The organism is Desulfovibrio sp. MES5 (assembly GCF_002237645.1).
Taxonomy (GTDB): domain Bacteria; phylum Desulfobacterota; class Desulfovibrionia; order Desulfovibrionales; family Desulfovibrionaceae; genus Desulfovibrio.
In genome coordinates, this window is sequence record NZ_MJUZ01000010.1 from 1 (window position 1) to 57,671 (window position 57,671).

46 protein-coding genes are annotated in these 57,671 nt (G+C 59.7%); 14 read left to right on the forward strand and 32 right to left on the reverse strand.

All coding sequences use genetic code 11. The features are described 5' to 3' along the window. Window positions 1-483: 483 nt before the first annotated feature. From BCS36_RS03130 to BCS36_RS03180, 11 genes are all read right to left on the reverse strand, one after another. Window positions 484-1,629 (reverse strand): 4Fe-4S dicluster domain-containing protein, encoded by a 1,146-nt coding sequence (locus BCS36_RS03130; protein ID WP_291301469.1) that lies wholly within the window; start codon window positions 1,627-1,629, stop codon window positions 484-486. Continuing rightward, window positions 1,622-2,005 carry a hydrogenase maturation nickel metallochaperone HypA gene (locus BCS36_RS03135; RefSeq protein WP_291301470.1) on the reverse strand — a complete coding sequence of 128 codons (384 nt, stop codon included), beginning with the start codon at window positions 2,003-2,005 and terminating at the stop codon, window positions 1,622-1,624. The genes BCS36_RS03130 and BCS36_RS03135 overlap by 8 nt, the downstream gene beginning before the upstream one ends. A gap of 71 nt (window positions 2,006-2,076) precedes the next feature. Continuing rightward, a complete protein-coding gene (locus BCS36_RS03140; RefSeq protein ID WP_291301471.1) occupies window positions 2,077-3,159 on the reverse strand; it encodes a nickel-dependent hydrogenase large subunit in 1,083 nt (360 codons plus the stop codon). Further along, window positions 3,156-3,695 (reverse strand): NADH-quinone oxidoreductase subunit C, encoded by a 540-nt coding sequence (locus BCS36_RS03145; protein WP_291301472.1) that lies wholly within the window; start codon window positions 3,693-3,695, stop codon window positions 3,156-3,158. The genes BCS36_RS03140 and BCS36_RS03145 overlap by 4 nt, the downstream gene beginning before the upstream one ends. Before the next feature lie 21 nt (window positions 3,696-3,716). Next, window positions 3,717-4,295, reverse strand: a complete 579-nt coding sequence (locus tag BCS36_RS03150) for a hydrogenase (protein ID WP_291301473.1) — start codon at window positions 4,293-4,295, stop codon at window positions 3,717-3,719. Between the two features lies 1 nt (window position 4,296). Then, entirely contained in the window at window positions 4,297-4,746 is a 450-nt protein-coding gene (locus BCS36_RS03155; RefSeq protein ID WP_291301474.1) for an NADH-quinone oxidoreductase subunit B family protein, read from the reverse strand. 10 nt (window positions 4,747-4,756) lie between these two features. After that, entirely contained in the window at window positions 4,757-5,728 is a 972-nt protein-coding gene (locus tag BCS36_RS03160) for a respiratory chain complex I subunit 1 family protein (RefSeq protein ID WP_291301475.1), read from the reverse strand. Continuing rightward, window positions 5,725-9,462: a proton-conducting transporter membrane subunit gene (locus BCS36_RS03165; protein ID WP_291301476.1), complete on the reverse strand. Its 3,738-nt coding sequence runs from the start codon at window positions 9,460-9,462 to the stop codon at window positions 5,725-5,727. Before BCS36_RS03165 ends, BCS36_RS03160 begins: the two co-directional genes overlap by 4 nt. Window positions 9,463-10,842: 1,380 nt before the next feature. Beyond that, the gene (locus BCS36_RS03170) at window positions 10,843-11,841 is read right to left on the reverse strand and encodes an NAD(P)H-dependent glycerol-3-phosphate dehydrogenase (protein WP_291301477.1); all 999 of its coding nucleotides are present in this window, start codon (window positions 11,839-11,841) and stop codon (window positions 10,843-10,845) included. Window positions 11,842-11,849: 8 nt separating this feature from the next. After that, complete coding sequence (locus tag BCS36_RS03175) at window positions 11,850-13,322, reverse strand: M14 family metallopeptidase (protein WP_291301478.1); 1,473 nt, start codon at window positions 13,320-13,322, stop codon at window positions 11,850-11,852. A 187-nt stretch (window positions 13,323-13,509) separates the two neighbouring features. Further along, window positions 13,510-13,707 (reverse strand): heavy-metal-associated domain-containing protein, encoded by a 198-nt coding sequence (locus BCS36_RS03180; RefSeq protein WP_291301479.1) that lies wholly within the window; start codon window positions 13,705-13,707, stop codon window positions 13,510-13,512. An 85-nt stretch (window positions 13,708-13,792) separates the two neighbouring features. Here BCS36_RS03180 and BCS36_RS03185 point away from each other — a divergent pair, with 85 nt between their 5' ends. Next, window positions 13,793-16,144, forward strand: a complete 2,352-nt coding sequence (locus BCS36_RS03185) for a heavy metal translocating P-type ATPase (RefSeq protein ID WP_291301480.1) — start codon at window positions 13,793-13,795, stop codon at window positions 16,142-16,144. 282 nt (window positions 16,145-16,426) lie between these two features. On the opposite strand, the gene BCS36_RS03190 is transcribed toward BCS36_RS03185, so the two are convergent. From BCS36_RS03190 to BCS36_RS03205, 4 genes are all read right to left on the reverse strand, one after another. Further along, window positions 16,427-16,765 carry an Hpt domain-containing protein gene (locus BCS36_RS03190; protein WP_291301481.1) on the reverse strand — a complete coding sequence of 113 codons (339 nt, stop codon included), beginning with the start codon at window positions 16,763-16,765 and terminating at the stop codon, window positions 16,427-16,429. Window positions 16,766-17,300: 535 nt separating this feature from the next. Continuing rightward, the gene (locus BCS36_RS03195) at window positions 17,301-18,548 is read right to left on the reverse strand and encodes an amidohydrolase family protein (protein ID WP_291301482.1); all 1,248 of its coding nucleotides are present in this window, start codon (window positions 18,546-18,548) and stop codon (window positions 17,301-17,303) included. 9 nt (window positions 18,549-18,557) lie between these two features. Further along, entirely contained in the window at window positions 18,558-19,424 is an 867-nt protein-coding gene (locus tag BCS36_RS03200; protein WP_291301483.1) for a YitT family protein, read from the reverse strand. A gap of 26 nt (window positions 19,425-19,450) precedes the next feature. After that, a complete protein-coding gene (locus BCS36_RS03205; RefSeq protein ID WP_291301484.1) occupies window positions 19,451-20,248 on the reverse strand; it encodes a sulfite exporter TauE/SafE family protein in 798 nt (265 codons plus the stop codon). 398 nt (window positions 20,249-20,646) lie between these two features. Between BCS36_RS03205 and BCS36_RS03210 the strand changes: the two genes are divergently transcribed. From BCS36_RS03210 to BCS36_RS03260, 11 genes are all read left to right on the forward strand, one after another. Continuing rightward, window positions 20,647-21,603: an aspartate carbamoyltransferase catalytic subunit gene (locus BCS36_RS03210; protein ID WP_291301485.1), complete on the forward strand. Its 957-nt coding sequence runs from the start codon at window positions 20,647-20,649 to the stop codon at window positions 21,601-21,603. Beyond that, window positions 21,600-22,862 carry a dihydroorotase gene (locus tag BCS36_RS03215; RefSeq protein ID WP_291301486.1) on the forward strand — a complete coding sequence of 421 codons (1,263 nt, stop codon included), beginning with the start codon at window positions 21,600-21,602 and terminating at the stop codon, window positions 22,860-22,862. Before BCS36_RS03210 ends, BCS36_RS03215 begins: the two co-directional genes overlap by 4 nt. 30 nt (window positions 22,863-22,892) lie before the next feature. Further along, window positions 22,893-24,353, forward strand: coding sequence for an NAD-dependent succinate-semialdehyde dehydrogenase (locus tag BCS36_RS03220; protein WP_291301487.1), 1,461 nt, complete (start codon window positions 22,893-22,895; stop codon window positions 24,351-24,353). A 232-nt stretch (window positions 24,354-24,585) separates the two neighbouring features. Beyond that, the gene (gene amrB / locus BCS36_RS03225) at window positions 24,586-25,500 is read left to right on the forward strand and encodes an AmmeMemoRadiSam system protein B (protein ID WP_291301488.1); all 915 of its coding nucleotides are present in this window, start codon (window positions 24,586-24,588) and stop codon (window positions 25,498-25,500) included. 975 nt (window positions 25,501-26,475) lie between these two features. Then, a complete protein-coding gene (locus BCS36_RS03230) occupies window positions 26,476-26,826 on the forward strand; it encodes a NifB/NifX family molybdenum-iron cluster-binding protein (protein WP_291301489.1) in 351 nt (116 codons plus the stop codon). A gap of 6 nt (window positions 26,827-26,832) precedes the next feature. Next, window positions 26,833-27,837, forward strand: coding sequence for an ATP-binding protein (locus BCS36_RS03235; protein ID WP_291301490.1), 1,005 nt, complete (start codon window positions 26,833-26,835; stop codon window positions 27,835-27,837). Continuing rightward, the gene (locus BCS36_RS03240; protein WP_291301491.1) at window positions 27,830-28,741 is read left to right on the forward strand and encodes an ATP-binding protein; all 912 of its coding nucleotides are present in this window, start codon (window positions 27,830-27,832) and stop codon (window positions 28,739-28,741) included. The genes BCS36_RS03235 and BCS36_RS03240 overlap by 8 nt, the downstream gene beginning before the upstream one ends. An 11-nt stretch (window positions 28,742-28,752) precedes the next feature. Next, the gene (locus BCS36_RS03245) at window positions 28,753-29,133 is read left to right on the forward strand and encodes a NifB/NifX family molybdenum-iron cluster-binding protein (protein ID WP_291301492.1); all 381 of its coding nucleotides are present in this window, start codon (window positions 28,753-28,755) and stop codon (window positions 29,131-29,133) included. 8 nt (window positions 29,134-29,141) lie between these two features. Next, window positions 29,142-29,519, forward strand: coding sequence for a response regulator receiver protein (locus tag BCS36_RS03250; RefSeq protein WP_291301493.1), 378 nt, complete (start codon window positions 29,142-29,144; stop codon window positions 29,517-29,519). Window positions 29,520-29,758: 239 nt separating this feature from the next. After that, window positions 29,759-30,469: a DUF134 domain-containing protein gene (locus BCS36_RS03255; RefSeq protein WP_291301494.1), complete on the forward strand. Its 711-nt coding sequence runs from the start codon at window positions 29,759-29,761 to the stop codon at window positions 30,467-30,469. 143 nt (window positions 30,470-30,612) lie between these two features. Further along, on the forward strand, window positions 30,613-31,272 hold the full coding sequence (locus tag BCS36_RS03260; protein WP_291301495.1) for a TetR/AcrR family transcriptional regulator: 660 nt from the start codon (window positions 30,613-30,615) through the stop codon (window positions 31,270-31,272). Window positions 31,273-31,601: 329 nt separating this feature from the next. Here the strand turns inward: BCS36_RS03260 and BCS36_RS03265 are convergent, their stop codons facing one another. Then, complete coding sequence (locus BCS36_RS03265) at window positions 31,602-34,346, reverse strand: cation-transporting P-type ATPase (RefSeq protein ID WP_291301496.1); 2,745 nt, start codon at window positions 34,344-34,346, stop codon at window positions 31,602-31,604. 1,138 nt (window positions 34,347-35,484) lie between these two features. On the opposite strand from BCS36_RS03265, the gene BCS36_RS03270 reads away from it, so the two are divergent. Both BCS36_RS03270 and BCS36_RS03275 read left to right on the forward strand, forming a co-directional pair. Then, the gene (locus BCS36_RS03270) at window positions 35,485-36,837 is read left to right on the forward strand and encodes an MATE family efflux transporter (RefSeq protein WP_291301497.1); all 1,353 of its coding nucleotides are present in this window, start codon (window positions 35,485-35,487) and stop codon (window positions 36,835-36,837) included. Between the two features lie 42 nt (window positions 36,838-36,879). Next, window positions 36,880-37,425: a metal-dependent transcriptional regulator gene (locus BCS36_RS03275; RefSeq protein ID WP_291301498.1), complete on the forward strand. Its 546-nt coding sequence runs from the start codon at window positions 36,880-36,882 to the stop codon at window positions 37,423-37,425. Window positions 37,426-37,952: 527 nt separating this feature from the next. Here BCS36_RS03275 and BCS36_RS03280 read toward each other — a convergent pair. From BCS36_RS03280 to BCS36_RS03355, 16 genes are all read right to left on the reverse strand, one after another. After that, window positions 37,953-38,813, reverse strand: coding sequence for a TonB family protein (locus tag BCS36_RS03280; RefSeq protein WP_291301499.1), 861 nt, complete (start codon window positions 38,811-38,813; stop codon window positions 37,953-37,955). Beyond that, window positions 38,770-39,168, reverse strand: coding sequence for a biopolymer transporter ExbD (locus BCS36_RS03285; RefSeq protein ID WP_291301500.1), 399 nt, complete (start codon window positions 39,166-39,168; stop codon window positions 38,770-38,772). Before BCS36_RS03285 ends, BCS36_RS03280 begins: the two co-directional genes overlap by 44 nt. Before the next feature lie 9 nt (window positions 39,169-39,177). Then, window positions 39,178-39,891: a MotA/TolQ/ExbB proton channel family protein gene (locus tag BCS36_RS03290; RefSeq protein ID WP_291301501.1), complete on the reverse strand. Its 714-nt coding sequence runs from the start codon at window positions 39,889-39,891 to the stop codon at window positions 39,178-39,180. Between the two features lie 11 nt (window positions 39,892-39,902). After that, on the reverse strand, window positions 39,903-40,451 hold the full coding sequence (locus BCS36_RS03295) for a flavodoxin family protein (protein ID WP_291301502.1): 549 nt from the start codon (window positions 40,449-40,451) through the stop codon (window positions 39,903-39,905). Continuing rightward, entirely contained in the window at window positions 40,451-40,987 is a 537-nt protein-coding gene (hutX, locus tag BCS36_RS03300) for a heme utilization cystosolic carrier protein HutX (RefSeq protein WP_291301503.1), read from the reverse strand. The genes BCS36_RS03295 and hutX overlap by 1 nt, the downstream gene beginning before the upstream one ends. A gap of 14 nt (window positions 40,988-41,001) precedes the next feature. Beyond that, window positions 41,002-42,465, reverse strand: coding sequence for an ABC transporter ATP-binding protein (locus tag BCS36_RS03305; protein ID WP_291301504.1), 1,464 nt, complete (start codon window positions 42,463-42,465; stop codon window positions 41,002-41,004). Beyond that, on the reverse strand, window positions 42,465-43,247 hold the full coding sequence (locus tag BCS36_RS03310) for an energy-coupling factor transporter transmembrane component T (protein WP_291301505.1): 783 nt from the start codon (window positions 43,245-43,247) through the stop codon (window positions 42,465-42,467). The genes BCS36_RS03305 and BCS36_RS03310 overlap by 1 nt, the downstream gene beginning before the upstream one ends. Next, a complete protein-coding gene (locus BCS36_RS03315; RefSeq protein WP_291301506.1) occupies window positions 43,225-43,770 on the reverse strand; it encodes an MptD family putative ECF transporter S component in 546 nt (181 codons plus the stop codon). The genes BCS36_RS03310 and BCS36_RS03315 overlap by 23 nt, the downstream gene beginning before the upstream one ends. A 72-nt stretch (window positions 43,771-43,842) precedes the next feature. Next, window positions 43,843-45,936, reverse strand: a complete 2,094-nt coding sequence (locus BCS36_RS03320) for a TonB-dependent receptor (protein WP_291301507.1) — start codon at window positions 45,934-45,936, stop codon at window positions 43,843-43,845. Continuing rightward, window positions 45,920-47,341, reverse strand: a complete 1,422-nt coding sequence (gene hutW / locus BCS36_RS03325) for a heme anaerobic degradation radical SAM methyltransferase ChuW/HutW (protein ID WP_291301508.1) — start codon at window positions 47,339-47,341, stop codon at window positions 45,920-45,922. Before hutW ends, BCS36_RS03320 begins: the two co-directional genes overlap by 17 nt. 590 nt (window positions 47,342-47,931) lie before the next feature. Continuing rightward, entirely contained in the window at window positions 47,932-49,761 is a 1,830-nt protein-coding gene (locus BCS36_RS03330; RefSeq protein WP_291301509.1) for an SLC13 family permease, read from the reverse strand. Between the two features lie 548 nt (window positions 49,762-50,309). Continuing rightward, window positions 50,310-51,239, reverse strand: a complete 930-nt coding sequence (locus BCS36_RS03335) for a bifunctional enoyl-CoA hydratase/phosphate acetyltransferase (protein ID WP_291301510.1) — start codon at window positions 51,237-51,239, stop codon at window positions 50,310-50,312. A gap of 83 nt (window positions 51,240-51,322) precedes the next feature. Beyond that, window positions 51,323-52,405 (reverse strand): butyrate kinase, encoded by a 1,083-nt coding sequence (gene buk / locus BCS36_RS03340; RefSeq protein ID WP_291301511.1) that lies wholly within the window; start codon window positions 52,403-52,405, stop codon window positions 51,323-51,325. A gap of 960 nt (window positions 52,406-53,365) precedes the next feature. Beyond that, on the reverse strand, window positions 53,366-54,034 hold the full coding sequence (locus tag BCS36_RS03345) for a DUF1641 domain-containing protein (RefSeq protein ID WP_291301512.1): 669 nt from the start codon (window positions 54,032-54,034) through the stop codon (window positions 53,366-53,368). Window positions 54,035-54,046: 12 nt separating this feature from the next. After that, on the reverse strand, window positions 54,047-55,288 hold the full coding sequence (locus BCS36_RS03350; protein WP_291301513.1) for an FAD/NAD(P)-binding oxidoreductase: 1,242 nt from the start codon (window positions 55,286-55,288) through the stop codon (window positions 54,047-54,049). Between the two features lie 537 nt (window positions 55,289-55,825). Further along, window positions 55,826-57,517 carry a sensor domain-containing diguanylate cyclase gene (locus tag BCS36_RS03355; protein ID WP_291301514.1) on the reverse strand — a complete coding sequence of 564 codons (1,692 nt, stop codon included), beginning with the start codon at window positions 57,515-57,517 and terminating at the stop codon, window positions 55,826-55,828. Window positions 57,518-57,671: the final 154 nt, after the last annotated feature.

Genomic DNA, 57,671 nt, shown 5'->3' on the forward strand with positions numbered 1-57,671 from the left:
AGGTTCGTGCATAGCCGCCCCCGAAAGAAGGGAGTTGTTGGTCAGGGTAGAACAGGGGGGTGCTTCGGGGGGGATGCAAGGGGGCCGAGAAGGGGGCGCAGCCCCATAACCGGCCCCGCCTTGCCGCGCGCCGCGCAGGCGGCCCAAGCAACAGAAAAAGAAAAGCCCCGTGCCCGCAGGGCACAGAAACCGCCCTTCAGAGGACAGGCCCTGCTTAACTTTCCCTGAAATATCAAGTGAGGACGCCCCGCCGCGCGCCGCGCAGGCGACCAAAACCCAAATAAAAGAAAAACCGCCGTGCCCGCAGGGCACAGAAACTACTTTTCAAAGGACAATCCCCGGTTTTATTCTCCTCGGCGTCCCTGCCGCACAGCTCCACTCACAGAGCACTTCACCGGGCCATCAGGCGTGAGGATTATATAAAAAAAGTCCCGCCCATACGTTTGTATGAGCGGGACTGATCAATAATTATGCAACGGCGACTTATTTTTTGCCGCCCTTTTTGCTGGCTTTTTTGCCAGACTTGGGAGCGGATTTTTTGGGCGCAGGAGCCGCAGGCTTTTTGTCGGTGGAAACCGCAGGCTTTTTGTCAGCAGGGGCTTCGACCTTGGATGCGCTCTCGGCAGGGGTTGATTCCTGGGTTTCACCCTTTGAAGCTTCTTTGGCTTCGGCCTTGGCTTCAGAAGCAACAGGCTGTGCGGCCTGGGTATCAGAAGCGGCTTTTGCAACGGGTTCCACAGCTTCGGCTACAACGTCAGCCTTGGGCGCTTCAACCGCAGCCGTTTCAACCACTGGGGCCGCTTCCGCCAACGCAGCGTCAGCCTTGAGCGTTTCAGGGGCAACCGCAGGAGCGGCGTCAGCCTCGGGCGCTTCAGGAGCACTTACAGCCGTGGCAGCTTCGGCTACAACGTCAGCCTTGGGCGCTTCAGCCGCAGCCGTTTCAACCACAGGTGCAGCATCAGCCTTGGGTGTTTCAGCTGCTGCCGTTTCGATCTTGGACGCTACCGAAGCAGCGTCAGCCTTGGGCGCTTCGGGTGCAACCGCAGGAGCAGCATCAGCCTTGGGCGCATCAGCCGCAGGCTCCACAGCCTTCTTTTCCGGCTTGGGCATTTCCACTACAGTGCCGTCGGCCAGCACCAGCGAAAGGGCGTGAGCAGGGCAGGCTTCCATACAGGCGGTAATGCGTTTGCCGTTTTCCATACGCCAGGCGCGGCACATATCACAACGCACGGCCACTTCACGACGGGCCCGCTGGGCCAAGGTTTCGCCGTCCTCGCCGTCCACCGACGGCATGCCGATGGTTTCCATTGTGATGGTGCCGTAGGGGCAGGCGGCAATGCACATTTTGCAGGCCACGCAATACTGAACGCGCATGATAATGCGCCCCTTTTCGTCCTGCTGGAGCGCCCCTGTGGGGCAAACGTTCACGCAGGGCGCGTGGGGGCACTGGTGGCAGCGCACCGTTGTCTTGAAGCCGTCCGCCTTTACCACCTGCACGCGCGACACCAGTTCGTCGCGGTGCTTCATGGCTTCCTTGAAGCTCATGCCGTGGTGTGCGGCGATACATGCCACTTCACAGCGGCGACAGGCGCGGCATTTGTCGGGTACGACCTGGATATGTTCAGTCATGGTCCGTTTCCTCGGATGCAACGTGCAGGGCCATCAGGGTAAGTCCGTGGCCCCCGTTGAAGTGGATGTTTTCACCGCCGCAACTGGGGCAGACGAAATGCCGTTGCGTCAGGCTGAATTCGTGGTTGCACTCGGTACAGCGACATGGCAGGGGCGCTGTCTGCAACAGCAGTTGCGCTCCCTCGGCCGGGGTGCCTTCCGCAAAGAGTTCAAAGCAGGCCGCAAGGGTTTGCGCCTCAACACAGGCGATGAGCCCAAGCTGGCATTCTACCTTGCTTATGCGCTCCACCCGGTTTTCCGGGTTCGCCGCATTATGCTCGTCCAGAGCTTTCAGACAGATGTCCAGCAGCCCCTGAACCAGACTCGCTTCATGCATGCGCTACACCCTTTGCCGCTTCAGCCCTGACGCGCGACAACCGCCCAGAGCAACTTTACTTTGACGTTACTCTAACGTTCCGTGCAGGATACGCAGGGGTCAATGCTGTTGGTGATCAGGGCGACGTCGGACACGTTGCAGTCACGCATCATCACGCCCAGGGCCTCCCAGTTCATGTAGGAAGGCACGCGCCACTTGAGCCGTGCGGGCATATCCGTTCCGTTGGTGCGGATGTAGTAGAACACCTCGCCGCGCGGCGCTTCGGAGCGGGCGCAGGCCTCGGCCGTGCGGATCTGCCGCATGGGGGCCGTCACTTCGCCGTCGGGCACGCGCGCGATGCACTGACGGATAATGCCGAAGGATTCGAATATCTCGTGCAGGCGCACCATGGTACGAGCGTGGATGCAGCACCCCTGTTCCACAATGGTTTTGAAGTCCACATCAGGATAGGCCGCATAGGGCGAATCCTTGCGCACATCAAGATGCAGACCCGAACCGCGCGCCACCGGGCCAACCACGCCGAGGCGGATGGCGTCTTCCTTGGGCAGCAGGCCAAGGCCACGGGTACGGGCCAGAACCATGCTGTTGGAGTCGTAAATCTCGCGGATTTCGTCCACCTGGGGTTCGACCTTGTCCAGCATCTTGCGCATGTAGTCCAAGAGTTCGGCGTTCACATTGTACTTGACGCCACCGATGCAGTTGGCGGCCAGGTTCATGCGGTTGCCATAGACCGTTTCCTTCAGGTCCTGCATCATTTCGCGCACTTCCATGACGTGCATGAACAGCGACTTGAAGCCGATGATGTGGGCCTGAATGGCGGTGTTGAACAGATGCGAGGCAATGCGCTTGATTTCTTCCGCCAGCACTCGCAGATAGCGCGCGCGGTCAGGAATGGTAATGCCCAGCACGTTTTCAACGGCCATACTGTAGGTGAAGGAATGGCTGTTGGAGCACAGGGAACACACGCGTTCTGTGAGCGTGACGTTCTTGATCAGATTGCGCTGGGTGGCCATGGCCTCCATGCCACGGTGCACATGGCCCGAGGTCAGCTCCACATGGCGCACTATTTCGCCGTCCACAGTCAGATTGAAGTATACCGGCTCTTCAAGGGCCACATGCACGGGGCCGAGGGGCATGGTAAAGGTTTTGGTCATGACCGCTTCTCCTTGTCCTGGAGGATGCGTTCCCACAGGTCGGTGGTGCAGGCCCCGTTCATCATGATGGAAAGAGGCACGGCTTCGTTGAGAATGCCAGCGTCCAGCTCCTCGTCGAGGAAGAGGCGGCGCGGGTTGGGATGCCCCATGACCTGGATGCCGTAAAGCTCCATCATTTCCCTTTCATGCCAGTCCGCGTTGGCGAACAGCGGCGTGATGGAGGGCACTGTGGGCCATTCTCCATTGAGGGTGACAGTCATGTTGTAAATAACACCCTGAATTTCAAAGTGATAACAGACTTCCTGCATGGGTTCGCTGAGCTGGCGACGGTTATAGGCCGTGACCATGGCCAGACGGGCGTCCGCCTGGCGGAGTATCTCCGCGCCCTGGGTGAGCATGCGCGGGGTGCCCAGGCGAAACCAGTGATAGGCGTTGCCGAAGCTGTCGGTGCTGTGATGTATGGCATCGTCCTCAGCGGCACAAAGAGCGGTAAGGCCCTCAATGACTGCGGCGTTGCCGTGAATGGTCTCTTGCATATGTTCTCCGCGGCCTGGCCGCTAGTCTTTGGTGGGCACTGCCGAGGTGACGGTTGCCGCCGGCGTGTCGTCAGTGGCCGTAGGCAGCACACAGGCGTTGCGCTTCGCGTCTTCAATCTGCCGACACTTGGGGCACAGCTTGCGGGTCAGCTCAGGATCAATTTCGGTATTCCAGGCATAGAGCTTATCGGCCAGAACCTTGGGGATGGGCCGCATAAGCGCGCCGCAGGCGACGCAGGGCTCATACTTGATGGTGTGCTGCTCAAGCCTGTTGTATTTTTCGGCCTGTACATGGGCCGTATGCCAGTCGGTGCTGATGCTCATGGCCCCGGTGGGGCAGTAATGACGGCATGAGGCGCACAGACAGCACGAGTTTTGCCAGATGGTGATGGTAAAGCCTGATCCGTCGGGCAGCTGGCCGATGTGGATGGCCCCCGCAGCGCAGGAGTGGCGGCAGATGCCGCAGCCCATGCACAGGTTGGGGTCGACCACGGCCTTGCCGCGCAGGCGTTCGGGCGTAAAGGTTTCACCCAGAGGAAAAGGATCCGTGCTGGGGCCTTCAAGCAGATTGCGGAATAAGACTTTAAGAAAGCCCGCCATATTATTCCTCCACGCCCAGTTTTTTCAGCCAGATAGACCGGGCCAGCACCACGCCTTCAAGAATGGCCTGGGGCCGGGGCGGGCAGCCGGGCACGTTTACGTCCACGGGCAGGTAGCGGTCGATGGGGCCTTCAATGGAATATCCCTCGCGAAAGACCCCGCCTGATATGGGGCAGATGCCCACGGCCACCGTCACCTTGGGTTCGGGAATTTCGTCCCACACCCGCAGCACGCGGTCGCGCACCCTGGTGGTAAGCGGGCCGGTGATCAGCACGATATCGGCGTGCCGGGGGCTGCCGCAGTAGCGACACCCCAGGCGCTCAACGTCGTAACGCGGAATACAGGCCGTGGTGGCCAGCTCCACGTCGCAGCCATTGCAGGAACCGGCGTTGATGCGGAACAGCCACGGCGAACGCACGGAAAGTTTTTTAAGCGTATTATCCAGCGACACGGCGGCCTCCTTACATCACCCAGACCAGTATCAGACTGCACAGCGCGAGCACGGCGGGCACAGTCACATAAAAGCGAAACGCCTGGTCAATACGGAAACGCCCTGTGGCCGACTTGACCAGGGTGAGCGAAACCAGCATGAGCGCGAGGCACTTGCACAAGAACCACACCAGATTGACCGGCCACCATTCAGATATGGTGCCGGGGAAGAAAAGCGCAACCCCCAGCCCCAGAACAACGAAGGTCTTGAGGGCCGACGTGATCTGAAAAAGCGCCAGCAGCGGGCCGCCGTATTCAAGCAGCGGGCCTTCGACGATTTCGGTTTCCGCCTCGGGGATGTCAAAGGGCACGACGCCCATGGTGCCGGGCAGGAAGACGAGGTAGGCCAGAAAGGCCGGGATCATCGACGGGTTGAAACCGAATGAGCCTGTCTGCTGCTGCAGGGCCACGATCTTGAAGAGCGAGAATTCCGCGCCCCATGCGCCGCCAGCCAGGGTTTTGCCCGTGAGCATGGCCACGGCCAGCAATATCATGAGCAAAGGCATTTCGTACGCGAACATGAGCACCATTTCGCGCGAGAAGCCCACAGCGCCGTAAGGCGAACTGGAGGCCGACCCGCCCAGCATGATGGCCATGGCCGGGATGGGCAGAAGGTAAAAGATCACCAGCAGGTCGCCCATGTTGAACAGGCCGTTGTACACCCCGGAGATGGGGATGAAGGCCGCGCACACGGCCATGCCCGTAAAGCCGAAGACCGGAGCCAGCAGAAACGCCGGGCGGCAGGCTGTCCTGGGGATCAGGGTTTCCTTGGTCAGGAGCTTGGCAATGTCCAGCCAGGGCTGCACCAGCGGCGGCCCTACGCGGCGTTGCAGGCGGGCTTCCACACGGCGGTCAAGTCCTTTGAAGAACATGGCCACCATCAGGGCAAAGGCCCCGCCGGGGAAGACGCACATGTGCAGTATGGCAAGCAGGGTATCGCTCATGAGCGGTTCTCCTTGGGCGTGTCATCGCCGCCGAGCAGGCGCGTGAGACCGCCGTAAATGCTGGAAGGCGTCATGCGGCTGGTGGCCGTTTCAGGCGGCAGACCGCAGGTATGCACATCAATTTCACGCAGGCGGGTAAAGCGCTTCACAAACCAGTAGCCGCCGGTGAAGGCCAGGGCCATCATCACGAACATGCCCGTGGCGTTCCAGGCTCCAGTGCCCGAAAGCACGCCCGAAAGACCCACATTCAGCGGCATGAGCCCGTATTCGAGCAGCACCGAGTTGATGGGGCCGAGTGCGAGACCGGGGAAGATGCCCGTCAGCACGCAGCCTGCGGCCAGAATACCCATGGGGATGCGCATGATGCGGGGCACTTCCTTGATATCGTCAAGGTCCTGCGCAGGCTGGCCCAAAAAGGCCGCATGCAGGAACTTGGCGATATAGGCCATGGTCAGCACGCTGCCGATGAGCGAGAGCAGAGCCAGGAAGGGCTGCCCGGCTTCCATGAGGGCGTGGTAGATGAGCCACTTGGACGAGAAGCCGCTGGTGGGCGGCACGCCTATGACCGAAAGCCCGGCTATGGCGAACATGGCCAGGGTAAAGGGCATCTTGCGTCCGATGCCGCCAAGGTCGTTCAGGCTTTCCTTGTGGCTGGCGAACATGATGGCGCCGCACACAAGGAAGAGCAGGTCTTTAAAGAAAACGTGGTTGATGACGTGCAGCATGCCGCCCGCATAACCGAGAGCGCCGCCCGCAGCCACGGCCAGCACCATGTAGCCGAGCTGGCTTACCGTCGAGTAGATGAAGATAAGCTTGAGGCCGTTGCTGCGCAGGGCCTGAATGGCGGCCATGATGATGGTGACGCCGCCGATCCACATGACCGTCACGCTGATGGAGCTCTGTTCAAACCCGCCCAGTATGCCCGCGACGGCAAAGCCGCCGCCCAGCAGCATAAAGAGCTTGATAAGGCCGAGAATGGCGCTCTTCAGCAGTACGGAGGAAATGTAGCCGGACACGGGCGTGGGGGCCAGCGCGGGGTGCATCTGCCAGTCAATGCGGAAGGGCAGCTGCGCGGCCTTCATCACAAAGCCCGCAGCCAGCAGGGCCATGCCGAACCAGGCGGCCCCGGTGGACAGGTTGGGCACCATGCCGGCCAGCAGCAGCGAGGTAAAGGGCGTGAAGGGTCCGATGACGCACAGGCCCACAAAGATGAAGCCCGCGCCAAAGACGTTGAAGATAAAGTACTTGAAGGCTTCACGCAGCGAGGCCTTGTCGCCTTCGTGCGCGATGGCCAGATAGAGCGTCCACGAGCTCATGATTTCCCAGAACAGGAAGAAGCTCAGCAGATACTGGCTGGACGCCATGCCCACGAGGCCCCCGCACATGGCGGTAAAGGCGCAGTAGAAACGCCACTGCGTGTGGCTGTGCTCCATATAGCCCAGAGCGTAGCTCATGTTCACCGCGCCCAGCAGGGGAACGATGAGGGCAAAGCAGAACGAAAGCGTGTCGAGGCCGCGTCCGAACAGGACGACCAGCAGGGCCGTTGTGAGCAGCACGCCCACGCTGACCTTGCCCGCCATGACGCGGTTCTTGTAGAAGAGGGCGGGCAGCAGAGCGCCGAACACGGGCACGACCACATAGATGGGCCAGTTGACGTGCATGGCCAGCAGAACGCCTGCGTCCTGCGGGTTGGGCGCAAAGGCCAGCGAAGCCACAGGGGCCACAAGCTGCATGGCGAGCTGCGGCGCAAGGCCAAGCAGCACGCACAGGGCCGCCAGCACGCCCATGCCCACGCGCATGGTGACAGGTGCCTCCGTGACCGTGGGCAGATAGTCGGGGCGTTCTTCAAATATCAGGGTTTTGAGTATGCGGGTGTAGTAGACAAGGCCCACCAGGGAACCGCCGAGAATAAGCGCGGCCAGCCAGACCTGTCCGGCTTCGGTGGCGGCCTGTATCATCAGGAATTTGCTGTAAAAAGCGCCAAAGGGCGGCAGGCCCATAATGCTCACAAGCCCAACGCCCATGCAGGCCACGGTAAAGGGCATCTGGCGGCCAAGGCCGCGCAGGTCGCTGAGCTTGCGGCTGCCGCTGCGCATGATGAGCGCGCCAGCGCCAAGGAAGAGCAGGTCCTTCATGATGGCGTGGTTGAACATGTGCCACAGCGCGCCCGTGGTGGAAAGCCACGTGCCGATGCCGAGCACCAGCGCTATTTCACCGAGCTGCCCCAGAGTGGAGTAGGCCAGCATGCGTTTGATGTCGTCCTGGCGCAGGGCCATGACTTCGCCAAGAACCAGGGTGGCAGCGCCCGTGAAGACCAGCCCCGTGCCGAGCCAAGAAAGGCCGAACAGGCCGGGCAGAGTGCTGACCATGGGCCGCATGAGCAGCACGACCACAATGCCGAAAATGCCCATCTTGGTAATGATGCCCGAAAGGGGGGCCGACACGGAGGACGGCGCGGCGGGGTGGGCGTCAGGCAGCCAGGAGTGCAGGGGCACAAGACCGGCCTTGACGCCGAAGCCCAACAGACAAAGCACAAAGGCTGTCTGAACGACAGGGGTGGGCATAAAGCCCTCGCCCAGCATAAGCAGGCCGGGCAGCATGAAAAGCGCGCCGCCCGCGCACATGACGTAGTATTTCAGGCCAGCGTCAAAAGCGCTGCGCCGCCCTTCATGCACCACCAGAAAGTAGGAGGCGAAGGTCATGAGTTCCCAGTAGCCGTAAAGGCCGGACGCGTCCGTGCTGGAAACTATGCCCGCCAGGGAACCGAAGGTGAGCAGCAGGAAGAACCAGTAGCGCCCCTGATGCCGCCCGTGGATGTAGCCCTGCGAGTAAACGCAGACCACAAGAGCCACAAGGCTGATCATGGTAAGGAACAACCTGGCCGTGGCCGGAGCGTCCGCAATAATCACGGTGACGAGCGCCAGTGCCGCAAAGGCCGTTCCCACAAGGGGCGCTACGCGCAAGCGGAGCAGAAAAGCCCCGCCAACGGCAAAAGCGCCAAGGTAGTAACACCAGTAGGCCGGGTGCACAGGGGAATGCGGCGCCACAAAGCCGTACTGGCCGCCGATAAGACTGGTCAGCGGGCCACGAAAGACGCCCATAAAGCCTACGGCCACGGCCAGACCGATCATCAGACCGGCTTTGCCGCGCATGGGGCCAAGGATCGTGGGGGAATCTTCCGGCGCGTCTTCCAGCACGACCTGGCGCACAGTGTTGACGTACAGCCAGATGAAGACCGTGGTGGCCAGGGCCATGACCAGCAGGCCGGTGAGCCCGCCTGGTATGGCTTCAAGAACAGCGGCATTGATGAAGAGGCGGGCTTCGGGCAGCAGGAAGGGCGAGCCGCCCACCGATGCCAGCAAACCCAGGGCGAACAGGGCAGCCGTCCAGGGGTGCCGTTGGCCGGAACCGCTCAGGCGTGATGCCTGGACGGGCCCTTGGCTACACGCGGCTCCCGTGCGGCATGCCGAGGTGAGACGGCCCAGGGCCGTCCACGCCAGGCCGCGTGTCGCGACCTGAAAAAGTATGAAGAGCCACAGGCCGGTGGCGCCGATGGCGGTAGCCGCGCCGAGCCCCAGGCAGACAATGCCCGCGTCGTGCAGGGCGCCCCAGAGGATCAGGCGGCGAGGGTCCTGACGCTGGCGTACGGCTTGAACCGCAGCATACAGCATGAGGGCCATACCCACCAGAAGCGGCACAAGCCGGCCGCCAGCCGAGAACAATGATTCCGTCATAATTCGCCCCGTAGTTTGCGGGTCTTTCAGGCCAGCACCGTGCTTGGCCCCATCTACGCCTCTTTTCGATGCGGTATCACATCTATACCAAATCGTGAAAAAAATAGTAAAAGGAGTGTTAACAGCCTTATCTCACTTCGCCACTCTGTGCAAGTGGCGATTATTTCACTAAAAGTTAGGAGGTTATGCCAGTTTGCGCAGGTTTGGCGCAGGTTTTGCGCGTCTATTTACAATATGTGTAATAATTCACAGCAGTCTGGCAGTAGTTTGAAGTGCTGTAATTTGTGTGATGGGTGGTTAATCAATCTAATATGCAATGCAATTAACTGTTTAATCAAACAAGTATGGATTACTCCATGTGCTTCAATAACATCTGGTCACGCAAAAAATTTTTGTCGCAATTCTGCAAAATTTTGTGACGCAGGTAATTTATGCCTGATAAAAATTTTCGTGTTACTATAAAATTTTTGGCAAATTGCACGTTTTTGTGCCGAAAGCCGCATGTGATTTATTTATTCACTGGAAAAACAGGGGACTTTTGGGGCCCTGAGACGGAGTGTTTGACGGCGTCGAGTGCAGAGGGCAGGGGCGGAAAAGAGGCAGAAAGGCGTTAATCGTGTGAACAGGGTGAAGGCGGGTCAACCGTGCGCTATGGGAAATCCGGAGGCCGGATCTGTGAACCGAAGCTGTAAGGCGGATCTGCGCGCCGGGACGGAAAGTTGGGCTGCAAGCCGGGAACTGGGAGCCGGATATGGGAATCGTGGGCAAATGTCCCCGTCCTGCGCGGGGTGATCAATAACCTGCGGCGCAAAGCCGGGTGTAACCCGGGGCGTGGCGATCTTGAAAACAGGCCGCCAAGCCTGGTTTGCGCGGCGTGCGTCCGGGCGGTTACGGGTGAGCGTCATGTCCTGCAGTCGCGTGACTGAAGCCTGTCGGGCAATTTCAAAGTGCACTTGCTCCAACAATGGCCGTACAGACTGCAAGAGTTGTGGTGCAGTCTCTCAGTGCAGTGTTGCACAGAGTCAGAAGGTTTCGGGCGACGACTGCCGCGACCCACGGGCTGCGCCAAAAGATTTCGGCCTTGCTTCAACGTTACAGACTGAAACTGGCCGGGCCGTCAACACGGGATGCCGGGGCGCCGACTGTCGGGCAATCAGTCGGACAGGGGAACAGCAAGGATGGGCAGTGCTGGCCCGACGCAGCCCGCGCGCAGGTTTGGGTATGGAGCGTCGCCCGCGCAGGTCGGGCAAGGGAGCGTCCGTCAGCTGGAAAATGCGGGTGGCGGCAGGCTGCGCCGCGTTCTGCCCCTGTTTTTCGATCTGTGTCCGGTCCTTTTTACGCACCGCTGCTCGCGCTTGTTTTTCGCGCCGCGATCTGGGCCTATTCTTCGCGCAGCGTTCTGCTCATAAGGTCGCGCAAGGCGGCCTGCGGGCTTTGCCCTTCATACAGGATACTGTGTACCGCACTTGTCAGGGGCGCGTCCACGCCAAGTTTTAGCGCCATGTCATAAATGGCTGCCGTGGTTTTGACGCCTTCTGCCACCATGCCGAGGCTTTGCGTAATGTGGTCGAGTTTTTCTCCACGGCCAAGGCGCAGCCCCACCTGTCGGTTGCGGGAAAGATCGTCGGTGCAGGTAAGGGTGAGGTCGCCTAGACCCGAGAGGCCCATAAAGGTGTGGGCCTGCGCGCCACGGGCCACCCCAAGGCGGCTCATTTCAGCCAGTCCCCGTGTGATGAGGGCCGCGCGGCTGTTGGCCCCCAGCCCCAGCCCGTCGCAGGTGCCAGCGGCAATGGCCATGACGTTTTTGAGCGCGCCGCCCATTTCCACGCCCGTGACGTCCGTGCTGGAGTAACAGCGAAAGGCGGGGCCGGAAAAAATGTCGCGCAGATAGCAGCCAAGGGCCTCATCGTAGGCGGCCATGACAACGGCCGTGGGCAGGTCGCGCAATACGTCCGCCGCAAAGGAGGGGCCGGACAGCACAGCATAGCGGGGGTTCAGGTGCCCGAGGGTCTGGGCGGTCATTTCCGCGCAGGTGGCCAGCGATCCGGTTTCAATGCCCTTGGCCGCGTTGACAAGTATGGCCCTGGGCTGAAAGTGGCGGGCGTGTTCCGTGAGCCAGCCGCGCAACTGCTGGCAGGGCACGGCCAGCACGACCAGCGGGCGGTCCAGGGCCGTCGGGTCTGTGGTGGCCACAAGCCGCTCGTCAAGAGGCAGGCCCGGCAGGTAACGGGGGTTTTCGTGCCGTTCGTTGACGGCCGCAGCCACGGAGGCGTTCCGCATCCAGAGGCAGACATGGTGCCCGCCACGGGCCAGAAGATGCCCCAAGGCCGTGCCCCAGCTGCCGCCGCCTGCCACGCAAATGGAAATTTTTTCAGACATTCTTGTTCTCAGAAGCCCAGGGACGATTCCGGGCCAGGGCGGTCGGGCAGGGCAGTAGCGTTACGGGCCATACGTGGTCTGTTGGGGCTGTTTTGCCTGCCATTATCAAAATAAACCAGAAACATGCCGCTGAAAAGTTGATTGCGGTAAACTTCGACCCGGAACAGTCTGCCCTGCTTGTCCACAGAAAAGCGCGACATGAAGTCCTTGAGGCGCAGTTCCACGCCAGCCTCGTCGGGCTGTCCGTTGTCAAAGCCAATGGCGTTGACCCTGTAGCCGTCCAGTGGCCGCACCTGGAAGGAATCGGCAACATACAGCACCTGCCCGAAGGAAACCAGCTTGTCCTGGCCGTCCGCTTTTACGGGCACGGCGTCGAGGCTGCTGTCCACCTCGCGCCATTCGGGGCGTATGAGCGTCAGCATGCGGTTGCCGTAATGCACGCAAAGCTGGCCCTCGCCGCCCTGGGCGCAGGGCAGCACCGCCATGATCGGCTTGGTGGGCACGGCCTGCGCCGGGCCGCTTCTGGGCAGGGGCAGATAGTTGATGGCCGGGCGGGCGTCTTCAAGCGGAAGAAAAACGCGGTTATCGGCAAAGGAGACGGCAAGGTTGTCCTGCAGCGCTCCGCGTACCCCTTCGGGCGTGAGGGCAAAGGCGCGGCTGAAGTCCACGCCCGCCTGCCGCAGAAAGGACTCGACCATCAATAAATGATAATAGGCGCGCAGCTCGACGGAAAATTCCTTGCTGGCCTCAAGGCCGAAGGCGGCTTTGCCACGGCGCACGGCGTAATAGGAAAGGCTCTTTTCCATCTCGCGGTCGCCCGCGGCGGTATTGGTGTTGTGGACGTGCAGACGGTGCCCGGCCTGCATGAGCGCCTTGTTGGCGGCGTCTGCGGCTTTGTCGGCCTCGTCCTCCAGCGCGCCCATGAAGACTCCCGGCAGTTCCGACTGGTCAATGATGACCGACTGTCCCCAACGGGCGGGATTGCGCAGCTTGTCTTCGTACTTGTGGCGATAGTAGCCGCTGCCGTCATGCAGGTTGAGCACAAGGCCCACCTGCGGGTGGTCTATGAGTTCCTGAATGCGCCGCACTGTGGCAAATTCGGGGTCTGCTTCGTCCAGACGGGCGAACTTGCGGTTCATATCCCCGTACAGACCGCGCGAGCGCTTGATAATACTGGGAAAATTTAGATTGGGCACCACCCACACGCTGCCGTTTTCCATGCGGTAGTGGGTGGTCAGCAGCGTAGCGGCGGAAAAACCCCCCGGCTCATCGCCCTGAATGCCCCCCACCACCAGCACGGTGCGTGGGCCTTCGCCCAGGCGGATCACGGTGAAATCCAGGGGAAAGCCCTCCTGCGCCAGGGCCGTGCCCGCAAGGCAGAAAAGAGCGCAGCACAAGAACAGGCCCATAAGGCCCTTGCCTGTCAGGAGTCTGCCCCTGCGCTGGAGTCGGTTCAGAAAAAGCGTTTTGTATGCCTGCATAGTGCTGTGGGGTTGTCTGCGGGCCAGATGGAACATTGGCTTATATCACTACGGCATTCGGGCGCAAACGGCAAGATACCGGGACGTTGCGGGCGATATAAAGAAAGGGCCAGCGCCGATGGCTCCCTCTGGAACGCCAGGCGTTGGCCCTGATGGGCTGGGCCGGGATTTTTCCGAAGCGGGCCGCCTATTCGGGATCGAAGCCGATGTTGCTTATGGCTGTGCGCAGGGCCTCCATATCCACCGGGCCGTCTTCTTCGTAACGCAGAACCTTTTCGTCCAGATCCACCAGCGGATTCTTCACGCCGGGAATTTTGCCAGCAGCTTCTTCCACAGCGCTCTTGCAGTGGCCGCAACGCATACCATTGACTTTCAGGCTTTTCATCGTATCCTCCTTGGGAATCCATTTTCAATTTCGCAGTGCCGCGAGTTTACGCGCCACCCTGGTAAATGACAAGCCGGAGGAAAACATGAGCGAGGCCAATGCGCAAAATGACGCCGCCAACGAGGCATGCCCCCTGAAATTCGACATAGGGGGAATGCACTGCGCGGCCTGCTCGTCCCGCATCGAGCGTGTGGTCGGACGTATGGAAGGTGTGGAAAAAATCAGCGTCAACCTTGCCACTGCCAAGGCGGAGGTGTGGGCCAGTCCTGGCCATGAAGATGCGGTGCAGCACGAGATCATGGACCGCGTGGCCACGCTGGGCTTCAGCGCCACTCCTGCTGTTGATGACGACGCATCAGCCGAGTTTGCCGAAAACAAGGCCAAAGCGCTCAAGGATTCACGCCAGCGCCTGGGCCGTCTTGTGCCCATGGTCTGCTTTGCTGTGCCCCTGCTTGTGGTGTCTATGGGGCACATGATGGGGCTCAACCTGCCGCACTGGATGGATCCCCATGCCGCGCCGCGCACCTTTATGCTCATACAGCTTTTTCTGAGTCTGCCCATTGTCTGGCTTGGACGGCATTTTTATGTGGACGGCATCCGCGCGCTGCTGCGCAAGGCTCCGGCCATGGACAGCCTTGTGGCCGTGGGCACGGGCGCTGCCTTCATCTACAGCCTTGTGAATACCATTCTTGGCCTCATGGGCGTTGACCCTGTGACGCGGGCCATGAATCTGTATTATGAGTCGGCGGCAGTGCTGCTGACCATGATAGAACTGGGCCAGTTTCTTGAAGCCACGGCCAAGCGCAAGGCTGGCGACGCCATGGGCGCGCTCATGAGCCTCACGCCGGAAACGGCCCTGCGGCTTGATCCGGCCAATGAAGCCCTGCCGCCTCAGGAAGTCGCGGTGTCGGCCCTGAAGGCTGGCGACCATCTGCTGCTCAGGCCCGGCGGACGTGTGCCTGTGGACGGCGAAGTGCTCACGGGCAAAAGCGCCGTGGACCTTTCCCTGCTCACAGGCGAATCCATCCCCGTTGCAGTCGGCCCCGGCGACAAGCTGGTGGCTGGCAGCGTCAATGGCGAAGGTTCGCTCACCCTGCGGGCCGACGCCGTGGGCCGCAACACGCGGCTTGCGCGCATCATCCGTCTGGTGCGCGAAGCGCAGGGCAGCAAGGCCCCCATCGCCCGTCTGGCAGACCGCGTCAGCTACTACTTCGTGCCCGCCGTCATGCTCTATGCCGTGCTGGCCGCCCTGGCCTGGCTGGTGTTCAGTTCCGAGCCAATCACAACGCCGCTCACCGTCTTTGTGGCCGTGCTGGTTATGGCCTGCCCCTGCGCCATGGGGCTGGCGACGCCCATGTCCATCATGGTGGGCACAGGACGCGGGGCGCAGCTTGGCGTGCTTATCAAAAACGGCGCGGCTCTTGAGCAGGCCGGGCACATCAACGTTCTTGCCGTGGACAAAACCGGAACCCTCACCACGGGCAAGCCCGTGCTTACGAGCGTAACCCTGCTGGAAGGGGCGGAGGGGCTGGATGAAAACGGCCTGCTGTCCCTTGCGGCCGCTCTTGAGGCCCGGTCCGAACATCCCCTGGCTCAGGCCCTGATCAAGGCCGGGCACGACCGCAAGCTGCCCGCCTGCCGCGTCGAGGACGTGGTGGTTGCGCCCGGCATGGGCATAGCGGGCGACGTTTTTTGCGCTGACGTGCCCCGTCACGTGGCCGTGGGCAACCGCGCCTTTATGAAGGAATACGGGCTTGCGGTTTCCGATGACATCGCCAGCAAGCTGGCTGTGCTGGCCGAGGCTGGGCAAACGCCCCTGCTGCTGGCCCTTGGCCGTGGGGAAGAGGCCCGTCTGGCGGGCATTCTGGCCCTGGCGGACGCCATCCGTCCCGAATCGCCCTCAGTGGTGGCCCGTCTGCAACAGATGGGCGTGCGCGTGGTTATGCTCACGGGCGACAATGAGCGCACCGCCAGAGCCGTCGCGGCCAAGGTCGGCGTGGACGAAGTGGCCGCCGGGCTTCTGCCCGCAGAAAAGGCCGACTATGTACGCCGCCTGCAGGAGCAGGGGCATGTGGTAGGCATGGTGGGAGACGGCATCAACGACGCGCCCGCTCTCGCCCTGGCCAATGTGGGCATGGCTGTGGGCACGGGAGTGGACGTCAGCGCCGAAGCCGGGGATATCGTGCTCATGCGCGGCGGCATGGAAGCCGTTTTGACGGCCCTGGCGCTTTCGCGCGCCACCATGCGCAATATCCGGCAAAACCTGTTCTGGGCCTTTGGCTACAACGTCCTTGGGCTGCCAGTGGCGGCGGGTTTGCTGCACGTTTTCGGCGGGCCCATGCTTTCGCCCATGATAGCGGGCACGGCCATGGCCCTCTCTTCCGTCTCTGTGGTGACCAACGCCCTGCGGCTGCGCTTTTTCAGGATAGAAAGTTAGGCGCGCCTTGCCGAAGGCTAGGGTAGTGTTACGTTGGAACGCTTTGTGGGTGTGGGCCCCTTTTGTAAAAGGGTCCCTCCCCCACACCCCCTCCCCCTAAAACTTTTGTTGGGGTTTACTGTATTATAAGAATTTTCTGGTCTGAAAAGGGTGGCAGAGACAGTCTTACTGGCATCACGCCTTCGTAGACGGTGTCTGCTTAACGCGCCTGCACAACAAAAGCCCGCTCCTGCCGAAAACGGCGGAGCGGGCTTTGCTTCGTGTCGGTATTCTACGCCAGGACTACTGGGTCATGAAGGCGTGCATGGTCACGAGGGTTTCCATAACGGTGGTGCTGAAATGGCTGAGAGCACGGCTTGTATCCGCCCCGGCCTTGATGGCCATTTCCAGTTCCAGCGCAGCGGAGGCCAATGCCTTGGCCCCAAGGTTGGCGGCGGCACCCTTGGTGCTGTGCACCAGTTGCCGGGCCTCTTCCGCGTTGCCGTTTTTCAGGGCCACGCCCACCTTGTCAGGTGTGTCGCGTTCCGTCTCAATGAACTTGCCCAACAGTTTGACATAGAGGTCGCGCTTGTCGAGCACACGGGTCATGGCTTCTTTCCAGTCCAGTAATTCCTCGCTCATGTTTTCCTTCTTGGCGCAGGTTGATGACAGGCGGCAGACGCCGCCGGGGCCACTGCACAGCAATGGCCTCAGGAGATGTAACCGTACAAATCTGGGATGCGCGAATACTGCCAGCAAGATTTTATGATGACAATAACTTTATTGACCTGAGAAGTGGGAATTCTCAAAACGGCCCTGTCATCCCGACCCCAAATGGCGGCGAAAACGCCTGTGGGCGGGCAAAAACGGGAATGCTGAAAAGTTGTGACAAAAAACACGGTGAAACCTGTTTGTTCCCACAGTCATTGGGTTTGGAGTCGGTTCAGCAAATATAGAGAAGGGTATGTGGCTGGCAAAAAGCCCTCAGAGCTGTCGCCCTTGAAAAGTGGTCACATGCCCTGATCTGCACGAGAGGATAGCGCGGCGCAACGTGTCGCAACGTGACGTGGACTCTGCCGAAATGCGCGCTAATCGGCAGAATGACGCCCCTGCATTGCAAGGCATTTCAAGGTTGGTCTGCTCTTATGGTCGTAGGGGCGCTGTGTCCGGCACGGACTCAGTAGGTGAGGGCTTCGGGCAGAACGCAGAAGTCCGCAGGACTTCCCGGTTCCAGGCGGCCCGCGCCGCTTTGGAGCATGTTGAGGGCCTCCGCCCCGTTAATCGTCATGAGGCGCACCAGGGCTTCGGGGGGCACATCAAGATGTTCACGCAGCCATACGGCTTCCTGCCGCACGTCAAGGTCGCGGTTGCTGGTCAGGCCGTCGGTGCCGAGGCAGAGCAGGCAGCCGCTTTCAAGCAGGTCGCGCACAGGGGGCACGCCCAGCCCAAGGTTGCGGTTGGAGCGCGGGCACAGGCACAGGGCCGCGCCGCTGGCGGCCAGCACTTCCACTTCCTGCGCGTCCAGTTGCGTGCCGTGCACGGCCAGGGTTCCCGCATCCAGAAGCCCCAGCTTGAAGGCATAGGCCAGGGGACGCAGCCCTGGGGCCTGCCAGTCCGCAGGCAGCACTACAGATTCGTAGCACTGGCGCAGGGGGCCGTCGCCCGTGGTGAGCAGTTGCGTTTCTTCCGGCGATTCGGCCAGGTGAAAGCTGAAAATGCGTCCCATGCGGGCGCAGTCCTGTTTGGCGGCGCGCAGGATGTCCGGCCCGGTGGAGTAGAGGGAGTGCCCGCCTGGGGCACAGCGGGCAGCCAGAAAAGGATCGTCTTCCAGCGCTTCACGGCAGCGGGGCGGCCAGGGGCGCACGCCGTCGGCAAAGGGCGCGCCAAAGCCGAACCATTCGCAAAAGTGGTTCACGGCAAGCCCGGCTTCACGGCTGGCGGCGTCCGCCAGCAGCAGGCCGCCGGGCAGGGAACCGGTGATGTTGCCCGCGTACAGGGTTCCTGTGCCCGCCATATGGGCGCAGGCGTTTTCAGCCGCCAGCGGGTCCGGGGTTTCACGCAGCAGGGGAATGAGGCTTTGCAGCCAGGGCGTGAACCCTTTGCCCCAGCGGGTGCGCTCCGCCAGATGCGAAAGTTCCAGATGGGTGTGGGCGTTGACGCAGGCGGGGGCCAGACACACCGGGCCGAGATCGCGCACCAGCGCGCCTGCGGGGGCCGCCCCTGCCGACCAGGGGCGTACCTCTTCCACCATGCCGTCACGTACGATGAGCACGGCATTGTCGATTTTTTTCAGGGGGGCGAACAGGCGCGCGCCTCTGGCCGGGTCTTCGCCCGCCAGGGTGACGATGCTTCTGGCCCTGATGGCCAGCGTCTGCGGTTCTCTGCCTTCAGGGAGGGAATCTGGAGCGGATGCGGCTGGCGCCATGTGCTGCTCCTACCTGCTCCTGCGTGCGAACTGCCCGCCGGAAACGTAAAAGGTGTTTTCAACAATGAAAAGAGCGTTGCGGTCAATGCTGAAGACAAGGTTTTCCAGTCGTTTGAGGGCAATATTGTTGGTGACGGTGAGCAGGATTTCGCGGTCAGAGCCGGAGTAGGCTCCCTTGCCCCGCAGCATGGTTGCCCCGAAGCGTTCCGTCACCAGGATGGCCTCGCTGATTTCCTCGCCATGGTCGGAAATGATGAAGACCAGTTTGCGCCGGTTGAACATGCCCAGCACGTACTCAAGCGCGTTGGACGAGATGAACATCATGATCATCGAGGCCACAATAAGATCAAAGGGCAGGCGGTAGGCCCCCAACAGAAAAAGCAGGCCATTGAAAATGACGTTGAACTGCCCGATGGAAAAATTCCAGCGTTCCTTGAGCACCACGGCGATAACGTCCGTGCCGCCGCCGCTGCCAAGGGTCCGCAGCATCAGGCCCCCGGCGGTGCCGTGCAGCACGCCGCCCACCACCGCAGCATACAGTTCGCTTTGCAACGGGATGGTGAAGTTGATGAAAAAGCCAAAGACCGTTGTGCACAGGGTGCCGTAAGCCGTGTAGAGAAGAAAGCGTTTTCCGACAAAAAACCAGCCGAAAGTATAAATGGGCACGCAAATCAGGGCGTACCATACAAGCGGGGTGAGGGTTCCTGTCCAGTAGTTGGTGAGCAGGGCCACGCCCATGATGCCCCCGGCGAGAAAATCGTGGGGCGCTGCAACACTCTGGATGCAGATGGTCATGAGCAGGCCGCCCAGGGTCAGTAGAAAGAGGTTCCACCAGACTGATTCGGCCAGTTTGTGGTTGTAGGAATAGAGTTTCATGTTTTTATCTTGACAGCAATTGTGGTTTACAGCAATCCCCAGGCCATTTTGGCCGCCACGATAACCAGAAAGCAGGCAAAGCCGCGCTTAAGTTTGTCGGCGGGCAGGGCGTGCGACAGCTTGACGCCGAGGGGCGCGGTGAGAAAACTGGCCGAGGCTATGCCCAGCAAGGCCCACAGGTTTACAAAGCCCAGGGTCATCGTGGGAAGGTCCGGTCGGCCCCAACCGCCCACAATGAAGCCCAGCGTTCCCGCCACCGCGATGGGAAAGCCAATGGCGGCCGAGGTGCCCACGGCGTGGTGCAGGGGCACGTTGCAGGACGACATGAAGGGCACGGAGAGCGTGCCGCCGCCAATGCCCACAAAGCTTGAAATAAGGCCAATGCCCATGCCCACGCCAGACGTGCCGACAAAGCCGGGCATGTTGCGGGTGGCCGGAGGCCGGTAGCCGGAGAGCATCTGGACAGACACCACCAGCAGAAAACAGATGAAGATGATCTTGAGGGCAAGCGTGGGCATGTGCGTGGCGATAAGGCCGCCCACAAACGTGCCAAGGAGGATGCCCGGCGTAATGTTGCGGAAGATGTCCCAGTGCACGGCTCCGCGCTTGTTGTGGGCGCGGGCGCTGGAAATGGAGGTGATCATGATGCTGGCAAGGGACGTGCCCAATGCCATTTGCTGCACGTATTCGGCAGGCACGCCGACAGTGGGAAATATGGCCACCATCATGGGTACCAGCACAATGCCCCCGCCCACGCCCAAGAGTCCGGCCAGCACCCCGGCCACTGCGCCACATGCAAGATAGATCGCAAGAGTCAAAAGCATTGGTCACATCCTCCACAAAAAGCCTGATGGAAACAATGGCGAAAAGCGCCAGACATCGGCCCGAACGTGTCCGGGCTGGCAGCCGCATGATTGTGCCGCCCGGCGGCCACATGGACTGCGCCGTCCTGAAGGCGGCATTGCCCTCCTCTAACTAGACAATGGCCCTGCAGGCGTCAACAGACTTTTTGCTTTACAAAGCCCTTTTGCGCGCCTACAAATCAGGCATGATGTCTGCCGCTCCTGTACTCCGCATATTCAGGAGGGCGCCTTTGCGGGTGCCCGGTGAGCACGGTTTTTCAAAATTTACGTCGCTCCGGGTCAGAGCCGCAGCCTCTCCCGCCGTTCCCCGTTGAAAAGTCAGCGGGGTTTTTTTTTTACCTTTTTACACCAGTACTGCCATGAATACCGACAACCGCTACCACTGGTCACACAAGGACCTCCTGGACGTAACCCAGTTGAGCAGGGCCGACACCCTGCATCTGCTGGACCTGGCCGCCAGCTTTCAGGAAATTAACACCCGACCCGTCAAAAAGGTGCCCACGCTCAAAGGCAAGACTGTGGTGCTTTTCTTTGTGGAAGACAGCACCCGCACCAAGACTTCCTTTGATGTGGCGGGCAAGCGCCTGTCGGCGGACACCTTTTCTCTGGGCAAGAGCGGCTCGAGCCTCAACAAGGGCGAAAGCCTCAAGGACACGGCCCTGACGCTCCAGGCCATGGCGCCTGACGTCATCGTCATCCGCCATTCCAGCAGCGGCGCGGCCCGCTATATCGCGGAACTGCTGCCCTGCGGCGTGGTCAATGGCGGCGATGGCTGGCATGCCCACCCGACGCAGGCCCTTCTGGACTGCTTCAGTCTGCGTCAGGCATGGGATAACGCCTTTGAAGGGCGCACGCTGCTCATCCTTGGCGATATCGCCCACAGCCGGGTGGCGCGGTCCAATATCCATCTGCTGACCAGTCTCGGCGTGCGCGTGCGGGTCTGCGCCCCGCGCACCCTGCTGCCTGCCGGGGTGGACCACTGGCCTGTGGAGGTGTATACAAATCTTGAAGAGGCCGTGCGCGATGTGGACGCCGCCATGTGCCTGCGCTTGCAGCTGGAACGACAGCAGGCCGGGCTTTTGCCCGATCTGGCCGAATACTCGCGGCGCTTCTGCCTTGGCCTCAGACATATGGAAATGGCCCGGCCAGGGGCTAAAGTGCTGCATCCCGGGCCCATGAACCGGGGACTGGAAATTTCCGATGACATGGCTGACGCCCCTGCCAGCCTGGTGCTGAACCAGGTGGCCGCTGGCGTGGCGACGCGCATGGCCGTGCTCTATCTTCTGGCCACACGCAACGATGGAGGACGCGCATGAGGCTTTGCATCAAAAATGCCCGTCACCTGGAGGCTCCCGTAGACCTTCTGGTGGACGGCGATACAATCATGACTATGACCCCGGCGGGCCACCACGCAGCGCCAGAAGATTGCGAAATTTTTGACGCTTGCGGTCTTGCGCTCATGCCCAGCTTTATCGACGCGCATGTTCACCTGCGCGAACCCGGTTTCGAGTATAAGGAAGACGTGGCTTCAGGGCTTGAAGCAGCGATGCGGGGCGGTTTTGGCGCGGTCATGTGCATGGCCAACACCAAGCCGGTGAATGATACGGCCAGCGTCACCCGCCACATGCTGGACAGGGCGAGGCAAAGCCACCCCCACGGGCCCCGGCTTTTTCCCATTGCGGCGGCCACCATCGGCCTCAAGGGCGAGATGATGGCCCCCCTGGCCGAGCTCAAGGAGGCGGGCTGCGTGGCCGTGTCCAATGATGGCCGCCCCCTGGAAAACGCCGAGCTTGTGCGCCGTATTATGGAATACGCCGCGGACCTCGGCCTGATCCTCATCGACCACTGCGAGGACCCGCACCTGGGCCGCGGATGGATCATGCACGAGGGGCATGTCAGCGGCCTTCTGGGGCTCAAGGGGCAACCGGCCTCCGGAGAGGCCATACAGGCCGCCCGCGACATCATGCTTGCAGAATATCTTGATATCCCAGTGCATATTGCGCACGTTTCCGCTGCCCTGACCGTAGACCTCATACGCTGGGCCAAGCAGCGCGGCGTGAAGGTCAGCGCCGAAACCTGCCCGCACTATCTGTTGCTGGACGAAAGAGCGCTGGAGAACTATAGTGTTCAAGCCAAAGTAAGCCCTCCGCTGCGCACGGCGCATGACCGTGAAGTGCTGCGCGAAGCCGTGAAAACGGGTATTGTGGACATCCTTGTGACCGACCACGCGCCGCACGCGGCTCACGAAAAAGACGGCACCCTGGACGGGGCCCCCTGCGGCTTCACAGGTCTTGATCTGGCTCTTGCCCTCACCTGGAAGCTTGTGGATGCGGACATTTTGGCCGAATCTGACGTGCACCGCCTGTGGTGCCGCCGCCCGGCTGAAATTTTCGGCCTGCCCTGGAACGGCTTCGCCCCTGGCGACCCGGCGGACTTCTTTTTGTTTGATCCTGATGAAGCATGGACGGCCTCGCGCCAAACCATGTACTCCAAAAGCCTGAACACGCCCTTTTTGGGGCAGACCTTGCGCGGGCGCGTCAAGCATCACTGGATGGGAGGCAGACAACTGTTCTGACCCCCTGCCCGCGCCATAACAGGGGCTCTTATGCACCAGATATTGCAGGATAAAAGTCTGTTTCGTCCCCACTGCCTCGTCAACGGGCAGTGGCGTGACGCGGCGGACAAGAGCGTTCTGAACGTCATCAATCCGGCCAATGGCAAGCTGCTTGGCACTGTGCCCAACTGCGGCGCTGACGAAGCCCAGCTTGCCATTGACGCCGCCCACAGCGCCTTTGCCCTCTGGAAAGATAAAACCCCGCAGGAACGCGGAGCCTACCTCCATGCCTGGGAGCAGGCCATACGCGCCAACCTTGAAGACCTGGCCCGCCTGCTCACCCTTGAAGAGGGCAAGCCCCTGGCTGAAGCCAGGGCGGAGATCCTTCAGGGAGCCTCCTACTTTCCCTGGTATGCCGAAGAGGCCCGCCGCGTGAGCGGCGAGGTGGTGCCCGAGTTCCGGCAGGGCGTGCAGGCGCTCACCCGGCATGCCCCCCTGGGCGTTGCCGTGGCCATCACCCCGTGGAACTTCCCGATGTCTATGATTCCCCGCAAGGTGGCTCCGGCCCTGGCGGCGGGGTGCACGGTCATTGTCAAACCCGCCAGCGCCACGCCGTTCAGCGCTCTGGCCATGGCTGAACTGGCCATGCGGGTGGGCATTCCCGCCGGGGTTTTCAACGTGATAACGGGCAGCGCCAGGGCCATTGGCTCCGTGGTTACCGAAAGTCCTCTGGTGCGCAAACTCAGCTTTACCGGATCCACGCCCGTGGGCAAAACTCTCGCCGCCCAGTGCGCCCCCACCTTGAAGAAGGTATCGCTGGAACTGGGCGGCAACGCGCCATTCATTGTTTTTGACGACGCGGACCTGGATCTGGCGGCGCGTGTGGGTATGGGCAGCAAGTTTCGCAATGCGGGGCAAACCTGCATCTGCGCCAACCGTTTTCTGGTGCACAGGGACGTGTCCGACGCCTTTGTGCGCCGTCTGCTGCAAGGCATCCGCGACCTTCAGGTCGGTGACGGGCTCAAGCCCGATACCACCATGGGGCCGCTCATCAACGCCGAAGCCGTGGCCCATGTGGACGCCCTTGTGCGCGACGCCCTTGAAAAGGGAGCCCGCCGCATAGCAGGATGTCAGCCCCACAGCCTTGGCGGCAACTTTTACGAACCCTCGCTGCTGACGGGCATAACGCCTGAAATGCGCATTTTCCGCGAGGAAATATTCGGGCCTGTGGCTGCCGTCATGTCCTTTGAGGACGAAGACGATGCCGTGGCCCTGGCCAATGATACGGAATACGGCCTCGCGTCCTACGTCTGCACGCGCGACATGGCACGTATCTGGCGACTGTGGAAGAACCTTCAGTATGGCATGGTGGGCGTCAACGACGCTGGACTGGCCTCGGCGGAAACGCCTTTCGGCGGCGTCAAAGGCAGCGGAGTGGGGCGTGAAGGCGGCCGTGAAGGGCTGCTTGAGTATATGGAAACCCACTACGCACTGTTGGGCGGCCTCGATTAACCAAAAACAAAAGGACGAAAACAGGCGCCAGAACCCTGCTACGGTGCGTTTTGCTGATGTGCCCTGAGGATCCGCAGGATTTGATGGGTGCGCGGCCGACAACGAGGGCGGGATGCCGCGCGTAACGTCGCGCGGACAGCGGGGCGGAGATCCAGGCGGTCTCAAGTCCGGTCAGGCCCGTTGCGCGGGGTTCGCAAAGTTACTTCAGATACGCCATATTCCGGGAGCGGCCATGAGTATACGACATCCCATTGCGGCAGGCCGTTTTTATCCTGCCGAGGCTGATCAGTTAACAAAAGAAGTCCGGGCATGGCTTATGGCGGCTGCTGTTCCTGCAGGTTTTCTGCCGGACGAGCACTCGCCCGACGCCGGTTCACGCTTGCTGGGCCTTGTGCTGCCTCACGCAGGCTATGTTTACTGCGGCCGCATCATAGGAGCCACACTGGCTGCCCCGTGGGGCAACTCCACAACAGGAGCCAGCCTGCCGCAGCGGCTGTTTGTCCTGTCTCCCAACCATACGGGCCAGGGCACGCCACTGGGCGTCTGGCCCGAAGGCCAGTGGCTGACGCCGCTGGGTCCAATGCCAGTGGACGCAGAACTAACTCAGGCCCTTATTCAGGCTCCGGGCGGTTTTTTGCCGGACGAGCTTAGCCATCTGGGCGAACATTCCATTGAAGTTCTGCTGCCTTTTCTGCAAAGTCTGCCCGGCATCTCAGCTGAAGAAGACGGATCGCCCGCGCTTCGCACCATCGCGCCCATATGCGTGGGAACCCGCAGGCCCAGTGCGCTGCGCACCGCCGGGCAGGCCCTGGCGCAGGTGATACAAGATTTCAGCGCCAGAGGGCAGGATGTGGGCATTATCGTCAGTTCTGACCTGAACCACTACCAGAGCCAGGAGCAGACCTTGCACAAGGACGCGCTGGCCCTGACGCAGGCCCTGTCCTGTGATCCCGATGGTCTGCTTGCCGTTGTGGAGCATGAGGGCATCACCATGTGCGGGGTAGGCCCGCTGGCCCTGGCCCTGTTTGCCGCGCGCGCCCTTGGAAACCCCTGGGCCGAGCTCTGCCTCTATGACACTTCGGCTGCGGCATCCGGCGATACCAGCCGGGTTGTGGGCTATGCCGGTTTGCGCTTCGGGCTCGCCTAGACTATGCCGTCACGAGCGCCTTTCCTGGTATTTCTGCGTCGAACTTCGCCTTTTATTCCGGCCGAGTACCATCTGAGTACACTCCCTGCATAAAAGGCTTGTTCTCCGTGATATAACAGGAAATTCATCTCGTGACGACACAGTCTGGATAGTGACGTCTTGAGCGTCTTTCCTGGTATTTCTGCGTCGAACTTCGCCTTTTATTCCGGTCGAGTACCATCAGAGTACACTCCCTGCATAAAAGGCTTGTTTCCCCTGATATAACAGGAAATTCATCTCGTGACGACACAGTCTGGGTAGTGACGTCTTGAGCGCCTTTCCTGGTATTTTTGCGCAGAACTTCGCCTTTTATTCCGGTCGAGTGCCATCAGAGTGCACTCCCTGCATAAAAGGCTTGTTTCCCCTGATATAACAGGAAATTCATCTCGTGACGACACAGTCCAAATGTAGATGATTTTTAAAATGCTTTGTGGGGGAGGGATCCTTTTGCACAAGGGTCCCCTCACTCACGCCCCGCGCTTCACGCCCTGCCTTCCAGACCATTTGATACCTGCAATGCTCGCATACGGCAGGCAAAAACCTGCCTGCTCGCATTTCTTGGCAAGGATTTTCAGTAAAATCCTTGCAGAGCAGGTACCTCATTTCACTCGTAAACAGCTCCGGGGCAGATTAGCTTTGAAATGCTTCACACCTCAAAGTGTTCATTCAGCCGAAGAATGCGGGCTTCAGCTGAATCCACGCCACGTTGTGCGCGCTGCACGCTCGTGCGGCAGTAGGGCATCTACACTTTTTCAAAGTTGAAAGGCTCCAAAACCTTTATTACCGCCTTGGACAGGGCCGGTTTCGCGTGCATGCGAGCCGGCCTTTTTTTTCATGGCAAAAATTGTGTCTTTATCTTGACATTCGGCGCGCGAAGATTATGCTCATTTGAGCAAAACTAACGGCGCGGCCACGGCTGCGCAAAGGAGCGGATATATGAAAATCGCCGTCTCAAGCGAAGGGCCGGGCCTGGATTCCCAAGTTGATCCGCGTTTCGGGCGTGCCGCCGGGTTCGTGGTGGTGGATACGGAAAGCATGGCCACTGAATATGTTGATAACGGGGCCTCGCAGGTCATGGCGCAAGGCGCGGGCATACAGACAGCCGAGCGCCTTTCGGCCCTGGGCGTTGGCGCCGTGCTCAGCGGGTACGTTGGCCCCAAGGCTTTCACCGCTTTGCGGGCGGCGGGCATGCAGGTGTATCAGGATCTGGACGGTCGCAGCGTGGGCGAAGCCGTGCGCTGTTATACCGAAGGCTCCGTCAGCCCGGCCTCAGCGCCCAACAAGTAGGCTGCCATGCGCATTGCATTTGCCAGCGGCAAGGGAGGCGCGGGAAAAACCACGGTGGCGGCTTCACTGGCCGTGGTTTGGCCGCAGCCCTGTCTGATAGTTGACGCCGATGTGGAGGCTCCGAACCTGCACCTCTTTCTGCATCCTGATCTCGACGCGCCGCAGCCTGTGTATCTGACCGTGCCTGAACTTGAAGCGGAAAAATGCACGGCTTGTGGGGAGTGTGCTGACATATGCGCCTACAAGGCCATTGCCATGCTGGGGGGAAAACCCACAATTTTCGCTGATATGTGCCATGGCTGCGGCGGATGTTTCGAGGTTTGCGTACCCGCTGCCCTGAACAGGGGCCGACGCGAACTGGGCAGCCTGCAATGGGGGCGGTGGAACCTGAATCCTGCCCGCGAGCAGGCCCTGCTTATGGGTAAAAGCCGGGTGGGCGAGGCCATGTCGCCCCCTCTGCTGCGCGCTCTTGAAAAGGCTTATTCTTCCGACGCTGGCGCGGCTGCGTCAGGCGGCACGGATATCCTTATTGATTCGCCCCCCGGCGTGAGCTGTCCGGCCATGACCACGGCCCGCATGGCGGACGCTCTTGTTCTGGTGGCGGAGTCCACGCCCTTCGGCATGTATGATTTCAAGCTGGCCCATGCGGCTTTCAAAAAGCTTGGGCTGTCCCTGGCCGTTGTCATGAACCGGGCAGGCATGCCCGGCAACGAAGCCGGGGATGCCGCCCTTGAGCGGTATTGCGCGGCGGAAGGCTTGCCCCTGCTGGCCAGGCTGCCCTTTGATATTCAGGCCGCTGAGGGCTATGCGCGCGGGAATCTGCCGCCGGTGGGGTCAGATGCCAATGCCCTGGCATGGCGCGGGCGGTTTGAAAGTCTGCAACAGGCGCTGCGCCGGTGGATTGGCGACCAACCCAGGCAGGACTCTGCGCGACAGACGGAAACAACGGGGCAGGCCCGTGCGGAGCGGCATTGCGACGGGCAGGGCGCAGCGGAGGCACGGCATGCGTGAAATAGTTGTCATCAGCGGCAAGGGCGGCACGGGCAAGACGACACTGTGCGCCTCACTGGCTGCCCTGGCTCACCGCGAGGGGCTGAATCCCGTTCTCTGTGATCTGGACGTTGACGTGCCCGACCTGCACATCATTTTTGATCCCCGCATCGAACAGGAGCAGGCATTCATTTCTGGTCATACGGCGGTCATTGACGAGGCAGCCTGTACGCAGTGCGGACGCTGTATGGAGCTTTGCCAGTTCGGGGCAGTGCATCTGAAAGACGGCGTGTTCCGCATAGACGCACTGGACTGCGAGGGCTGCGGCGTATGCCACAGACTGTGCCCTGCCGGGGCCATTGCATTTCCGGAGCGGCATTGTGGGACCTGGTATCTGAGCCGCACGCGCTTTGGCGCCTTTGTGCACGCGCAGCTTGACCCGGGTCAGGAAAATTCGGGCCGTCTGGTGAGCCTGCTCAAACAGCAGGCACGCGAGATCGCCGCTACCGAAGATGGCGGGCTCATCCTTTGCGACGGTTCGCCGGGCATAGGTTGCCCTGTCATCAGTTCGCTCTCGGGGGCCACCCTGGCAGTGGCCGTGGTGGAGCCCACGCCATCGGGGCGGCACGATTTCGAGCGTGTGGCGGACCTGTGCGGGCATTTTCGCATTCCTGTGGCGGTAATCATCAACAAGGCAGACCTCAACGGCGACGAAGCCCGCGCCATTGAAGAACACGCCGCCCGGCGCGGGCACGCGCTGGCGGGGCGGCTGCCCTTCAGCCCCCTTGTGACGGAGGCCATGGTCAGGGGCGAGGCACTGACCGAAAGGGATTCTCCTCTGGCAAGCGAGCTGGAGCAGATATGGCGGCGCATCCGCGCCATGGCTGACAAGCCCGCCCGGCGGGCCAACATCAACACTTTATAGGACACATTATCATGAGCAAGACAGTTCTGGCCATTCCTTCCGAACTTCCCGGCGGTATGGACGCGGGCATGGGCATGCATTTCGGCCATTGCGCCATCTACACCGTGGTGGAAATAGAAAACGGCGCTGTAGCGGCACAGTCCACGCTGCCTTCCATACCGCACCAGCAGGGCGGCTGCATGGCTCCCGTTCAGTATCTGGCCGAGCATGGCGTCACGGCCCTGCTGGCGGGCGGCATGGGCATGCGCCCCCTCATGGGTTTTAACCAGATGCACATCGACGTCTTTTTCGCTGGCAACTATCCCACAGTGGGGCAGGCGGTCGAGGCATTTTGCGCGGGCAAGCTCAACCGTTTCACCACAGACCAGACCTGCGGCGGCGGCGCGCACTAGGGGCGGCCATGAAGAACAGGCGTATCCTGTTGCAAACACCCCGGCCCGAAGCCTGGGAGGCGTTTGTGGCGCAGCTGCAACAAGACGGCTGCACTGTGTGCATGGCGGCAACTATTGACCAGTGCAAGGAAGCGGCGCGGCGCGATGTCCCTGTTCTGGCGCTTCTTGACCCGCCTTCCGGCGATCACGCGCGGGCCTGGGTGATGGAGCTTATGATGATTGATGCCGGAATGCACACCGCTGTTGTGACTGAAATGGACGAGGCCGTCTTTCATGACGTCATGGAAGGCCTGGGAATACTGTCGCCGCTTCCGCCTAAGCCGACCGCGTCCGATGCCCGAAGGCTGCTCGGGCTGTTGGAGCAGGTGGAGAGCCTTGGCGGATAACGGAGTCTTGCCTGAAGTACATGTCTGATGCATTCAAGTATCCGATAGATATGCGGAACCGGTGTTCCTTCGCCGGTTCCGCGTATTTTCTTTTGTCCTCCACGTCTGCGCGTACTGTTACCATGCAATGTCGCATAGTTATGGCACGTCATGCAATGCCGCCAGTGCCAGAAGTGAATGCCCTTGACGTGCGCCATTCAGTAAAGTAGGTTATAATAAAATCGTATCAGCGTGAGATTATGCCAAGACCCAGTCACTGCAGGCGCGTAAGCGCCCTCCCCAAGGCCAGCTATTTCAAGCCCAAGGGCATCCCTCTATCAGATCTTGATGAAAGAATTCTGCCGCTGGATGGCCTGGAGGCTTTGCGTCTGGCCGATTATGAAGGCCGAAATATGGATGAGGCCGCTGCCCGTATGGGAGTGTCACGGCACACCTTCGGCCGGCTGCTGCGCCGGGCGCGGCATTGTGTGGCCGAAGCCCTTGTGGACGGATTGGCCTTGCGTATCGAGGGCGGCGTGTGCGCCATGGAGGCTCAGGATGGCGACGTGTCGCCCTCAGGCTCCGAGGGGTTGCTGGTGGCCGTGCCGTCTCAGGAACCCGGTGGGCTTGAGGCCGCACCGCATGCCCATTTTGGCCGATGTACCGTTTATACGCTGGCTTCGGTCAAGGACGGCCAGGTGAAAAACATTACTGTCCGGGCCAATGCCGCACACTTGCCTGGCGACTGCAGCAGCCCTGTGCAGGCCCTGGCCGACATGGGCGTAAAGGTGCTGCTGGCCGGAGGCATGGGGGTGCGCCCCTTGCGGGCCATGCAGGCAGCGGGCATCGCCGTGTATCATAATGCGGGATTACCCAGCGTTGGAGCCTGCCTTGAAGCTTTTGCCCAAAACAGGCTGGCGGCTTTTGGCACTGAACATCTCTGCCGGGGCGGCTGTGGGCCGGAAAAATAATTTCTTTCAAATCCGGATGTCATGCAAAAGCGCGCCCGCGGTTTGTTGGGGGCGCGTTTTTGCATATGTGTTCCGAAGTTAAACAGGCACGACTGTGACGGTATGTGTCCCTCGCGGGCGTCCTGGCAACATATGAGAATGCCATGAGCAATACAGTCAAAAATGACGGCAGCCCCCCTTCCGCTGTCAGATTTGCGGATCAGGCGCATCCAGCGACAGAGCAGGGCAAGCAGGGCCGCAATGCGGCGCAGACCCGGCAGCGTATATTGCTGGCCGCACGTGATCTTTTTGCCAAAGCCCATTATGAAAGCGTGGGCACACGAGAAATTGCGGCCAAAGCAGGGGTCAACGTCACGCTTATTAACAGGTATTTCGGTTCCAAAAAAAAGCTCTTCGCGGCAGTGGTGGAATCGTTGAACGAACTCGCCAAAACGCCGGGATCAAGTGTGAAGGGCTCTCTGGACAGGGCACTGGACAGCATAGTGCTTGGAGGAGAGCGCGGAAACAGCACCTGGGTGGACGAGTTTCGCATCATTCTTTTTTCCGCGCTGAACCCTGAAGTTACGGATATTATTTCTGGATTTTTCGACAAAAAGCGTAAGGCGCTGCGAGAAAGGCTGCGTGGAGCGGATGTGGCGACACGGGCTGATATTGCGTACGTGCTGCTCACGGGTTCGGCCCTGTTTGTAAGTCTGGCCCGTGGCAAAAAATACGGTAAAAAAGAGCGGGAAAGCTTGAGGAAAGGACTTGGGCGTCTGCTGGACCAGCTGCTTGGGCCAGAGTGGCAGACGACCCCGCGCTGACGGCCCTTCCCATAAACGTGCTTCAAGCCCGCCCGCAGCTATTGCGGGCGGGCTTTTTAGGTAAGCCGTCTTCATGATGCCTCAAGCCGCAGCAAAGGCCGGGCTGGCTTTTTTTACAGGCGCGCTGGCTGGAGTGTGAACAGGCGCTCGCTGCCTCTGAAATCCCCGTTTCTGATCAGAAGGCCCGTACTATGCCAAAACACAATAAAGATTTAGGGATGGGGGGTGGCGGGGACCCTTCTGCAAAAGGGTCCCCGCCACAGAGCATTTTCAACGTGACAGTACATCTGGCGCGAAGCCTGGCGCATTGCCAGCCTTCGCGCAGCGTCTCATATATCGCAGGGGTCTTTGCCGCCAGCCTCGGCCCCGGCCCCGGACTTTGAACGCCGCGCATCCATGTTGCGCATAAAGGCCTTTTCACCTTCCACCACCAGAAATACCGCCATGCCGAGCAGCAAGGGCATGGGCCAGTACCGCAAGGGCAGGGGCACAGTGCCGAATACACCGTTCATAAAGGGTATGTAGGTTACCGAAAGCTGAAGGACCACAAGCAGGGCGCTGACCACCAGAACCGCCCGGTTGGAAAAGGGGTGCATCCTGAAGGCGGATCCCCGGATGCTGCGGCTGTTGAACAGATGGAAAAGCTGGCACACGACAATGCTCTGCACGGTCATGGTGCGCACAATGTCTTCATCATATCCCATACGCGTCATGCTGATGCTCATGATCAGGGTCATGCCGCCGATGAGCACGGATACGAATGCTATGCGCCAGATGAAATAGGCATCGAGGATTTTTTCTCCGGCGGGTCGCGGCGGGCGGCGCATAACCCTGTCTTCTTTGGGCTCAAAGGCCAGAGCAAGGGACACCGTCACCGAAGTGACCATGTTTACCCAGAGAATCTGTACCGGCGTCAGCGGCAGGGTCGTGCCAAACAGGATGCTGGCCATGATGAGAAAGCTTTCTGCACCGTTGGTCGGCAGGATGAAGAGAATGGTTTTGCGCAGGTTGTCGTAGACCCTGCGCCCTTCTTCCACAGCAGCCACAATGGTGCTGAAATTGTCGTCCGTGAGCACGATTTCCGCCGCGTCCTTGGTGACCTCGGTTCCCTTTATGCCCATGGCTATGCCCACATCTGCCGCCTTGAGCGCCGGCGCGTCGTTGACGCCGTCGCCCGTCATGGCCGACACCGCGCCGTTGGCCTGCAGGGCCTTGACGAGCTTGAGCTTGTGTTCGGGGCTTGTTCTGGCAAAGATGTCGCACCGCTTCACAGCGCACTGGATCTGCTGATCCGTCATTTCATCCAGTTTTTGCCCGGAAATGGCCATGGAGCCGTCACCGATGCCAAGCTCAAGGCCGATGGCCCTGGCAGTGTCCACATGGTCGCCTGTAATCATTTTTACGGTGATTCCCGCGTCTTTGCAGGCGCGCACCGCTTCAAGCGCCTCCTGGCGCGGCGGATCGACAATGCCTGCAAAGCCAAGAAAAACAAGACCTTCCTGAACATCCTTGTGGGTAATGGACGTGGTGTGCGCGGGCATGGTTTTTACCGCCGCGCCCAGCAGCCGTTGCCCTTTGCCTGCCGTTTCCGCCATTGCACGCGCCCACAAGGCGGCATCAAGGGGCATGTCGCCTGCGTCGCTTCTCTGCGTGGCAGACATGTCCAGCAGGCGGTCTGGCGCGCCTTTGACCAGCAGCAGGGTTTGCCCGCCGTCTTCAATAAGGGTTGCCATATACTTGTACTGCGAATCAAAGGGCAGGGTGGCTATTCTGCTTTTTTCCACGTCCGGAAGGCCGGATTTTTTAAAAAGGGTCTGCAACGCGCCTTCTGTGGGCTCGCCCTGGATGCCCCATGCGCCCGCCGCGTTTTGCGTGAGCACTGAGTCGTTGCATATGGCAAAACAGCGGAGCATCTCTGCCAGGCGAGGCGCTGCAGCCGCGTCCACGGGCATGTCGTTCTGGGCTATGAAGCCTTCAGGCGTGTAGCCCGTCCCCTCCACCTCGTACCGCTCTTCTGCCAGCACAAGGCTTTTGACGGTCATTTCGTTCTTGGTGAGCGTGCCCGTCTTGTCAGAGCAGATTACAGAAACCGATCCGAGGGTTTCCACAGAGGGCAGGGTGCGTACAATGGCCTTGCGCTGCGCCATGTGCTGCACGCCGACGGCAAGAATGATGGAAAGAATGGCGGGAAGCCCTTCAGGAATGGCCGCAATGGCAAGCCCGATGGTGGCGAGCAGCAGTTCGCCCGCGTCATAGTTGCGAAAAAAACGGCCAAACAGAAAAATCAGCAGCGACACGCCAAGAATGAACAGGGCGACGGTTTTGCCAAGCTGCGCCATCTGGCGGATGAGGGGCGTGGATATGTTTTGCGTTTCTTCAAGCAGTTGGCTGATACGCCCAAGCTCCGTCTCCTGCCCCACGGCCACCACAATGCCCGAACCAGAGCCAGCGCTTACGGATGTGCCGCTGAAGGCCATGTTTACCCTGTCGCCAAGCGTGGTTTCGGGATCAAGGGGCTCTGTGCTCTTTTCTGAAGGTACGGATTCACCGGTAAGGGCGGATTCTTCGATGCGCAGGTTGTCAGCCGTCACAAGGCGCAGGTCGGCGGGGATTTTGTTGCCGGGCTTCAGCAGAACAAGATCGCCAAGGGTGAGCTCTGTCGAATCCGCCTCCATCCGCGTGCCGCCCCGTATGACTGAGGCCTTGAGCGACAGCAGGTTCCTGATGTCTTCAAGGGCTTTTTCAGCCTTGAACTCCTGCGAAAATCCGATAAAGGCGTTCACAATGGCCACCAGCACTATGACAATGGTGTCCGCGTAGTGGCCCAGAACCAGCGTCACAAAGGCTGCCACAAAGAGTATGTAAATGAGGATGTCGTGAAAATGACGAAGAAAAGCGATGATCCGGCTCTGCTTCTTTTTTGTGGGCAGGGAGTTGGGGCCGAACTCCTCAAGCCGCTCGGCGGCCTGTTCCTGGGTGATGCCTTGCCGTAGGTCCGTCAGCAGCACTTTGGCAACGTCCGACACATCCTTGGCGAACCACTTGCTATGGGTATGGATATACGGTTTTTGCATACAGACCTCGTTTTCCGGGTTGGGGCCGCAGGGAGTGCAGAATGGGCCAGCACGGGAAGGTTACGGAGCATCAGTATGGGATGCCAGGGTGACGCGAAGGTGTCGGAACGCGCGATTTCTCACCAGGCAAGCGGCGGCAGGATGATTTGTGGTGCGGCTCTGCCGCGCAAGTTGTCTGCAAGAGCACGCGAAAAGCAGACGCGCACGCCTGTGCTGACGGTATGTCTACAGGAAGTATTACCGAAAAACATCGTGCCGTAAACTATTGGCAATGACAGGCAATGCTTCTCTGTTTGCCGTTGCGGCTGGCAGCATTGCGCGCGGACAACGACATGCCGAGGCTGTTTCTAGCGCGCTATCACGCTGAAATATTTGTGGGGGAGGGACCCTTTTGCAAAAGGTCCCTCTCCCACGCCCCCACCCCCTAAAACCTTTATGAGATTTTAGTGTGGCGCCAGAATGTTTTAATCTGTTTAACATGATATAATAATTGTGTATTTGTTGTCGTTGTGCCGTGTGGGCGTATTTATGAACTGACGGGATATTTTTTACGAAACGCGGTCATGACGAACCGCGCCGTAAAGGCCGCCCTGCGGTAAAAGGCCGTGTGCGCAGGGATGCCGCCTGATGCCGGACGCCGTCCGTGGGGCATGATCCGCCTGCAAGGCAGCTTGTGGCGCAGGCTGATCAATGCTTGCGCGCAGTACTTCATAAAGGGGGCCGCACGTGGGGGACTTTTAGCGGCTGCCAACGCGCTGCACACGGGGCGCTCGGCTCCTCGTTACACGCCAGGGGGGCGGGAAATCCCTGTGCGCTGGCATGCGGGGCGGATAGGGAAGAGGTTTTTTTCTGATGACGACCACCCGGAGCGTGCGCGCGCGGGACGCGCATAAACGCTGGGCATGGACCATCCTGATATTCCGCCTCGGTGCGTACGCGCGCGGGCCGCTCCTGAGGGCATACGCGGGTGTGGAACTGGCCGGCGCCGCCTCTGGACTGGGCAGAGCGCCTACTGGGTTGGCGAGGCGGCTACTGACAGCGGAAGTATAAAGTTTTATTGGCTAAAATTACCGTAAAAAATAAATTATTTTAGACTAACTTTATTTGACATTGAGAATTCTGTGCGGCACTATGCCGCATGCCCGAAACCAAGGCCGTTTCCGTTCGCGAAGTAGCGCTTCTCACCATCCCGCAGATGGGTCTGATGTTTTGCTACATGGCCATGTCCATGATCGACCTGTGGGTGGCTGGTCAGCTCAACGAGGGCGTTCTGGCCGCCCTGGGCTTTACCTCGCAGATTCTCACCTTTCTGATGCTGCTGACGGCTGTGGTGGGCAGCGGCTGTCTGGCCATGGTCAGCCAGTCCCTTGGCGCGGGCAAAACCCTGCGCGCCCGCCGGTATTCCGGCCTGATCGTCTGTCTTTCCTTTAGTGCTGGCTCCGTCATTGCACTGCTGGGGCTTGCCGTGCTTCTGGCACTGCCCATGACGGATATGGTGCCGCAGGCCATAGCACCCATGGTGCGCACCTTTGCCTTTGCCTATGCGGCGCAGCTGCCCTTTTATTACAGCCTTGTCATGCTGAACTCCGTTTTTCGCGCGCACAAGATGGTCTGGCTGCCCACAGCCACGCTGTGCCTTGTGACGGCCATCAAATTTGTCAGCAGCGTGGGACTGGGGCTTGGCTGGTGGGGCTTCCCGCAGCTTGGCTACTCCGCCGTGGCCTGGACGACCTTTGCCTCGTCCCTGGCGGGCTTTGTCTGCAATATCATCCTGGCCATGCGCGTGGGCATCTTGCGGGCGTCTTCATTTGCGGCCTGGCGCTGGAACAGGCTCGCCATGCCCCGGCTGTGGCGCGTGGGCGCTCCGGCGGCTCTTGGCAATCTGGCGGGGCATGCGGGCAGCATCGCCATCCTTGCCTGCGTTTCCAGCCTGCCTCTGCACGCTGTGGACTCCATCGCCGCCATGACTCTTGGTATGCGCGTTCTGGGCTTTTTGCTGTTCCCCCTGGCAGGACTTGGCATGACCCTGACCATCCTTGGCGGGCATCTGCTGGGCGCTGGCATGGGTCGTGAGGGATACGCCCTTGGCATGCGTTATGGCCTGTGGGTGGCCTTGGCCCTGGCTGCGGCTGGTCTGGGGCTGTGCCTCTTCTGTCAACCCGTTGTCATGCTTTTTACCCAGGACCCCGGCACGGTTGAGCTAGCCAAGATATTTTTGTGGATATCCTGCCTGGGGCTGCCCTTACAGGGCTTGAGCCAGATGTTGAGCGCAGTGCTGGCGGGCGCGGGCGCCACACGCTTTACCTGCCGTGTAAGCTGCTACACTACCTGGGGAGTGTCCGTGCCGCTGGCGTATGGTCTTGCCCACTGGCTGGAGTTCGGAGCCGTTGGGGCGTATGTTGGCATGGCGTGCGGCGGGTTGGTTTCTTCCCTCTGGACGCTGCAAATCTATATGCAGAAAAAATGGTTTGGTGGCATACGTGTTCTCTGATATTTGTGGTGCACGCCACCCGGTCCACATATGGAGCTGAAAATGCAAGGAACTGGTTCAATGGTTCAGGATGAAAAAGACCTTTCTCCTGCCCTGGAAAACTATCTGGCCATCATATTCAAACAGGAATTCGCCACAGGCGCGTGTCGCCCCAGTGATATCGCCGAGGCGGCCAAGGTCGCCCGTCCTTCGGTGACAAACGCCCTGCGATCCTTGGCCAAGCGCGGCTATATCAGCTATGAACCCTACAGCCTGGTGAATCTGACGCAAAAGGGCCTTCAGGCGGGGCAACGCCTGGCCCATCGCAATATGGTTTTGCGGGAATTCTTTTCCACGGTGCTGCAACTGCCGGAAGAAACGGCGGCTGACACGGCCTGTAAGCTCGAGCACATCCTGCCCGACGACGTCATGATGCGTTGGCGGCTTTTTGTGCTGTACATGCGCCACACCATGCCCCAGTGGGAGGGCTGGCTGGAAAAAAGCATTGTTTTGCGCGACGCGCACGCGGCCAAAAAACACAGATTGCCGAAGGGCGACGAAACGCCTCCTGCAATTGTGAACCGCCGCGACTTTGTGGACGAAGGCTGAGGCGCGGGCAGGCCGTCTTTGCGCGGCCATGGCCGCAATGACTGGCAGGCGTGTGCGCCGCCGTATGCGTGCGGCGGAAAGTGGCGGTGTTTTGCGGCGTTCATCGCTGACCAAATAGCCAGCCCCGGTTGCCCTTACTGCGAGCGGCCATGCGCACGGATTACCCTGCGGGTAAGCCGCGTTGCAAGATGTGAGGCCTGATTTGCCCATCCGGTATATGGCTTGCGGCTACCCATATGGCGCGCCTGCGGCGTTTGAAGCGGCACATGCGGCGCTTCAATGCGTGCGGCCTCACACGGCGTCTGATCCACAGGGGCCGTTTTTCATTTCACGTCTGCTTCACGCGCAGGCAAGCCGGTCATGTTCAGAATGGCGCTCAGCGAGGGCAGATTGCCTTTGAGACTGTCTCTGCGCAAAAGGGCACGGCACGCCGGTTTCGGCGTGCAACAGGGCGAGATCCAGCGCCTGCGCTTGCCGTGCAAGCGCTGCCCATGCGGCAGCCAGAGCACGCGCCTCATGTAGCCGCCCTATTTCAGCTTGTATTCCACCGGCACGCGCACGCTGAAAGACGCGCCCTGAACGCCGGTATTCAGCCCTACCAGTTTTTCCCCCAGCTCCTTGGTGGCCGTGTCCAGCACCGCCTGACCGCAGTGCTTGTCCAGCGTGCTGGCCGTGACGCACCCCTGGTCGTTTACGCTGACAAGGAGGATCACCAGCCCCTCCGCACCGCTGCGGCGCGCGTGCTTGGGGTAGTTTTTATGTTTTTCCACAGCGTTGAGTATCCTGCTCAGGGCCATGTTCTTTGTGGAGGCGGGCACGCCGCCCGCAACACCCCCATCCACGCCTCCGGCCCTGCCGCCAGGCACGCCGCCGGGTACGCCGCCTGCAATGCCGCCATCCGGGCTGCCCTGGGGGTGCCCCGCCTGGTTGCGCGGGCCGGGAACGGCGTTCTCCTGCTTTAAAGGCAGCGCCTTTTGTTCTGCGGCCTTGCGCGGAGCAGGCTTTGGCGTCGGGGGCTGGACCTTGGGTTTTTGCTCCACTACCTTGGGCGTTTCTTCCGGCTTGGGCTCTTCTTTGGGCTGTTCCGGTTCGGTCTGCGGCGGCAGGGCGGCGCTAAAGGGCGAGTCGTCGGCCATGAGGCGACGATCGACCGGCTTTTGCTCCACTTCAGCAGCTGGCGGCACGAACTCTATCCGCATGGCCAGGGGCACTGGCCCCGCCGCTGCAGCGGGAAGCAGCATGCGCTGGGGTTGCTTTGACAAAGACATGAGCAGCACAGCCAACACAACGATGCCGGATGTTATGCACAGGGCGTAATTGCGGCTGCGCGTCTGTGCAACCGCGTCATAATGGCTTGGACGCCAATGTCGCTTGGGTGCTGATGACAAAGCGGCCTCCTCTCTTGGTCTTGGCCAGATCCACCACGCCGACGAAGGCGTTGAAGGGCGCCTTTTCGTCCACATGCAGGTTCAGCAGGGCGTCGGGCATCGTTTCCAGCAGGGCGGGCAGGGCTTCCTTGCTGATCTGCTGGCCAGCGTGGTGAATGGTGCCGTCCTGCTTGATGGAAATGACCATCTCCGGGGTACGGGTTGAGCCGGGATCCGGGTTTTCGGCCTTGGGCAGCACAATCTCCAGTATGGGTTTGCTGAACGAGGCCGTGAGAATAAAGAAAAAAAGCAGTACGATGATAACGTCCACAAGCGGCGTGAGATCAATGCTGACTTCTTCGTCCAGATCGAACATGGGATCTCCTTATGCGGATTCCGGTTCCGGACTGACAGGGCATGAGGCCGGGGCGTTGGCCACAACGCGCTTCACGCCGGGCACGACAGACGCGCCGGGCACGCCGGGCACGGCGGCGTGGGCATGCCGGGCCGACCCCTGGCAAAGTTCAAGGGCGCGGTAGCTGTGTTCCACGGCTTCAATATGAAAGCCCTTGAACTTGAGCAGCAGAAAGTAATAGGCGATCAGCATGGGAATGGCCACGCTCAGGCCCATGGCCGTTGTGATGAGCACCTCCCAGATGCCTGCCGCCAGTTGGGCAGGGTCGGGGCTGGCGGTGTCGGCAATGGCCTGAAACACGCGCACCATGCCAAGCACCGTGCCCAGAAGGCCCATCAGGGGAGAGATCATGGCCACAAGGCGCAGCCAGCACAGGCTCTTGGTGGTCTGCTCGAAATTGCGGTGGAACAGGTAGGCCACTTCGGCCCTGATATCCTGTGAATGCCCGCTGTGGGTCTTGACCACGTCACGCACGATGGCGATCAGCGGGTTGTCGCTGTTGTTGTTGCGCAGGCAGCGGCTTTCGCCCGTACTTTCCAGGTCAAGAAAGCCGTGCTGGAAGTTTCGCCAGACCAGAGCGAGATAAAAATAGGTGCGAAAGGCGATGTACACGCCGGCGCAGCCCACAACCACAAGGGCGCAGCCCGCAGGGCCAATGGCATTGTAAATGGCGGCCAAATTCATGGCTGGTATCCTTATGCGTTATTCCGGGCGGGTTCAGCGCCAGGCTTGGAGTCAAGTGTGCGGGCAAAATCCGCAAAAGTTTCACGCGCTTTGCGGCAGTCTTCCGCGTCGGGATGTTTGGCTGCTTCTTCAAGGCGGGCGCGGCGTTCTTCAGTCATTGGGTGGCCGTTGTTGGCCATTTTCTGCATCATGGCCACCACGGCGGGGTCTACGCGGCCCTGGCAAAGAAATGTCCCAAGCACGGTATTGCCCTGCGCGGGATCAGTCAGCAAAGCCTCGCCCTGCACCTTGCACTGGGCGGCGTGTTCCGAATCCGGCCACGCGCCCAGCGTGCCGAACAGGGCCACCGTGCTGTTTTTGATCCGCTCCATATATTTTTTGGCCGCATCATCGGGCATGCCCTTGTCTACCCAGTAGCCCACGGCCACAAGGTCGTATCCCTCGGGCTGCGGCGCTTCCTCCACAGAGTGCAGATGGCAGCCGGGCAGGGCTTCGGCCACGGCCTCGGCTATTTTACGGGTATTGCCGGTACGCGAAGAATACACCACAAGACTTTTCATTATATGTCCTCCTTGCCGAAAGCGCCGCGCAGGGCAAAAAAACCGTCGCGGGCTTCAGGAATAAGCGCTTTCTTCTCACGGCCCACATAGATGGCGAACAATACGGCCCCGGCCGCATCAATGAACTGCACGCTGTGGCTTTCAAGACCCATGAAGGGCAGGGAGAGAAAACAGATGTGGGCCGCTTCGTCGCTGCAGATATGACCGCCCAGAGGAAGGCCGTGCTCAAGATTGAAGTAGCCGCCAGCGTGCTTGCCGCCGGGGATGCGCCCCTTGATTTCCACAACGCTGCGTGCGTGCCGCATGATGAAGGTCGCGCCGGGCCACTGGGTCAGCCCCTGCCACACGTCGTCAAAGGCCGAGCCAGGGGCAAATGCCCTCATGTGTCCGGGCAGGGCGCGGGCGGCGGTCAGTTCACTGACGGAGCAGTGGCGGGCAATGGTATCAAGCATGACCATTTTCTGTTCGGCCAGCAGTGTTTCCACCTGCTGACGCAGGCTTTCGGCCCCGGCAACGTCTGTAGTGCAAGTACTCATGCTGAAATTCTCCTTTATGCGGCCGTGGTGACGGCTTCCTGTGTGTCGGTGCGGGCCCCTCGTTCGCCGGTTGCGCGTAATTCCGGCGGCAGGGGCAGCCGCAGGGCATGTCGGCCCATACGGGCCAGTAATTCAAGGTCATGCGTAATAAGCAGGATGCAGCGCCCGTCCTGCGTCTGGGTTTCCAGCGCCTGCGCCAGCCGCGACATATTCTGCCCGTCCAGACCGCTTGTGGGTTCGTCCAGAATGAGCAGACGCGGTTTTTTTGCCAGTGCGCAGGCAATGACAAGGCGCTGCTTTTCGCCGCCGGAAAGGGACTGGGGATGGCGGCTGGCAAGGGATTCCAGACCAAAGGCCTCCAGCAGCTCCATGGCGGCGTTGCCGCCCTTTTGTCCTGCGAGGTCAAGGCAGGTCTGCACCTCGGCCAGGGCCGTGCGCATATGCAACTGGTGGTCGGCGTTCTGCAGCACAATGCCAGTGTCAGACAAACGCTGGCGCGGGTTCAGAGGGAGGCCGTCCATGGTGATTTCTCCGGCCTGGGGCTGGTTCAGCCCGGCCAGCACGCGCGCCAGCGTTGTCTTGCCCGTGCCGTTGGGGCCGATGAGCGCCGTGATGCCGGAAGGCAGCCCAAAACGGGCGTTGCGGTACAGCGGCTCCTGCCCGGTGTGGGCATAGGTCAGATTATGCGCCTCCACCGGGTGCTGCCCGGCGGCGGAACAGGAGGGCAGGGTGTGGCGCACGTCGGGAACGCTGGCTTCGCGCAGGCCGTAGCGGGCGCGCAGTTCCGCATCGTGCAGGAGGGAAAATTCCCCCTGCTCCCGGATGTGCCCGTCCTGCATGACAATGACCCTGTCGGCCACGTCGGCCAGCCAGTACAGGCGGTGGTCCACCACAAGGATGGCCATGCCCTGCGCCTTGAGCTGCCCGAGCTGCAGGGCCAGTTCCACGGTGGATTCCGGGTCCAGGTTGGCGGTGGGTTCGTCCAGAATCAGCGCCTGGGGCGTTTGCGTCCACAGGGTGGCCAGCCCCACCTTCTGCTTCTGGCCTTCAGAAAGTTCATGAATGGACGCGCCCAGCAACGGATGCAGGCCGAATTCACGCACCGAGCGCTTCACGGTTTCGTGCATCTGTTCCTCGGGCATGCCCTGCCATTCCAGGGCGAAGGCCAGTTCGTCCTCCACGTTGAGGGCAAAGAACTGCTGCTCCGGGTCCTGAAAAAGCGTGCCTGCCTGCCGCGCGAGGTGGGGCAGATCCTGCTCCAGGGTGGAAACGCCGTTGACCAGCACCCGGCCTTGGAGCCTGCCCGCAAAGTGCAGGGGGCACAGGCCGTTGGCCAGACGAATGAGCGTTGATTTGCCGCAGCCGCTCGCCCCGGTGCAGAGCACCACTTCGCCGGGTTTGACGTGCAGCGAGATATGGCTCACCGCCGGTCGTTCCTGAAAAGGATAGGTATAGCTGACATCTTCAAAGCGCAGCATCAGCGCATGCCTCCTGTGGTGGGACTGGCCAACGTGTACTGGCAGGCAATGGCGACGGTCACCACAAGCAGGGCGGCGGCCAGCAGCAGGCTGTCGCGACTGGTCCAGGCCCTTTTGCGATAGGGCGTGAGTTTTTCGCCCATGCCAAGCCCCTTGAGTTCTGCGGCAACGCCCAGATCCTCAGACGTGCGCAACGAGCGGAAAAGCAGCGGCGTGAGCAACAGGCGCATGCTGAGCGCGGGATGGCGGGTCATTGTCCACGGGTTCAGCCGGTAGCCGCGCATCTTGAGGGATTCCGTCACCTGCTTCACGTCGTTGATAAAGGTGGGGATGAAGCGGATGATGACGGCAGCGGGCAAATAGATGCAGAAGGGCAGCTTGAGCCCCCGCAGGGCGTCCAGCAGGTTTTGCACCCGGCTGGAAAGCGCCAGGGGCAGCACCACATGCAGCATGGTCAGCATTCGCAGAAAGGGAATGGTCAGTGATATGAAGTTCATGCTGCCCATGAGCCGGGGAGAGAACTTGCCCATAATCCATACGCAGCCCATGGCCAGGCAGATCATGACAGCCATAACGGCGTAGGCGGCGAGCAGGGCCAGGGGTCTGCGCATGCACAGGGCATAGCACAGCGAGGCCCCGGCCAGCAGCAGTTGCCCCTCAAGGTTGGAGATGACCAGGGTTCCCACCGAGGCAAGAACGCTCACTCCGATTTTTGCCCGCACGTCGGCCTCATATAGCCAGCCTTGCGGCAAGGGACGGTTACTGGCGTACGATGCCTGCATGGCGCAGCTCCCTGACGGCTTTTACGCCGGTAAAAAGGCCGATAAGAGCGCCCACGTAGCCCAGACCCACAATGGGCACGGCTGCCACGAGCATGGCGGGGTTTTCACGCATGACCAGCCAGGAAACGCCCAGGGAACAGATGCGGAACAAGAGGTCGAATACGGCCACAGCCACCAGAGGCCCCCAGGGCCGTGAAAGCCCGCCCGTCAGGGCCGCCGCCGTTTCCGCAATCAGGGCCGCCAGAAGCATGGCCGGAAGCAGCGTGAGGCTTGCGCCGAGCAGCAACGCGCTCACCAGCATGTTGATAAGCACGAAAAGCAGCAGGGTGCCGGGTTTGCGCACCTTGTAGAGCATGACTATCAGCAGGGTGGTGAAGACGAGGTTTTTCAGCAGGAGGGACACGGGATTCATGCCTCCTCCAGCCAGGGCCACCAGCAGGGTGGAAATCTTGGCGGCTGCCGAAAATACTCCGATGACCACCAGCTCATGGGCATTCCAGTAGCGGTTGACCGTGGACTTCATGATGTATCTCCTGGCCCGTCTCTTATCTCAATCAAAAATGAAATTCAATGTCAAAAGAGACGGACCTGATTATTAAAACTCTACGCTGACCTTGATGTTGGCATGCACCCCGGGTTCGTAGATGGCATTGCCCGTATCGAGCGCATATTTTTCATTAAAAATGTTAAGCACTTCTCCGATAACGGAGTACTGCTTTTCAGAGCCGAACTTTACGCCGAGCATGGCGTTGGCCGTGGTCCATGCGTCATTGGAATATATGGTGCGTGTAACTGTGCCGGTCTCCTGCTCGGTTTTGCTGGCAAAGCGGATGTAGGCGTCGCCAATGATGTCGAGGTTGTCATTGACGGGGTAGAGCGCGCGCACGCCGGTACGTCCTGTCCATTCGGGCGTGCCGGTTTTCCAGGTCTTGTACTTGTCGTTGTTGAACTCGCGCTTCATCCAGGTAACATCGATGTAGGGAGTAAACCCGAAAGGCAGGTCGTAGCCCGCGCTGAACTCCACGCCGTGGGTCTTGGCCTTGCTGACGTTCTGGTAGTGGTACAGGTTGGTTCCGGTCTGCATTGAAGAAATGTAATCGTCAGCCACGGTATAGAAGCCCGTAACGTCAAGGCTGAGGCCGTGCGCGTAGTAGCGCGCGCCCAGTTCCCAGGTGTTGGACCTTTCAGGCTTGAGGTCCTGGTTGGGATATACCGTGCCGCCGCCCATGCTGGAGAGGACGTATTTTTCCTGCAGGTTGGGCACGCGGAATCCCTGCGAAAAACCCGCGCGCAGGGTCAGATCCTGAATGCCCTGCCACATGAGTGAGACGTTGAACACCGGCTGCGACTCCCATGTGTCACCGGGGGAACCAGCATTGATAGGGCCGATGGTGGCATTGGGGGACATGGAAGTCTTTTTGCGTTGCCAGCCCTCGGCCGTGCCCATGTGAGAACTCACCCAGGTCTGACGCACCCCGTAGGACAGCGTGAAGTCCCAGGGTAGTTTGCTTTCCATCAGCGCGTATAGGGCGTGGGTGTCCATGTAGCCCTTGTACTTGTAGTGGCTGTTGGTCAGGGTTTTCATCATGGGGCTCATGTTCATGGTCATGTCTGTGTCGGTTTTGGCGTCCAGACCGTCCCTGTTGAACTCATAGCCCGTGATAAGGTAGTTGTTTTCGCCAATGGCCCAGTCGGACTGGAGGCTTGCGCCCCACTGTTCGTTCTTGTTGTTGGCGTAGTTGTCCATAAGAACGGATATGGCGCCGCTTGCCGACTCTACATGGTTGAGCATTTTTTTCCGGTTGTGCTGCCAGAAGGCATCCATGCGCAGGCGCGGCAGAAAGGAGGCTATGTCCTTGATTTCGGCGAATACGGCGGCCTTTTTGCGCTCCCAAGGAGACATATCCACGAAAAAGTTGGGCGTGCTTGTGTCGCCGGCGAGAATTTCGCTGTAAAATTGCTCGTACAGGCCGCCCACTGTGAGGTGGGGGGTGAAGTCATAGCTCAGAAATGCGGACCCGGACTGCTGCTTGAACTTGGAGTGCTGGGCCTCGCCGTCAGGGGTGGACAGGTTGTGCTGGTAGGTGTTGGCCCCTGTGACCCTGTACTTCAGGCCTTCATAGCCGCCAAAGAGCGAGAGGCTTTCGTCGAAGCCGCGCGTGGCGCCGTTGTAGCTTGTGGTGATCTGCCCCTGAATGGGTTTTGTGCCGCCCTTCTTGGTGATGATGTTGATGACGCCGCCCATTGCTTCAGAGCCGTACAGCACCGAGGCCGGGCCCTTGATGACTTCAATTCTTTCAATCATGGCAGGGTCCACAAGCAGGGCCGAGCCATCCATGGACTTGTTTTCAGCGATCTTTTGGCCGTCGATGAGGATGAGCACGCGGTTGGGACTCTCGCCGCGTATGGCGATGCGCTTCAAGCCCTGCGCCCCCGAATTGACAACCTGCACGCCGGGAATGTCCTGCAGAATTCCGCCCACTGTGGCTGCCGGGGAGAGCTTGATTTGCTCTTCAGTCACCACGCTTACGGCCATAGGCACATCCAGCAGCTCTTTTTCAACGCGTGATGCTGATACCTTGACGGTATCGGTCTGAAGAGGTTCGGCATGGGCAGGAGCGCTCCAGAACAGTACCCCTGCCAGACCCAGGGGTAGAGCATGCCTGCGCAGATTACGCAGCAAGATCATCGTTTTCCTCCAGTACGAGTTTGAGATAGTTGAGCAACAGTTGTGAAAGATTCACCTGCCAGAACTGCCCGGCCAGAGTCAGCGTGACGCGCCCCCCATCCTGCATGACCAGACCCGCGCGCTGCCACTGGGCCAGCAGGGGAGACCAGATCGCATCAAGGGGCAGGGCAAAGCGGCCTTCAAGGGCGGACAGGTTCAGACAGCCCTGCTCCATATCCTCGGCCACGGCCCTGAACAGAAAGTAATGGTCTGGCGGCGTTTGCAGCATGCCCAGGGGTTTGCGCCCCTCGGCCACCTGCTGCAGCCATGATGCGTAGTCCGGGGTGTTGATGTAGAAGTTGCCGGCAAAGTTGCCGCCGCCGCCAGGGCCGAAGGCCAGACAGTTGGCGGAGCCTTTGACATAGAGGTTATACAGGTTGCGTTCTCTGGAGGTGCGCGCCCAATGGCTGATGGAAAGGCGGCGGTAACGGGCCGCTGTCATGGCTTCCACCGAGGCGGCAAACATGGCTGACTGTTCCGGGATGGCCGCAGCGGGAGGAATGCTGCCATCCTTGATGGCCTTGCCCAGGGGGGTCTGGCCGTACACGTTGAGCTGGTAGCAGTCGGCCCCGTCAAGATTGAGCGACTGGGCCATGGCTATGTCTTCAAGCCAGTGCTGCATGGTCTGTCTGGGAAAACCGTAGATAAGGTCCACAATAACGGCGGACTGGTCGTAGCTCATGAGCTGCTCAAGCCCACGGGCCATGTCTTCTCCTGCGCCAATGCGCCCCATGGAGCGCCGGATGCTGGTGTTGAAGCTCTGCACGCCAAGGGAAAAGCGGTTGGCTCCGCCCGCAAAGCAGGCTTCCATCTTGCGGGCGTCAAAGTTGGTCAACCGGCCCTCAACGGTCACTTCGCAGTCATTGGCCAGGGGCAGGGTCTCACGCGCGGCCTTGAGTATCCGCTCCAGATCCTCGGCCTCGAGGGCCGTGGGCGTGCCGCCGCCAAGGTAGAGGGCGTGCACCGGCGTGCTTTGCACAGCAGGGCTGTCGCGCCACAAGGCCAGCTCGGCAAGCAGGGCGTCGGCATAGTAGCGGCTTTCGTCGGTACGGTAGGGTTTGTTGTAAAAGCCGCAGTACAGGCAGTGAGTCTGGCAAAAGGGCACATGAATGTAGGCAACGGTTTTTCCGCGCAGGGGTTTTTGCAGCAGGCCGTCAAGCGCTGACTGCATTTCTTCGGCGGATGTGGTGTTGCCGCCCAGGCCAGGATGAATGGCGATTTTACCCTCAAAGGCGTGAGAGAGCGAAGATACCCCTTCTTTGGCCAAGTATTTTTCAGGGTCTGGCCGTTTGAGCGAATTCAGAGCAGATGACTTGCTAATGTCGGTCTGGGTTGCCTTAGATGAACCGTGCGTATCGAATTGCATGATTTTTCCTTTGCGGGTTGGGCTGCCCGCTAAGTTAGTCTTGTCTAATTTGTTTAGGTGAGTCTACAAAAATGAAATCGAATGTCAATTGCTTTTTGAGTAAAAAGTGATCAAATATTTTTTATGTGTGTATTCAGATAGATGGAGATAATGGCATGCAAGGGAAATGTATTTGCTGTGTCAGGTATTTTTGCCGGGCGAGATATTGCCCAAACCATGGCGCGCCTAACGGGACGCGGCCAAAACCGAATCCTTCGCGCATTGGGCGTATGGCTGCAATGCAAAAGGCCTCCTGTTGCCAGGAGGCCTTTTGCATTGCATGCAGGGTACAGCGTTACCGTAAACAGCACCCGGAGGCCGAAGCAGATTAATCCAAGTTCACGCTGAAATGGCGTGCTGCCGGGAAGCCTCTATCACAAAAATATTCGCCTCAGATAAGAACGCACGTAATGGTATTCAACTCGGCAATAAGGGTTTTAGGGGGAGGGGGTATGGGGGAAGGACCCTTTTGCAAAAGGGTCCTTCCCCCCCAAAGCAGTCCAGATCGTCATCGCCTTAAAAGGCTGTGGCACTTCGGGGCAGGCCGCAAATCACCGCAAATAGATGAACCAGCACAGCGCCAGCGTTGCCAGCAGGGAGAGGCCAAGCAGGGGGGCGCCGACCTTGGCGTAGTCCTTGGCGACGTACCCGCCGGGGTCGCGCACCAGCAGGTGCACGGCGGACCCCAGCGGGGACACAAAGACGGCGGAACTGGCAATGGCCACGGTCATGGCGCATGCCTGCGGGCTGATGCCAAGCTTCAGGCCGATATCAACCGCCATGGGGGCGATAAGCACGGCAACCGCCGTGCCGGAAAGAAAGAAACCCAGTATGGCCGTGATAAGAAACAGGCTTGCCAGAATGATGAAAGGCCCGCTGCCTGAAAGAATGCCGATAAACCCGTCAGAAGCCAGCGACAGCAGCCCTGTTTTCTGCAAGGCCAGAACAAGGGGCAGAATGCCCGCGAGCATCACAATGGTCTGCCAGTCCACCACCTCGTAGATGGAGTTCATAGGCGCGCAGTGCGCGAGCACCAGAGCGGCCGTGGCGGCAAGGATGGCGGTTACCGGCGGCAGCAGGCCAGAGGCCATGACCGCAACCATAACGCCCAGAATGGCAAGGGTGACTTTTTCCTTTTGCGGCGCGGGAACAACCTCTTTGTAGTCCTGCGGCAGGGTGAGCAGCAGGTACTGGCTCTTGTTGCGCTCCATATGCAGAATGTCCGCCCATGCGCCGCAGACCAGCAAAACGTCGCCAAACTTCAGGGGGATGTCCGCCAGTTCTTCCGTCTGGGTTTTTCCCTTGCGGCGGATGCCCAGCACCATGCTTTGAAACGTTGTCTGAAAAAGGGTTTCTTTCAGCGACTTGCCGATAAGTGAAGATTCGGGGTTGAGCATCACTTCCGCAAGGCCCACCACCTGAAAAAAGCTTTTTCGCCTGGAGGCGGAAGCGGAAATCCGTTCCAGCGAAAACTCCTCGATAAAGGCCTGCAACTGCGCGTCGGTACCGATGAGCATGAGCAGGTCGCCAGCCTGCAACACCATTTCGGGTTTTGCGGCAGCGATGATCCGTTTGCGTCCGTGCCCGGCGCTTTCCACCGCCAGCAGGGTCACGCCGAAGCGCGCGCTGAGCTGCATGCGCGCGACGCTGCGGTCCACAAGGCCGGAACCTTCGGGAATGAGCAGAAGAGACAGGCTCTTGTTGATTTCGTGGTAGCGCAGCAAGTCGTCAATGGAAAGGCCTTTTTTCAGCTCCGCTGACGCGCCTTTGGGGGCCAGCATGTTCTGGCCGAACAGCATCATGAAGCCGATGGTCAGTGCCAGAATCACTATGCCAAAAGGCGTAAAACTGAAAAAACCCAGCGTCTCCGCGCCGCGTTCCCGCAGGATGCCGTTGACGATGATGTTGGGGGTTGTGGCCACAAGAGTCATCATGCCGCTGATAAGTGAGGCGAAAGCCAGGGGCATGAGCAGGCGTTTGGGGTTGATGCGGGTTTTTTCCGCCACGGCAAGGGTAATGGGAATAAAGATGGCAGCCGTGGCCGTGGAGCTCATGAATGCGCCCACTGAGGCCGACGCGCCCATAATCATGGCCAGCAGGCGTTTTTCGTTTCTGCCGCCGCGCCGGATGATAAAATCGCCCACGCGCTGCGCCACGCCCGTATGCAGTATGGCTTTGCCAACGATAAACATGCAGCTGATGATAAGAACCGTGGGGCTGGAAAAACCTGAAAGCGATTCCTGCACCGTGAGCACGCCGCTGAATGTCAGCGCAAGAACTATAAGTATGCCGATCACATCGTTGCGCACAACTTCAGTGACAAGCAGGATGACGGCCCCCGTAAGGATCACGAGGGTGGCGGTCATGTCAAAGGTAAGCATGAAAAATCTCCGGAGCCGATAAAAGTATGCAGGGACTGTCTGGATGTGCCAGTGCCCCTGAAGAGGTTGCTGTATGCCGTTGTGGCGGGATAGGGGCCTGTACGGGCGGCATGACGCCTGATGCCAGTCGCCGGATGCCGCCCCCGAATGCCGTGTTGTCGGACGCCATGATTCGGATGCCGTGACGTCTGACGCCGTGTCGTCGGATCCGGCTTTGTAAGCTTCCACCAAAAGGCCGCCAAACACAAGCCGAGGGGGTGGTTTGGCGCAACAGTCAGAAGGTTTTGCTGTTATTCTGGCATTTGGCGCGGTCAGGCGAGCTTTTTCAAGCGTTGAAGCAGAGACGCTTTGCGGCGGCTTGATACCGGAGGCGCTGCCTCTGGAACTCCGCTTCAGATGAGGAAACCCGCTGTACTATTATACAGACGTAAAACAAGAGTTTTAGGGGGTGGGGGCGTGGGGGAGGAGACCCTTTTACAAAAGGGTCCCTCTCCCACAAAGCATTCCCCAAAAAGCAATGCAAAATGACATCGCTCTGGCCCGACACCTTATTCCAGATTTTTGATTTTTCTGGCGCTGAACGCGGCGGAGATGACGAGGGAAAGATATTTTTCTTCCATTGATGAAGAGCGTGACGTGAGCACGATGGGCACGGCAGCGCCCACAACCACGCCAGCCATTCTGCCCCCGGCCATTTCAAGCAGTATTTTTGCTATGCAGTTGCCGCAGCACAGGTCCGGCACAAGCAGAATATCCGCTTCGCCCGCCACTTCGCTGACGAAATCCTTTTGCAGGGCTTTTTCTTTGGAAAGGGCGATGTCAACAGAAATGGGGCCTTCCACCACGCAATCCCTGATCTCTCCTCTGCGGTTCATTTCTTTGAGGGCCGCCGCTTCCACGGTTTCCCTCATCTTGGGATTGACCTTTTCAATGCCCGCGAGAACGGCCACCTTGGGCTTGCTGTAGCCCATGGTCAGCAGCATGTTGACCGCATGGTCCATGATGGTTTTTTTCTGCTCCAGGGTGGGGTAGACAACCATGCCGCCGTCCGTGATGGCGATCATTTTGTGGTAGCCGGGCGCCTCGATGTAGCTGATGTGGCTGATCAGCCTGCCGCGCGTGAGGCCGTGATCCTTGTTGACGACAGCCTTGAGCAGGACGCTGCTTTCAATATGCCCCTTCATGAGATAGTCGGCCTTGCCTTCACGTATGAGCGAAACCGCGAGCGCTGCTGCCTTGTCGTTGTCAGGTTCGTGATGCACGGGAACCCGGGCCAGATCCATGCCAGCGGCTTCTGCCAGTGGTACGATTTTCGTTCTGTCGCCCACAAGAATGGGGGCCACTGTCGCGTGAGCGGCTGCTTTCTGGGCGGCTTCAAGAGCGCGGGCATCGTCCGCGCAGACAATCACCAGCCGTTCCGGGTGCGGAAACTCGGAAACGTTTGCTATGACTTCTTCCCAGTTTTTATAATAATCCATCCTACGTACTCCTGCGATGGCTTGTACTGACGTGAAAATGGAGCGTCAGCGTCCCTGCATTGCGCCGCAAACACCGGGGCATATCAGGGCGCGGCTTCTGCCTCTTCAGGAAACAGCTTTGCCTCTTCCGTCTTGCGTAGAACGCGCAGCGCGCCTGCGGCCAGGGCTTCCATTTCATTTTCGCCCGGCATGCAAACCACGGGGGCAATATGTCTGACGCGCCTTGTCACCTGTTTTACAATTATTTCAGAGTGGGCCAGGCCGCCCGTCAGGATGATGGCTTCGGCAGCGCCGCACACGACTGTGGAAAGGCCAGCCAGCGCCTTGGCGATGTTGAGGATCATCGCGTCATAGACCAGAGCCGCCTGGACGTCGCCCTGAGCGATGCGTTGTTCGATTTCTCTGGCGTTGGTGGTGCCGCAATGGGCGAACAGGCCCGATTGCCCCCGGAACTGGCGCATGAAAGCCCTGGCGTCATGCCCGGATTCAAGAACATACTCCATAAGCGCAAAGGCAGGCACGCCGCCGATGCGCTCCGGCGAAAACGGCCCTTCGTCATCGGAAACAATATCGACGATTCTGCCGTGGTCATGCAGGGTGAAGGAAAAACCGCCGCCCAGATGCCCCACGATCAGGGTCAGGTCGGCATAGTTTTTACCGCGTTCTTCCGCGTATTTGATGGCGCAGGCGCGCATGTTGAGGTTGTGCGCCATGCAGCGGCGCTGTATGTCCGGAAGCCCGGTGATGCGCGCCACGGGGACCATTTCGTCCACGGTCACCGGGTCATAAATGTACGCCTTGATGCCCACCTTGTCCGCTATGCCCTTGGCAAGAAAGGCCCCAAGGTTTGAGGCGTGCTCCCCTCTGGGCGCGCGGCGCAGATAGTCCAGCATGCTATCGTCAACGAGGTAGGCCCCGGCTTCAAGAGGCGGCAAAAGCCCGCCCCGGCCGACCACAACATCCAGACTGGTCAGGGGCGTATGGTGTTTTTCAAGCGCGGCCAGTATGGGCTCGAGCCGGAACAAATACTGGTCGGTGATGGCGTGGTATCGAGCCTGATCTTCACGGGCATGCGCTATGTTCTCCATAAATACTGGAGACGCGTCATCATACAGCGCGATCTTGGTGCTTGTTGATCCGGGGTTGATGGCGAGAATCAGCGACATAAAAACCCCCGAGGTCTTATAGGGCATTTTCGCATTGCGAATATTCATTCTCGCGGCAGCCGTTGCCCGCTCCTGGCGGGCTTACGGATAGCGACAGCGGTTCTTCCAATTAGGGGTCGTGTAACCAACTACTGTCTTCAGGCGTATTCTCGCGGCAGCCGTTGCCCGCAGGGCTTGCCTGAACCGTTGGCGGGAACCGCCTTACGGGGCAGGACAGCATCGTTACGGATGGCGACAGCGATTGTATGGAACAAGCTGTGTCGTTACGCATGCTGTCTTCAAGCGTAGTTTCCTGCGTCACAACGCCTGAAGCAATATTTCCAAGACGCCCGCTTTGGCGCGTAACCGCGCAGATAAACAGCGGTGCTGTCTTCGCGGTGGGCGTCTGTTCCCGCATCCGCCAGAGCAATTTCAAAGTGAAATTGCTCTGGGGCATTTAGCACTTGAAATGCTCTCTTACGGCAGGCAAAAGCCCGCCTGCGCGCATTTCTTGGCAAGGATTTTTCAGGAAAATCCTTGCAGAGCAGGCAGCGCATTTCATTTGTTAGCTGCTCCAGAGCATATCAGTGAGGCCGGGCCTGCGCCAGATTGGTCTGCCCGAACCCGCAGCGCAGACTCACGGGTTAGCGTTCTGGCTTTGGCTGAAATACGTTGCTTGATACGGGCGTTATAGTCAACAGCGGGCATTTTGGGGGGATGCGCAGGCACGCCCGGCAAGGGCAAGGCGTGCGGGCTTGCCTGTGGCGACACCAGGACAGGGCGGCAGCGGCATGCCCGCAGGCAGCAGTATAATCGCAGGCGCGGCGTGCCCACAGGCTGCGGCCGCCTACAGTGAGTGAACGGCTGCAGGCAGGCAATGTAAAAAGAGCGGGCCGCGCGAATGGCCCCATGCCGTGGCGGAATCGGAGATTCCCGGCATGCGGCTCAGTCGTGCGGCCCGCCCTTGTCATATATACAGCGCTATTTGGACGAATTCCCTTCTGCAGAGAATTTGCCGGCAGCTTTCAGCACTTCCACCACCAGGCCCAGGGCCTGCCTGCCTTCGGGGCTGCGCAGCGCGCCCAGCATGGACAGCATGCCAGCGGGCTTCACGTTTGACGTGTCAATGGCGCTCATCAGATCAAGCATGGCCGTGATCTTGCTTTGCAGTTCGGGCTCGGCAAGACGCTGCATCAGGCTGGTCACAAAGGCGAGGCCTTCGCCCGTTTTGGCGATGTCCTCAGGGGTCATGCCGTCCAGCAGGTTGCCGCCGGCATCCTTGAGAGCGGCGGCCTTTTTGAACACGCCCTTCTGTTCCCACTCGCCCATCTTTTCAACGATATGCGGGAAGGTCTGCCCCACAGCGGGATGCAGCACATGCCACAGGTCAGTGGCGTTTTCGATCTGGTCGAGAAGCCAGGTAAGCCTGGGGACCGTCAGCAGCCCCTTTCTGGCCAGGTCAAGGATATCGTCAAGCGTAACCCGGCCATTGAGGATTTCCAACTCTTCAACCATAAGACGAAACGCGTGGTTGCCGATGGGCGTCAACTGCTCCATCAGCATGCTGCTGTTTTCCTTGCTCGCCTGAAGGTCGGCAAGCCGATCTTCAATGGCGTTCAGCCGTTCGAGGATTTTATCTTCAGGTGTCATATCCCCTCCAACCTACTTGTTGCGCAGCAAGGAGGCATCTTTCCCTGCAAGGTACATGTTGGGCTCAAACGGAAGCTCGTGGCCTTTGAGCATGAGGTTGTAGTACACCCATTTGAACATGAGCTTGCCCCAGTAGTTGATGTGGCTTTCGCCCAGCAGTTCAAAGGGGCCGACGCCGGGCAGGGGGAACATGCCGGGCAGGGGCTCGACGGCGTAGCTGAAGTCGATGAGCGAGGCCTTTTCGAAGCCCGTGACGATAAAGCAGTTGGTGTGGCCGTCAAAGCGGTAGTAGTTGTCGGTTCCCTCAATGTCGGACATCAGGTTCTGGGCGATGACGTCCACTTCAAAGTGGGCGACCGAACCGGCCTTGGAGGCGGGCACGTTGGTGGCGTCGCCGACGACATACATGTTGTCGAACTTCTTGGCGCGCAGCAGTTCCTTGTCGGTGTCGACATAGCCGGTCACGTCGGAAACTTCCGAATCAATGAGGAATTCCTGGCCCAGGTTCGGGGGAATGGTCACCAGCAGGTCGTAGGGGATTTCATCGCCAGTGACGGACGCGATGACGGAGCGGTCGGCCTCAACGCTGTCCACGGTCCAGTTGGTCGTGACCTTGATGCCCTTCTGTTCGCAAAGCGCGCCAAGGATGTTGTTGGCCACAGGCTTGGTGAACGCGCCGGTCAGCGGGGTGACAAGCTCGATCTCGACATTCTGGCGCACGCCCATTTTCTGCAGGTACCAGTCTGCCATGTACACGAATTCCAGAGGCGCCACAGGGCATTTGATGGGCGTTTCGCAGATGTGCAGAACGAGCCTGCCCTTCTTGAAGCGCTTCATCTTTTCGTACAGGGCGGCCGCGCCGTCGGGGGTGTAGAAGTTGTGGATTTTGCCGCCCCAGTCGTCCAGCAGGCCGGGAACTTCATCGGGAGCGATTCTTGCGCCCGTGCCAATGATTATCCAGTCATAGGTGTAGGTGCCGTTCTGACATTCTACCTTGCGGGATATAGGATCAACCGCGTTAATAGTGTCAAGGACAAAATTAACGCCGCGGCTGATAAAGTCTTTCTTGGGGCGCACACAACCCTGCGGCGTGTCGACTCCAAAAGGAACCAGCAGCCAGCCGGGCTGATAGTGGTGGACAGGATCGCGGTCGATGAGGGTTATTTCCCATTCTCTTTCGCTCAATAACTTTCTCATCTTTGTGGCAATCATGGTTCCACCAGCGCCAGCACCAAGAATAAGCAATTTTTTCATACAGTTAACCCCGAATTGAAAGTAGAGTATTGTGCCTTGAAACGGTTCGCTTACTACGTGCAACCAGTAAAGTTGCAGGCCCATATCATAGTAAGAAGGTATTTTTTAACTCCTAGCATAAATATTCTGAGCCTGCATCATATTCGTCAATAAAACTGGTTATGTATTGTTTAATTAATACTATATTGGTATGTTTTAAGCTTTGATGGCAGAAATCGCTCATGCCGTATGGCGGCAGTAAAAGTAAGGCGCTTTCGGTGGTTACGCGTATTGTGTCAGAGGCGGGGTGGGGGCGCAGCGCAGCATGCTGAGGTTGTGTTGGGGGGCTGCGTCGTGCGCATTTTGTCGGTCTGCGTAGGGCCGTGCGCCGGGCTTTGCATGGTCAAAAAAGAAAAAGGTTATGGAAGATTCCATAACCATTAGCGGTAGCAGCACTGGCAGCCGCGAAAAGGGCGGCGCATCGTGCCATTGGGCATGTCGGGCGCAGCCGCGCGGGCCTGCCGGCGGCAACCTGTGCGGTATGGGCTTACCTGCGCATCAGGACAGTCTTTTTTTTGCCCGGTGCCCCTCGCGTTGGCGGCAGGGGGGGCACAGTGCGACACCCAACGGGGGGGAGGGTCCCTCGTGCGGCGCATCAGCTTTATGCTGGTACTGGCACACCCTGTTTTTTCCCCGGCGTTTTGCCTCGTACATGGCAATGTCGCCGCGCCGCACCAGTTCGTCCCGGCCAATGTCGGCCGCATTGGCCACAACGACGCCAATGCTGGCGGACAGCCCGTGCCAGGGCGTATCTTTTGTAAAAATGGACTTCATGGCTTTTTGCAGGCGACATGCCCGGTTGACCACCTGTTCTATGCTGGGGGCTTTGGCCAGATACAGAACAAATTCGTCGCCGCCGATGCGAGAGATGACGGCATCGCTAAAGTGTTTTTTCAAAAGACGTGCCGTCAGCCTCAAGGCGTCGTCTCCGGCACGATGCCCGTACGTATCATTAACTATTTTGAAGTCATCCAGATCCACAAAAAGCAGCGCCGATCCCATTTCAACGGTTTCCGGCAATTGGCTGTAAAAATATCTTCTGTTGTACAGGCCGGTAAGTTCGTCGGTATTGGCAGTGCGTTCCAGCAGCTGCTTTGAGTAACGCTCCGACGTCACATCTCTGTAAATGACCAGCATGCCGATGCGGTTTTCGAACATGTCTACGATTTCTTTTTCGTAAGACTCAAGGATGACTTCTTCGCCCTTTTTCCACGAGCGTATTTCAAGGTGGTCGCCGACCTGCTTCAAGTGATGGTCTTTGATGGCAATGGCGCGGACGTGGGAGCGAAAACAGCCCAAAATTTCTTTGGTGCTCTCGAAGCGGAAAAAATCCAGAAACTGCTGGTTTGCGTTGGCAATCCTGTTTTCTTCATCCAAAATCATGGCTGCAAAGGGCAGGTTTTGCAGGATTATTTCAATCTCGGCGCTCGATTTGGTAATATCTGTCATGTCATAGGCAATGCCCACCGTGCCGATGATGGCCCCGTACTCGTCAAATATGGGGGACTTGCGCGTTTTGAATTGCCGCATGCCCATTTTGGTTTTCACCGTTTCATCAAAGATGCAGGTCACGCCACGGGCAATGACTTCCTCTTCAGTCTCAAGGCAAACAAATTCGCTCTCTGCATATTCGTCCGGCTCAATATCCCATATATAGTAGTGCCCCCGCCCGGCGATATCCTCTTTGCTTTTTCCCACAAAGCGGCAAAAGGACTGATTGACCTTGAGATGCGCGCCCCGGATGTCTTTGAACCAGATCAGGTCGGGCGTCGTATCAATGGTGGTTTCCAGGCAGTGCTGCAACAGCGCGTGCTCTTTGCGCAGCAATGCGTCGCGTACCAGGCTGTTGACCCGCAGGGCGACAACCGCCGGGTTTTCCGACAAGGGCCAGATATCGTCCAGCAGGGAAACCACACATTCTGGCAGGGCGGCTTCTTCCCCTGCGGTGTTTATGAGCACAATCCGCGCAGCGGGTTTGGCTGTTTTTCTGAGGTCAGGCAGTAAGGCAAGGTGCGAGGAATCAAGGAGAAAAATATCTTCTTTGGACAGATCTTCCGCAGAAAGGGATTGAGCTTCAGCACTGAAGGTTACCTTGTGTCTGAAGTCAGCATCAGCCTGCAAAGCCTTGAACGTGGCTTCAGGCAACGGCTCCGAAGAGCAGAGGCAGATGCGTAACACACAGTGGAACATGAAGATACTCCAGTGCAAAGCTATGTTTTATTTTGAAAAAGCAATCGTCTTGTACCTATAATACTAAAACTGTTTGTATTATGTCCAGCAGCATAAGTATCTGGCTTTGTGGAATGCTGACCAAAATAAAGCGCGGGCCGCCACCTCGGATTCA

Excerpts from the sequence above, each read along its gene's own strand:
- BCS36_RS03175 (WP_291301478.1), bottom strand. The coding sequence starts at position 13,322 with ATGCAGGCATACAAAACGCTTTTTCTGAACCGACTCCAGCGCAGGGGC.
- BCS36_RS03240 (WP_291301491.1), top strand. The coding sequence starts at position 27,830 with ATGCGTGAAATAGTTGTCATCAGCGGCAAGGGCGGCACGGGCAAGACG.
- BCS36_RS03330 (WP_291301509.1), bottom strand. The coding sequence starts at position 49,761 with ATGCTTACCTTTGACATGACCGCCACCCTCGTGATCCTTACGGGGGCC.
- BCS36_RS03205 (WP_291301484.1), bottom strand. The coding sequence starts at position 20,248 with ATGCTTTTGACTCTTGCGATCTATCTTGCATGTGGCGCAGTGGCCGGG.
- BCS36_RS03210 (WP_291301485.1), top strand. The coding sequence starts at position 20,647 with ATGAATACCGACAACCGCTACCACTGGTCACACAAGGACCTCCTGGAC.
- BCS36_RS03275 (WP_291301498.1), top strand. The coding sequence starts at position 36,880 with ATGCAAGGAACTGGTTCAATGGTTCAGGATGAAAAAGACCTTTCTCCT.
- BCS36_RS03335 (WP_291301510.1), bottom strand. The coding sequence starts at position 51,239 with ATGGATTATTATAAAAACTGGGAAGAAGTCATAGCAAACGTTTCCGAG.
- BCS36_RS03315 (WP_291301506.1), bottom strand. The coding sequence starts at position 43,770 with ATGAAGTCCACGGTCAACCGCTACTGGAATGCCCATGAGCTGGTGGTC.
- amrB (WP_291301488.1), top strand. The coding sequence starts at position 24,586 with ATGAGTATACGACATCCCATTGCGGCAGGCCGTTTTTATCCTGCCGAG.
- BCS36_RS03150 (WP_291301473.1), bottom strand. The coding sequence starts at position 4,295 with ATGGCGGGCTTTCTTAAAGTCTTATTCCGCAATCTGCTTGAAGGCCCC.
- BCS36_RS03270 (WP_291301497.1), top strand. The coding sequence starts at position 35,485 with ATGCCCGAAACCAAGGCCGTTTCCGTTCGCGAAGTAGCGCTTCTCACC.
- BCS36_RS03350 (WP_291301513.1), bottom strand. The coding sequence starts at position 55,288 with ATGAAAAAATTGCTTATTCTTGGTGCTGGCGCTGGTGGAACCATGATT.
- BCS36_RS03180 (WP_291301479.1), bottom strand. The coding sequence starts at position 13,707 with ATGAAAAGCCTGAAAGTCAATGGTATGCGTTGCGGCCACTGCAAGAGC.
- BCS36_RS03135 (WP_291301470.1), bottom strand. The coding sequence starts at position 2,005 with ATGCATGAAGCGAGTCTGGTTCAGGGGCTGCTGGACATCTGTCTGAAA.
- BCS36_RS03185 (WP_291301480.1), top strand. The coding sequence starts at position 13,793 with ATGAGCGAGGCCAATGCGCAAAATGACGCCGCCAACGAGGCATGCCCC.
- BCS36_RS03200 (WP_291301483.1), bottom strand. The coding sequence starts at position 19,424 with ATGAAACTCTATTCCTACAACCACAAACTGGCCGAATCAGTCTGGTGG.
- BCS36_RS03145 (WP_291301472.1), bottom strand. The coding sequence starts at position 3,695 with ATGCAAGAGACCATTCACGGCAACGCCGCAGTCATTGAGGGCCTTACC.
- BCS36_RS03250 (WP_291301493.1), top strand. The coding sequence starts at position 29,142 with ATGAAGAACAGGCGTATCCTGTTGCAAACACCCCGGCCCGAAGCCTGG.
- BCS36_RS03220 (WP_291301487.1), top strand. The coding sequence starts at position 22,893 with ATGCACCAGATATTGCAGGATAAAAGTCTGTTTCGTCCCCACTGCCTC.
- BCS36_RS03195 (WP_291301482.1), bottom strand. The coding sequence starts at position 18,548 with ATGGCGCCAGCCGCATCCGCTCCAGATTCCCTCCCTGAAGGCAGAGAA.
- BCS36_RS03285 (WP_291301500.1), bottom strand. The coding sequence starts at position 39,168 with ATGTTCGATCTGGACGAAGAAGTCAGCATTGATCTCACGCCGCTTGTG.
- BCS36_RS03290 (WP_291301501.1), bottom strand. The coding sequence starts at position 39,891 with ATGAATTTGGCCGCCATTTACAATGCCATTGGCCCTGCGGGCTGCGCC.
- BCS36_RS03140 (WP_291301471.1), bottom strand. The coding sequence starts at position 3,159 with ATGACCAAAACCTTTACCATGCCCCTCGGCCCCGTGCATGTGGCCCTT.
- BCS36_RS03230 (WP_291301489.1), top strand. The coding sequence starts at position 26,476 with ATGAAAATCGCCGTCTCAAGCGAAGGGCCGGGCCTGGATTCCCAAGTT.
- BCS36_RS03235 (WP_291301490.1), top strand. The coding sequence starts at position 26,833 with ATGCGCATTGCATTTGCCAGCGGCAAGGGAGGCGCGGGAAAAACCACG.
- BCS36_RS03320 (WP_291301507.1), bottom strand. The coding sequence starts at position 45,936 with ATGATCTTGCTGCGTAATCTGCGCAGGCATGCTCTACCCCTGGGTCTG.
- BCS36_RS03165 (WP_291301476.1), bottom strand. The coding sequence starts at position 9,462 with ATGACGGAATCATTGTTCTCGGCTGGCGGCCGGCTTGTGCCGCTTCTG.
- buk (WP_291301511.1), bottom strand. The coding sequence starts at position 52,405 with ATGTCGCTGATTCTCGCCATCAACCCCGGATCAACAAGCACCAAGATC.
- BCS36_RS03310 (WP_291301505.1), bottom strand. The coding sequence starts at position 43,247 with ATGCAGGCATCGTACGCCAGTAACCGTCCCTTGCCGCAAGGCTGGCTA.
- BCS36_RS03305 (WP_291301504.1), bottom strand. The coding sequence starts at position 42,465 with ATGCTGCGCTTTGAAGATGTCAGCTATACCTATCCTTTTCAGGAACGA.
- BCS36_RS03170 (WP_291301477.1), bottom strand. The coding sequence starts at position 11,841 with ATGTCTGAAAAAATTTCCATTTGCGTGGCAGGCGGCGGCAGCTGGGGC.
- BCS36_RS03190 (WP_291301481.1), bottom strand. The coding sequence starts at position 16,765 with ATGAGCGAGGAATTACTGGACTGGAAAGAAGCCATGACCCGTGTGCTC.
- BCS36_RS03260 (WP_291301495.1), top strand. The coding sequence starts at position 30,613 with ATGAGCAATACAGTCAAAAATGACGGCAGCCCCCCTTCCGCTGTCAGA.
- BCS36_RS03345 (WP_291301512.1), bottom strand. The coding sequence starts at position 54,034 with ATGACACCTGAAGATAAAATCCTCGAACGGCTGAACGCCATTGAAGAT.
- BCS36_RS03295 (WP_291301502.1), bottom strand. The coding sequence starts at position 40,451 with ATGAAAAGTCTTGTGGTGTATTCTTCGCGTACCGGCAATACCCGTAAA.
- hutW (WP_291301508.1), bottom strand. The coding sequence starts at position 47,341 with ATGCAATTCGATACGCACGGTTCATCTAAGGCAACCCAGACCGACATT.
- BCS36_RS03130 (WP_291301469.1), bottom strand. The coding sequence starts at position 1,629 with ATGACTGAACATATCCAGGTCGTACCCGACAAATGCCGCGCCTGTCGC.
- hutX (WP_291301503.1), bottom strand. The coding sequence starts at position 40,987 with ATGAGTACTTGCACTACAGACGTTGCCGGGGCCGAAAGCCTGCGTCAG.
- BCS36_RS03215 (WP_291301486.1), top strand. The coding sequence starts at position 21,600 with ATGAGGCTTTGCATCAAAAATGCCCGTCACCTGGAGGCTCCCGTAGAC.
- BCS36_RS03355 (WP_291301514.1), bottom strand. The coding sequence starts at position 57,517 with ATGTTCCACTGTGTGTTACGCATCTGCCTCTGCTCTTCGGAGCCGTTG.
- BCS36_RS03265 (WP_291301496.1), bottom strand. The coding sequence starts at position 34,346 with ATGCAAAAACCGTATATCCATACCCATAGCAAGTGGTTCGCCAAGGAT.
- BCS36_RS03245 (WP_291301492.1), top strand. The coding sequence starts at position 28,753 with ATGAGCAAGACAGTTCTGGCCATTCCTTCCGAACTTCCCGGCGGTATG.
- BCS36_RS03160 (WP_291301475.1), bottom strand. The coding sequence starts at position 5,728 with ATGAGCGATACCCTGCTTGCCATACTGCACATGTGCGTCTTCCCCGGC.
- BCS36_RS03255 (WP_291301494.1), top strand. The coding sequence starts at position 29,759 with ATGCCAAGACCCAGTCACTGCAGGCGCGTAAGCGCCCTCCCCAAGGCC.